The organism is Deinococcus sp. YIM 77859, from assembly GCF_000745175.1.
Taxonomy (GTDB): domain Bacteria; phylum Deinococcota; class Deinococci; order Deinococcales; family Deinococcaceae; genus Deinococcus.
The window spans coordinates 1,460,001-1,515,490 of the sequence record NZ_JQNI01000002.1 but is presented as its reverse complement, the minus strand read 5'-3'; the positions used below and the strand labels follow the sequence as shown (position 1 = coordinate 1,515,490).

General features: G+C 65.9%; 54 protein-coding genes and 2 tRNA genes (2 of these 56 cut by a window edge). 35 read left to right on the top strand and 21 right to left on the bottom strand.

Features of this window, described 5'->3' with window-relative positions:
• The 6 genes in view from EI73_RS07475 to EI73_RS07465 are tightly spaced (at most 3 nt apart) and all read left to right on the top strand, a layout consistent with a single transcriptional unit that may run on beyond the window.
• Positions 1-729, top strand: partial view of a tyrosine-protein kinase domain-containing protein gene (locus EI73_RS07475; RefSeq protein WP_034385626.1) — the final stretch only. Its footprint begins 942 nt before the window's first position; the window shows 729 of its 1,671 coding nt (coding positions 943-1,671); its start codon lies beyond the left edge, outside the window; its stop codon occupies positions 727-729.
• A 3-nt stretch (positions 730-732) separates the two neighbouring features.
• Positions 733-2,178 (top strand): undecaprenyl-phosphate galactose phosphotransferase WbaP, encoded by a 1,446-nt coding sequence (gene wbaP, locus EI73_RS07470; protein ID WP_034385624.1) that lies wholly within the window; start codon positions 733-735, stop codon positions 2,176-2,178.
• Positions 2,112-3,452 carry an oligosaccharide flippase family protein gene (locus EI73_RS15915; protein WP_255344501.1) on the top strand — a complete coding sequence of 447 codons (1,341 nt, stop codon included), beginning with the start codon at positions 2,112-2,114 and terminating at the stop codon, positions 3,450-3,452. Before wbaP ends, EI73_RS15915 begins: the two co-directional genes overlap by 67 nt.
• The gene (locus EI73_RS15910; RefSeq protein ID WP_081908981.1) at positions 3,449-4,498 is read left to right on the top strand and encodes a glycosyltransferase family 4 protein; all 1,050 of its coding nucleotides are present in this window, start codon (positions 3,449-3,451) and stop codon (positions 4,496-4,498) included. Before EI73_RS15915 ends, EI73_RS15910 begins: the two co-directional genes overlap by 4 nt.
• Positions 4,495-5,817: a hypothetical protein gene (locus EI73_RS16250; RefSeq protein ID WP_156103480.1), complete on the top strand. Its 1,323-nt coding sequence runs from the start codon at positions 4,495-4,497 to the stop codon at positions 5,815-5,817. Before EI73_RS15910 ends, EI73_RS16250 begins: the two co-directional genes overlap by 4 nt.
• Positions 5,814-6,980 (top strand): glycosyltransferase family 4 protein, encoded by a 1,167-nt coding sequence (locus tag EI73_RS07465; RefSeq protein WP_034385621.1) that lies wholly within the window; start codon positions 5,814-5,816, stop codon positions 6,978-6,980. The genes EI73_RS16250 and EI73_RS07465 overlap by 4 nt, the downstream gene beginning before the upstream one ends.
• A 29-nt stretch (positions 6,981-7,009) precedes the next feature.
• Here EI73_RS07465 and EI73_RS07460 read toward each other — a convergent pair whose 3' ends face one another.
• A complete protein-coding gene (locus EI73_RS07460) occupies positions 7,010-7,993 on the bottom strand; it encodes a hypothetical protein (RefSeq protein ID WP_034385620.1) in 984 nt (327 codons plus the stop codon).
• A complete protein-coding gene (locus EI73_RS07455; RefSeq protein WP_034385617.1) occupies positions 7,990-9,153 on the bottom strand; it encodes an O-antigen ligase in 1,164 nt (387 codons plus the stop codon). The genes EI73_RS07460 and EI73_RS07455 overlap by 4 nt, the downstream gene beginning before the upstream one ends.
• Before the next feature lie 47 nt (positions 9,154-9,200).
• Here EI73_RS07455 and rfbB point away from each other — a divergent pair, with 47 nt between their 5' ends.
• Positions 9,201-10,235 (top strand): dTDP-glucose 4,6-dehydratase, encoded by a 1,035-nt coding sequence (gene rfbB / locus EI73_RS07450; protein ID WP_034385615.1) that lies wholly within the window; start codon positions 9,201-9,203, stop codon positions 10,233-10,235.
• Positions 10,236-10,275: 40 nt separating this feature from the next.
• Here the strand turns inward: rfbB and EI73_RS07445 are convergent.
• Positions 10,276-10,350: transfer RNA gene (locus EI73_RS07445), tRNA-Glu, on the bottom strand.
• Positions 10,351-10,481: 131 nt separating this feature from the next.
• Here EI73_RS07445 and EI73_RS07440 point away from each other — a divergent pair.
• A complete protein-coding gene (locus EI73_RS07440) occupies positions 10,482-11,909 on the top strand; it encodes a phosphoglucomutase/phosphomannomutase family protein (protein WP_034385612.1) in 1,428 nt (475 codons plus the stop codon).
• A 177-nt stretch (positions 11,910-12,086) separates the two neighbouring features.
• Here the strand turns inward: EI73_RS07440 and lpdA are convergent, their stop codons facing one another.
• From lpdA to EI73_RS07425, 3 genes are all read right to left on the bottom strand, one after another.
• A complete protein-coding gene (gene lpdA, locus EI73_RS07435) occupies positions 12,087-13,493 on the bottom strand; it encodes a dihydrolipoyl dehydrogenase (RefSeq protein ID WP_034385609.1) in 1,407 nt (468 codons plus the stop codon).
• Between the two features lie 66 nt (positions 13,494-13,559).
• Positions 13,560-14,216: a response regulator gene (locus EI73_RS07430; RefSeq protein WP_034385606.1), complete on the bottom strand. Its 657-nt coding sequence runs from the start codon at positions 14,214-14,216 to the stop codon at positions 13,560-13,562.
• A complete protein-coding gene (locus EI73_RS07425; protein ID WP_231557305.1) occupies positions 14,213-15,862 on the bottom strand; it encodes a sensor histidine kinase in 1,650 nt (549 codons plus the stop codon). The genes EI73_RS07430 and EI73_RS07425 overlap by 4 nt, the downstream gene beginning before the upstream one ends.
• 275 nt (positions 15,863-16,137) lie before the next feature.
• Between EI73_RS07425 and EI73_RS07420 the strand changes: the two genes are divergently transcribed.
• On the top strand, positions 16,138-17,466 hold the full coding sequence (locus EI73_RS07420; RefSeq protein WP_034385601.1) for a dicarboxylate/amino acid:cation symporter: 1,329 nt from the start codon (positions 16,138-16,140) through the stop codon (positions 17,464-17,466).
• A 40-nt stretch (positions 17,467-17,506) separates the two neighbouring features.
• Here the strand turns inward: EI73_RS07420 and EI73_RS07415 are convergent, their stop codons facing one another.
• The 5 genes from EI73_RS07415 to EI73_RS07395 all read right to left on the bottom strand — a co-directional run bounded on the left by EI73_RS07415 (position 17,507) and on the right by EI73_RS07395 (position 21,907).
• Complete coding sequence (locus EI73_RS07415; RefSeq protein ID WP_034385599.1) at positions 17,507-18,454, bottom strand: pseudouridine-5'-phosphate glycosidase; 948 nt, start codon at positions 18,452-18,454, stop codon at positions 17,507-17,509.
• Between the two features lie 33 nt (positions 18,455-18,487).
• Positions 18,488-19,612: a PfkB family carbohydrate kinase gene (locus tag EI73_RS07410; protein WP_034385597.1), complete on the bottom strand. Its 1,125-nt coding sequence runs from the start codon at positions 19,610-19,612 to the stop codon at positions 18,488-18,490.
• A gap of 60 nt (positions 19,613-19,672) precedes the next feature.
• Positions 19,673-20,497 (bottom strand): CoA ester lyase, encoded by an 825-nt coding sequence (locus EI73_RS07405; protein WP_034385594.1) that lies wholly within the window; start codon positions 20,495-20,497, stop codon positions 19,673-19,675.
• Positions 20,498-20,578: 81 nt separating this feature from the next.
• Positions 20,579-20,971 carry a VOC family protein gene (locus EI73_RS07400; RefSeq protein WP_034385591.1) on the bottom strand — a complete coding sequence of 131 codons (393 nt, stop codon included), beginning with the start codon at positions 20,969-20,971 and terminating at the stop codon, positions 20,579-20,581.
• Positions 20,972-21,025: 54 nt separating this feature from the next.
• A complete protein-coding gene (locus EI73_RS07395; protein WP_034385589.1) occupies positions 21,026-21,907 on the bottom strand; it encodes an RIO1 family regulatory kinase/ATPase in 882 nt (293 codons plus the stop codon).
• A gap of 435 nt (positions 21,908-22,342) precedes the next feature.
• Here EI73_RS07395 and EI73_RS07390 point away from each other — a divergent pair, with 435 nt between their 5' ends.
• The 3 genes from EI73_RS07390 to EI73_RS15905 all read left to right on the top strand — a co-directional run bounded on the left by EI73_RS07390 (position 22,343) and on the right by EI73_RS15905 (position 25,624).
• Positions 22,343-23,344 carry a CorA family divalent cation transporter gene (locus tag EI73_RS07390; protein ID WP_051935443.1) on the top strand — a complete coding sequence of 334 codons (1,002 nt, stop codon included), beginning with the start codon at positions 22,343-22,345 and terminating at the stop codon, positions 23,342-23,344.
• Between the two features lie 70 nt (positions 23,345-23,414).
• Entirely contained in the window at positions 23,415-25,058 is a 1,644-nt protein-coding gene (locus tag EI73_RS07385) for an ATP-dependent DNA helicase RecQ (protein WP_034385587.1), read from the top strand.
• Between the two features lie 68 nt (positions 25,059-25,126).
• Positions 25,127-25,624 (top strand): DUF2795 domain-containing protein, encoded by a 498-nt coding sequence (locus EI73_RS15905; protein WP_231557304.1) that lies wholly within the window; start codon positions 25,127-25,129, stop codon positions 25,622-25,624.
• Positions 25,625-25,655: 31 nt separating this feature from the next.
• On the opposite strand, the gene EI73_RS07375 is transcribed toward EI73_RS15905, so the two are convergent.
• The gene (locus EI73_RS07375) at positions 25,656-26,612 is read right to left on the bottom strand and encodes an ABC transporter substrate-binding protein (protein ID WP_034385585.1); all 957 of its coding nucleotides are present in this window, start codon (positions 26,610-26,612) and stop codon (positions 25,656-25,658) included.
• Positions 26,609-26,782 carry a hypothetical protein gene (locus tag EI73_RS16245; protein WP_156103479.1) on the bottom strand — a complete coding sequence of 58 codons (174 nt, stop codon included), beginning with the start codon at positions 26,780-26,782 and terminating at the stop codon, positions 26,609-26,611. Before EI73_RS16245 ends, EI73_RS07375 begins: the two co-directional genes overlap by 4 nt.
• Here EI73_RS16245 and EI73_RS07370 point away from each other — a divergent pair.
• Positions 26,781-27,518, top strand: coding sequence for a hypothetical protein (locus EI73_RS07370; protein ID WP_034385583.1), 738 nt, complete (start codon positions 26,781-26,783; stop codon positions 27,516-27,518). The two genes, EI73_RS16245 and EI73_RS07370, sit on opposite strands and share 2 nt — an antisense overlap.
• Before the next feature lie 68 nt (positions 27,519-27,586).
• Here the strand turns inward: EI73_RS07370 and EI73_RS07365 are convergent, their stop codons facing one another.
• Complete coding sequence (locus EI73_RS07365; RefSeq protein WP_034385581.1) at positions 27,587-29,581, bottom strand: S9 family peptidase; 1,995 nt, start codon at positions 29,579-29,581, stop codon at positions 27,587-27,589.
• Positions 29,582-29,748: 167 nt separating this feature from the next.
• Here EI73_RS07365 and EI73_RS07360 point away from each other — a divergent pair, with 167 nt between their 5' ends.
• The 4 genes from EI73_RS07360 to EI73_RS07345 all read left to right on the top strand — a co-directional run bounded on the left by EI73_RS07360 (position 29,749) and on the right by EI73_RS07345 (position 32,112).
• Positions 29,749-29,940, top strand: a complete 192-nt coding sequence (locus tag EI73_RS07360) for a hypothetical protein (protein ID WP_034385579.1) — start codon at positions 29,749-29,751, stop codon at positions 29,938-29,940.
• 74 nt (positions 29,941-30,014) lie between these two features.
• Positions 30,015-31,118: a M20 family metallopeptidase gene (locus EI73_RS07355; protein ID WP_034385576.1), complete on the top strand. Its 1,104-nt coding sequence runs from the start codon at positions 30,015-30,017 to the stop codon at positions 31,116-31,118.
• A gap of 2 nt (positions 31,119-31,120) precedes the next feature.
• Positions 31,121-31,420 carry a hypothetical protein gene (locus EI73_RS07350; RefSeq protein WP_034385573.1) on the top strand — a complete coding sequence of 100 codons (300 nt, stop codon included), beginning with the start codon at positions 31,121-31,123 and terminating at the stop codon, positions 31,418-31,420.
• A 155-nt stretch (positions 31,421-31,575) separates the two neighbouring features.
• Entirely contained in the window at positions 31,576-32,112 is a 537-nt protein-coding gene (locus tag EI73_RS07345; RefSeq protein WP_051935442.1) for a DUF4142 domain-containing protein, read from the top strand.
• A 51-nt stretch (positions 32,113-32,163) separates the two neighbouring features.
• Here the strand turns inward: EI73_RS07345 and EI73_RS07340 are convergent, their stop codons facing one another.
• Positions 32,164-32,820, bottom strand: coding sequence for a PIG-L deacetylase family protein (locus tag EI73_RS07340; RefSeq protein ID WP_034385569.1), 657 nt, complete (start codon positions 32,818-32,820; stop codon positions 32,164-32,166).
• A 63-nt stretch (positions 32,821-32,883) separates the two neighbouring features.
• Between EI73_RS07340 and EI73_RS07335 the strand changes: the two genes are divergently transcribed.
• The 4 genes from EI73_RS07335 to EI73_RS16830 all read left to right on the top strand — a co-directional run bounded on the left by EI73_RS07335 (position 32,884) and on the right by EI73_RS16830 (position 35,150).
• Entirely contained in the window at positions 32,884-33,318 is a 435-nt protein-coding gene (locus EI73_RS07335; RefSeq protein WP_051935441.1) for a GNAT family N-acetyltransferase, read from the top strand.
• Positions 33,319-33,328: 10 nt separating this feature from the next.
• The gene (locus EI73_RS07330; protein ID WP_034385566.1) at positions 33,329-34,018 is read left to right on the top strand and encodes a hypothetical protein; all 690 of its coding nucleotides are present in this window, start codon (positions 33,329-33,331) and stop codon (positions 34,016-34,018) included.
• An 82-nt stretch (positions 34,019-34,100) separates the two neighbouring features.
• Positions 34,101-34,646, top strand: coding sequence for a VUT family protein (locus EI73_RS07325; RefSeq protein ID WP_034385564.1), 546 nt, complete (start codon positions 34,101-34,103; stop codon positions 34,644-34,646).
• Positions 34,647-35,021: 375 nt separating this feature from the next.
• The gene (locus EI73_RS16830; protein WP_255344500.1) at positions 35,022-35,150 is read left to right on the top strand and encodes a hypothetical protein; all 129 of its coding nucleotides are present in this window, start codon (positions 35,022-35,024) and stop codon (positions 35,148-35,150) included.
• A gap of 231 nt (positions 35,151-35,381) precedes the next feature.
• Here the strand turns inward: EI73_RS16830 and EI73_RS07315 are convergent, their stop codons facing one another.
• The gene (locus EI73_RS07315; protein ID WP_034385562.1) at positions 35,382-36,521 is read right to left on the bottom strand and encodes an A24 family peptidase; all 1,140 of its coding nucleotides are present in this window, start codon (positions 36,519-36,521) and stop codon (positions 35,382-35,384) included.
• A 152-nt stretch (positions 36,522-36,673) separates the two neighbouring features.
• Between EI73_RS07315 and EI73_RS07310 the strand changes: the two genes are divergently transcribed.
• Complete coding sequence (locus EI73_RS07310) at positions 36,674-38,137, top strand: nitronate monooxygenase (RefSeq protein WP_081908980.1); 1,464 nt, start codon at positions 36,674-36,676, stop codon at positions 38,135-38,137.
• A gap of 42 nt (positions 38,138-38,179) precedes the next feature.
• Here the strand turns inward: EI73_RS07310 and rimO are convergent, their stop codons facing one another.
• Complete coding sequence (rimO, locus tag EI73_RS07305; protein ID WP_034385560.1) at positions 38,180-39,637, bottom strand: 30S ribosomal protein S12 methylthiotransferase RimO; 1,458 nt, start codon at positions 39,635-39,637, stop codon at positions 38,180-38,182.
• A gap of 224 nt (positions 39,638-39,861) precedes the next feature.
• On the opposite strand from rimO, the gene minD reads away from it, so the two are divergent.
• The 4 genes from minD to EI73_RS07285 all read left to right on the top strand — a co-directional run bounded on the left by minD (position 39,862) and on the right by EI73_RS07285 (position 42,879).
• Positions 39,862-40,662, top strand: coding sequence for a septum site-determining protein MinD (gene minD / locus EI73_RS07300; protein ID WP_034385556.1), 801 nt, complete (start codon positions 39,862-39,864; stop codon positions 40,660-40,662).
• A 1-nt stretch (position 40,663) separates the two neighbouring features.
• Positions 40,664-40,921 carry a cell division topological specificity factor MinE gene (gene minE, locus EI73_RS07295; RefSeq protein WP_034385554.1) on the top strand — a complete coding sequence of 86 codons (258 nt, stop codon included), beginning with the start codon at positions 40,664-40,666 and terminating at the stop codon, positions 40,919-40,921.
• 76 nt (positions 40,922-40,997) lie between these two features.
• On the top strand, positions 40,998-41,873 hold the full coding sequence (locus tag EI73_RS07290; RefSeq protein ID WP_034385551.1) for an SDR family NAD(P)-dependent oxidoreductase: 876 nt from the start codon (positions 40,998-41,000) through the stop codon (positions 41,871-41,873).
• Between the two features lie 61 nt (positions 41,874-41,934).
• Positions 41,935-42,879, top strand: coding sequence for an aldo/keto reductase family protein (locus EI73_RS07285; RefSeq protein WP_034385548.1), 945 nt, complete (start codon positions 41,935-41,937; stop codon positions 42,877-42,879).
• Positions 42,880-42,948: 69 nt separating this feature from the next.
• Here the strand turns inward: EI73_RS07285 and EI73_RS07280 are convergent, their stop codons facing one another.
• Positions 42,949-44,661 carry a diguanylate cyclase gene (locus tag EI73_RS07280; RefSeq protein ID WP_034385546.1) on the bottom strand — a complete coding sequence of 571 codons (1,713 nt, stop codon included), beginning with the start codon at positions 44,659-44,661 and terminating at the stop codon, positions 42,949-42,951.
• Between the two features lie 150 nt (positions 44,662-44,811).
• Between EI73_RS07280 and EI73_RS07275 the strand changes: the two genes are divergently transcribed.
• Both EI73_RS07275 and EI73_RS07270 read left to right on the top strand, forming a co-directional pair.
• A complete protein-coding gene (locus EI73_RS07275; protein WP_034385544.1) occupies positions 44,812-45,765 on the top strand; it encodes an ABC transporter ATP-binding protein in 954 nt (317 codons plus the stop codon).
• Positions 45,758-46,630: an ABC transporter permease gene (locus EI73_RS07270; protein ID WP_034385541.1), complete on the top strand. Its 873-nt coding sequence runs from the start codon at positions 45,758-45,760 to the stop codon at positions 46,628-46,630. The genes EI73_RS07275 and EI73_RS07270 overlap by 8 nt, the downstream gene beginning before the upstream one ends.
• Positions 46,631-46,655: 25 nt before the next feature.
• Here EI73_RS07270 and EI73_RS16525 read toward each other — a convergent pair whose 3' ends face one another.
• Complete coding sequence (locus EI73_RS16525; protein ID WP_197050751.1) at positions 46,656-47,060, bottom strand: hypothetical protein; 405 nt, start codon at positions 47,058-47,060, stop codon at positions 46,656-46,658.
• Positions 47,061-47,168: 108 nt separating this feature from the next.
• Between EI73_RS16525 and EI73_RS07260 the strand changes: the two genes are divergently transcribed.
• From EI73_RS07260 to EI73_RS07230, 7 genes are all read left to right on the top strand, one after another.
• Complete coding sequence (locus tag EI73_RS07260) at positions 47,169-48,281, top strand: XdhC family protein (protein WP_051935440.1); 1,113 nt, start codon at positions 47,169-47,171, stop codon at positions 48,279-48,281.
• A 15-nt stretch (positions 48,282-48,296) separates the two neighbouring features.
• A complete protein-coding gene (locus EI73_RS07255) occupies positions 48,297-48,683 on the top strand; it encodes a YbaN family protein (RefSeq protein WP_034385539.1) in 387 nt (128 codons plus the stop codon).
• The gene (locus tag EI73_RS07250) at positions 48,680-49,663 is read left to right on the top strand and encodes an alpha/beta fold hydrolase (RefSeq protein ID WP_231557303.1); all 984 of its coding nucleotides are present in this window, start codon (positions 48,680-48,682) and stop codon (positions 49,661-49,663) included. The genes EI73_RS07255 and EI73_RS07250 overlap by 4 nt, the downstream gene beginning before the upstream one ends.
• A gap of 9 nt (positions 49,664-49,672) precedes the next feature.
• Entirely contained in the window at positions 49,673-50,677 is a 1,005-nt protein-coding gene (locus EI73_RS07245) for a 4Fe-4S dicluster domain-containing protein (RefSeq protein WP_034385537.1), read from the top strand.
• A gap of 133 nt (positions 50,678-50,810) precedes the next feature.
• Entirely contained in the window at positions 50,811-53,441 is a 2,631-nt protein-coding gene (locus tag EI73_RS07240) for a DEAD/DEAH box helicase (RefSeq protein ID WP_034387889.1), read from the top strand.
• A gap of 43 nt (positions 53,442-53,484) precedes the next feature.
• Positions 53,485-53,558: transfer RNA gene (locus tag EI73_RS07235), tRNA-Gln, on the top strand.
• Positions 53,559-53,765: 207 nt separating this feature from the next.
• Positions 53,766-54,359: a DUF4384 domain-containing protein gene (locus tag EI73_RS07230; protein WP_034385535.1), complete on the top strand. Its 594-nt coding sequence runs from the start codon at positions 53,766-53,768 to the stop codon at positions 54,357-54,359.
• Between the two features lie 82 nt (positions 54,360-54,441).
• Here EI73_RS07230 and EI73_RS07225 read toward each other — a convergent pair whose 3' ends face one another.
• Both EI73_RS07225 and menC read right to left on the bottom strand, forming a co-directional pair.
• The gene (locus tag EI73_RS07225; protein WP_051935575.1) at positions 54,442-55,176 is read right to left on the bottom strand and encodes an acyl-CoA acyltransferase; all 735 of its coding nucleotides are present in this window, start codon (positions 55,174-55,176) and stop codon (positions 54,442-54,444) included.
• 53 nt (positions 55,177-55,229) lie between these two features.
• Positions 55,230-55,490: the end of an o-succinylbenzoate synthase gene (menC, locus tag EI73_RS07220; RefSeq protein ID WP_034385531.1), read on the bottom strand. It continues 849 nt past the right edge of the window; 261 of the gene's 1,110 nt are visible here — the last part of the coding sequence; its start codon lies beyond the right edge, outside the window — the gene reads right to left on this strand; its stop codon occupies positions 55,230-55,232.

The window sequence follows — 55,490 nt, the reverse complement described above, 5'->3', positions numbered from 1 at the left end:
GACATCATCTTTAGCGGAATCGTGCGCGCTGCTCGGCAGGCTGGGTTATATGAGGCGGTGGGCTTCTTGCGAGTCAACCTGCTGACCCGGCTGGGTACGCGCTCCGGTCAGTGTGTGATGATTTCCTCCACTGTCCCGGGTGAAGGCAAAAGCAGTGTCACGGCTACCCTCGCGGACGGCTTGGCGACCAGTGGGCAGCGAGTGCTGATCGTTGACGCCGATCTACGCCGCGGCACGCAGCAGGACGTTTGGGACAAGTACGAACGCGAGCACACCTGGCACCAGCTCAGCGGCAGCGGTGGGGCGCGTACTTTCCAGGACGCGCTGCGCGACCCGGGAAATGTGCAGGTGATGGAAGCGGAGCCGAACGTGCATGTCCTTCCCGCCGGACCTGGAGTGCACGACACGCTGGGGCTTCTCAACCGCTCTGATCTGGGTGACCTGCTGCGCCGCTGGAGTCGGGGCTATGACGTGGTACTGGTCGATAGCCCGCCCCTGCTGGCCCTGCCTGACGGCCTTATCGTTGGCAAGCACATGGACGCGGTGTTGCTGGTGACGGAGCAGGGGAAAACCACCCTCCAGGCCGTGCGTCAGGCCCTACGGCGTGCGAGAAGTGCAGGGGTGCCCGTTTTGGGCTTTATCCTGAATAAGGTGAATGTGTCTGCTCAGGAGGCTCGCAGCTACGGTTACGGCTACAGCTACACCCCCCGAGTGAAGGAAGTGCGCTAGCGCATGGGCCTGCGCGTGTCAGCAGGAGGAGTATCCCCAACTCAGGCGGGAAGCCGGGCCGCTCCGGTTCGTCTTGCCGGACTGCCCCAGGCCATCTGCCTGCTGCTGGCTGACGTCCTGAGCGCGCTGCTCGCCCAGGCCCTCGCCGCCCTGATCCTGACCGCGACCGGTCGTCCCACTCTGCCCCTAGAAAGCACCCTCATCTGGGTTGGGCTCTGGGTCCTGTGGCGGGCCTATCAGGGCCTTTACCCCGGCTACGGCCGCTCGCCACAGACCGAGCTGCGGCTGCATACCACAGGTACCCTTCAAGTGGCGGTGGGACAACTGGCGGCTGCCCTTGCCATTAGCCGGTTTGCTCCCACCGTCAGTGGCGTGGTGCTCCTGTGGGCCCTCATCCTGGTCCTGTCCCTGCTGCTGCGGTACGCCGTACGTGCTCTGTTGATCCAGATGGGGCACTTTGGGCGGCCCATCAGTGTCATAGGGGCCGGGCACACCGCAGCTCTGGCGATCGCCCACCTCCGTTCCCACTGCGCCTACGGCCTCAACCCGGTGGCTGCCTACGACGACAACCCAGCCCTGCACGGCACCACGCTGCACGGCGTTCCGGTGCTCGGGCCGATCGAGTTGGCGCTCACACAGCCTCTCACGGAGCAGGCCCTGATCTCGATCCCCGGTGCCCGAGCGGAGACGCAGCGCCGTCTGGTCAACAGCGTCTATGCTGTTTTTCCCATCACCTGGGTGATCCCTGATCTCTTCGGTGTGCCCAATCAGGCCCTTGTGCCGCACAACATCGGCAGTGTGGCCAGCCTGGAGATTCGGAATAATCTCAGAAGTGTGCAGGCGCGCTTCGTGAAGCGAGTGATGGACTTTTTCCTGAGTCTACTTGGATTGCTGCTCATTGCGCCCGTTCTGCTGATCGTTGCTATTCTAGTCCGGCTTGATAGTCCTGGTCCAATTCTGTATAAGGCACCTCGACTCGGAAGAAATGGGGTGCCGTTTAGCTGTTACAAATTTCGGAGCATGTATCTGAATGCTGAAGAGCGGCTCCAGCATATGCTGTCCGAGGACCCATGCCTACGAGCAGAGTATGAAACTTATCACAAACTGAAAGATGACCCTCGCGTGACTCGAGTGGGCCGCCTTCTCAGGAAATTCAGTTTGGATGAGCTGCCACAGATTTTCAATGTCTTGAAGGGAGAGATGAGCCTAGTAGGTCCGCGCCCCTACCTCCCCCGTGAGCAGGAGAAGATAGGCACGATGCTCTATCTCATCGTTCAGGTGAGACCTGGAATGACGGGATACTGGCAGGTTTCAGGACGAAATTCTAGCACCTTCGAAGAGCGACTCGATATGGACCGCTTCTATATCACGAACTGGACACCGTGGCTGGACTTGGTAATTTTGCTGCAGACTATAAAAGTAGTCTTTGGCGGAAAGGGTGCCTATTGAGAAGCTTCCTCTCTGGGCGAATCATTCAAAACACGGGTGCGCTGTACTTGGTTCAGATTTCTGGATACATAGCACCCCTGCTGATATTGCCTTATCTCGCCAGGGTACTTGGAACCTCTTCCTATGGGCAGTTTGCTACTTTGCAGGCCATCGTTGCATATGGACTAGTGCTTACAGACTACGGCTTTTTGCTGTCGGGAACCCGAAAGATAGCATCACTGCGCGAGACCGGTGATCATATTGGTGGAGTCTACAAGAATATAACGGCAGCTCGATTGCTGCTCGCTTGTACGGCATTCGCTGCTATGATGGCGATAGCAGAATTCATGCCTCATGTAAAATTGAACCTCACATTGATATCTGCCATCTTAGTTATAGTGGTTAGTAATGCATTGACGCCTCTCTGGTTTTTTCAGGGTCTCCAAAGGATGTCTATAATAGGTATCGTTGTGCTGTTCTCGAGAATCTTCAGTGTTCTCCTAACTTACGTTCTGGTGCGCTCCTCTGCTGATATGGCTCTAGCTTTGTGGTCGCAGAGTCTTGGAACTGCGCTCGCCTGTCTGTTCTGTCTGTGGTATGCGGCGCGTCTTTTGTCGGTGTTAGATGCTCAGAACTATCGTGTGACGTGGAAAGGGATCAGGGAAGAGTTACTCGACGGCTGGCACATCTTCCAGTCGATGTTTTTCAGCGCGTTACTGACCAATACAGGTGTACTTATCTTGGGATTGTATGCAGCTCCGAGTGTGGTTGGAGGATACGCTGTGGTCGAGAGGGTAGGTAAGGGAGTTGCCAGCCTGCTGACCCCTTTCACTCAAGCAATTTATCCACGCATAAGCGCGGCATTCGCTAGATCGACTGTGGAGGGTCTCAGGATGGTTGGGACCTGGGCCAAGCGGCTCGCCTTTCCTACACTGGGTCTCGTTTTCATGCTGATTTTAATCCACTACTCTGGTACTATAGGTATAGTTTTTGGCAGCGAATATCAAGTATACTCGGATGCGCTGCTTATATTGATACCCTGGATTCTTTTGGGTGTGGTCAATAATTTTCTTGGGATACAAATTATGACCAATATCGGAGAACAGGCATGGTACTCAAAAGCCTTCACTGTAAGTGCGTTGGTATCAATTGCGATCTCATTTATGTTTTCAGGCATTTATTCTTACAGGGCCATTGCTGCTGCTCTGGTTTTAGGAGAGACATCTCTAACTTTGCTTCTTATCTATAGACTAAGAACAGTCTTTTTAGCAAAAAAGGAGGGATATAAGATATGAGGGTACTGCTCGTTGCGCGACCCGATGCGGAGACGAAGCCAGGTGGTGATGTCATTCAGGTTGTGAACACATACAAAGCACTGCTTGGCGCTGGCGTGTGTGCCCGTCTCGGTCCTGCCAATGCCGAAAACGTTCAGTGGTCGGATCTCGTTCATATCTTCGGTATCCAGGAGCCGGAGGTGGCGAATAGGGCTTTCGCGCTCGGGAAACGTTTTAACAAAAAAATAGTGGTATCGCCAATCTGGTGGGAGCTGTCACATGCACAGATGGCCGGTCAACTCGCCAGGATGAGCGTGCCTATCTCTCCTTTCTGGGCCCTGGCAAGACCTCTAGCAAAGGAGGCCGTAAAGATCCTCAAGGCTGGAGAGTTGAGTAGCCTTCGTAGAATTTTACAGGAAGCAGATTTGCTCTTGCCGAACTCTGAAGAAGAGATGTTGTACGTTCGGCGTGATTTTGGAGAGAAGCTCTCACCATACCGAGTGATTCTAAATGCCGTGGATACCAAGATTTTTAAATTTTCCGAGATCGGAGATGGAGTGGTTTGCTTCGCTAGGCTTGAACCGACGAAGAATCAGATGAATCTGATCAAGGCCGTTTCTCAGATAGATGGTCTCAAGTTGACCCTAGTCGGTAGAGATGGCCCTTTTCCTGGATACGCCGACTCCGTAAGAAAGGCGGCGGATAAATTTGGCTATACTGTCGTAAGTCATGTCAGTCAGTCGGAAATGCCCTCTATCATGAGGCGTCATTCAATTCACGCCCTACCCTCATTCCGTGAGTCACCTGGATTGAGTAGCCTGGAAGCTCTGGCATGTGGCTTAAATCTGGTTGTGGCATCTCCTCCTTTCTGTCCAGTGGAAACATACTTTGGTGAGTGGTTGGGCAAAAGGGTAGAAATATGTACTCCCTACAGAGTAGATAGCATCAAAAACGCTCTTGTGAGGAGTATCTATAACGTAAGGCGCGATCCATTCGAGTTGCCGCACCGATTTACCTGGGAAAGTGTTGGTATAGAAACGAAAAAGGCTTACGAATCCTTGTTATGAAAAAGACGTCTTCGGGAGAGATAAAATTTGGTAGGGATGTGAAATACAGTGCTGCATTGTTATTTAACCCGGCACTCATAATAGCATTACAAAGCATTCTTGCGCTTGTGCTTATATGGCATCAAGCATCATCAGACCCTGGATATATAATATTCGTGATCCTGCCGCTGATTATATACCTTCTGTATCATACTGTTATACAGAGGGTCCAACTCTCTAGAACGAGTTTTGACGCCACTCCGAATGACTATTTTTTGCCCGCATCTTATTATTTTTGCGCCCTTTTGATATGCTTTATAACGGTGTTAAATGCTTTCGCTATCCTAAATCTTGTCGTATATTACGGTGGTATCAGCCGAGCTGTTGACATGTTGGGATCTCAGTCTATCGTGACTGAATTGCAGGCGAACCTACCGAGATATATGACCTATATCATGGGAGCCAATTATGCCCTACCTGTGCTTATTGCACCTGTCCTTTTGAGGCGAGTCGGTTTCGGCTCTCTGATCCTGATCCTGGTGTCTTCTGTTTTTGCGACCATATTCGGTAGCTTGCTTGCCTCAAGAATCATATTTATAGACATCATAGTGTCAATAATCGTGATTACATCGCTCAAGTACAGACTTAGTATAAGAAGTGCTGTAATTCTTTTGTTATTCATCCTTTTATCTTTTTTGGGCTTAGTATATTTGCAGGCCTCAAGAATAGATTCTGATTGGAAAAAAGGATTGGAGACATTGACGAAGTATTATTCCGTTTCTATTTTAAATGGTTTCAATGTTATCAGCCACAATCAGCAGGGGCAGACGCTTTACTGGACGCTGAGATCAACTTTTGATATCCCGTTTGTGAGTCAAGCCCTGGGCACGGAGTCTGTATATGAAGGATTGTTTGGGCATATACCTATAAAAACTCGAAGAGATGACTTCTCCTACGCAGCAAAACTTGGAGCAGATCCTAGGTATAACACCTTTGGGATTTACGGATATTCTTTTCTGGACGCTGGTATGTGGGGGATGATGATATTATTGGCTTCCTATGTCATTGTATCTATTCTCTACAGAGATTATAGAAGACTAGGTCGAATAGGGATAATGCTGTTTCCTCCAATGTACTCACTTGTGCTAGACCAATTAAGGACAAACAGTATCTACTCGTCTCGAGCGCCATTTTTTATTATTACAGCTGTTGTTATTTATCTATTCGATAAGATAGTAAGGAGGTATCTAGAAAGAAATAGATTGACACAGAATGGCTTAGATTTGAATAGATACAGAAAACCTGTGGCAAATGGGTATTCTTGGAGAGTAGATAGATGAAACTCACAATTGTGCATGAATGGTTGGTTACTTCGGCGGGAGCCGAAACGGTGCTGGAAGGTATGTTACGCGTCTTCCCTGATGCTGACATTCATACACTCGTTTATGCCCCAGAGGTCTTCAAGGGGACGCTCATCGGTAGCAAGAGGGTCATTCCCTCACTGATCGATTCTCTACCTAGGGGGAGGACGAACTACCGCTCCTATCTCCCCATCATGCCCTATACAATCGAGCAGTTTGATCTGACAGATTACGACGTGATCCTTTCAAGTAGTTACGCGGTCTCTAAGGGTGTGTTGGTCAACGCTGAACAGTTGCACGTCAGTTATGTCCATTCCCCCATTCGGTACGCCTGGGACCTTTACCAGCAGTATTTGCGTGAGGCGAACCTGACCAAGGGTGTCAAGGCGACCCTGGCGAAGATTGTTCTGCACTACATTCGTCTCTGGGATGCGGTGGCCGCCAACCGTGTAGATGTGTTCGTAGCCAATAGCGAGTACGTGGCGCGGCGCATCTGGCGTACTTACCGGCGGCCTGCCCGTGTGCTCTATCCCCCGGTGGCGATCAACCGCTTCGACCCGACCCAGCCGCGTGAGGAGTTCTACTTCACCATGTCGCGGTTTGTGCCCTACAAGAAACTGGACCTGATCGTCAAGACCTTCCGCCGTCTAGGAAAGCCACTGGTTGTGATTGGGGACGGGCCGGACTTCGCTAAGGTCAAGGCGCTGGCAGGCCCCAGCGTGCAGTTGCTGGGGCGACAGCCCGACGAGGTGGTCGCGGAGTACATGAATCGCTGCAAGGCCTTTGTCTTTGCTGCCGATGAGGATTTCGGCATCGTGCCCGTAGAAGCCCAGGCGGCTGGAGCACCCGTCATTGCCTATGGCAAGGGGGGAAGCTTAGAAACCGTCATTCCCGGCAAGACAGGGGTGCTGTTCGGACAGCAGAATGTGGAGAGCCTGAGCCGGGCGGTGGAATTGTTCGAGTCGCAGGCGCATGCCTTCGATCCCCAGGTCATTCGGGCCAACGCAGAACGCTTCTCTCCGGAACGCTTCGAACGCGAACTCCGCGAAATTGTCCAGGTGGCCTATGCTGCCCGGCTCCAGGGTGAGGACCCTGAACAGGCCGTGATGCGCCTAGTTCCGGGAGAGTCTCTGGCAACCTAATCCCGGTGCTCGGTCCTCCCCGAACGCTGCTAGGAGTGGCCGCGCCGGTGAAGACTCCCTCCAAATAGCAGCCAGAAGAGCGACGCAAGCGACAGGAGGAGGGCAAGCGACAGCAGCAGCAGGCCCCCCCCGGATGCCCGGTTCAGCGGCAGATCAGAAAGCGGCGGAGTAGACTGGAGTCGCAGGTACTGAACGGCGAACCTGACTTCGCTGGCGGGCAGGGTGGTCTCGGCTGTGAGACCAAGCGGGAGAGGTGCCGGAACCGGTGACGCCACGGTGATGTTGAGATGGTGGAGTCCAGGGGAAAGCGAGGAGGGCAGCGGCCACGTCCCCTGCACGAGATGGCCGCGAGCAGGGCCTGGAAGAGGGACTGGGGGTCCGCCATCAAGACGCATCACGAAAGTCTGTGTGGGGGAGGCCCGCAAAAGCCCATATTTCAGGGTCTGTTGGGTACCGGGCGACTTGGAGAAGACCAGGGACGCCCCCGCCCTCCCCACTGGGAAGTAGACAGGGGAATTCAGAGAAGGGTAGATGTTATAGACAAAGTCGCGCCAATTCTCCCCCGAAGAGGTTGGAGAAAGAACCCGCGGGGCCTGAAAATTTAAAACCTCCAGACTGACCCCCAGATCACGGGTGTCCTGGGGCGCGAAGGGCGGGGTTGTGCCGCCCCTGTTGCTGGCATTCGTCCTGAACTGCAGATGATGGGGGCCAGCTGGTAGCGACAAGAGCACCTTTTGCGCGAACAGTTGAAAATCTTTACCTTCCGGTTGACGGAAAAGGCCGATGGACCGACCGTCGAGCGTGACTGTGAGGGTCTGGTCTTTTAAGGGCAGGACGCCCCGGTAGGACAGGACGAGGTTCTGCGGCTCTACCAACCTGAAGCGTACGCTGGCCTGCTTTCCCAGGGTCCAGCGGCCCCAGCTCTCCTGGACACTGAAACCCTCAAGCTGCGGTCCCTCCAGTAACTTTTGGATACTGGGGGCAACGCTGGGGATGACGTTAACGGCTGTCATGCTGGCCCCTGTGTGGCGAGGCGGGCAGAACAGAGACTGCTCCCCACACCCACCCACCACAACTCCGCGAAGTGCTGACTGGGCAGGGCAATCACGACATCCACCACATTCATGGCAGTAAAGCCGAACAGGACGCTGATCGTAAAGGGGTCACGGGTGAGGGTGGTCTGCCATAGGGCATAGCCCATTACAGTGATCAGCCCCACCAGCCCAATCACGCCGCTTTCTAGCAGCCAGTGGAGCCAGGCGTTGTGGGCGATCAGCCACACGCTGGACCAGCGGCTTAGGCTTTCCGGGCACTGAATGTCATTGCGCTGGAGGGTGGGGGTGAGCTGACAGCCATCCTTGAAGAGGTAGGTCAGATAGGGGCCCCCCTGGTAGGGACCGACACCTCCAAGGGGAGAAGTCTGCCAGCCCAGCACGGCGTCCCTCCAGACGTACTCGCGCCCAGTGGTCTGGTCATTGAGGAGCCGCTCGACCGGTTTCAGCGGCAACTTCAGCGTGCTGGCCGCCCCGGCGAGAACGAGGACCAGCACGCCCGGGAGGAGCACCCACCAGCGCCGCTGTTTCCCGGCAAAGGCGAGGGCCGCCAGGCTTCCTACCCCCAGTGCGAGCAGCGGCCCCCGGCTTCCGGCCGCCAGAAAGGTGGCGAGGGCAAGACCTCCGGCGGGCAGGCGCCACCACAGCCGTCCGCCCCGCCAGAACACGATGAGCCACAGGGCCACCACCGCCACCAGCCCCAGCGACACGATGTAGTAGTAGGGATGGCCCAGCCGCGCCTGCACGCCCGCAAAGCCTTGTGTGGTCAGCGTGTAGCCCCAGGCCGTCACAAAGATCAGCAGTTGGCCCCACAGCAGGGGCCTGAGGTTTCGGCTCTCCCGCAGGTACACTCCGGCAGCGATCATGGCGAGGATCAGCAGCGTGCGGGCCGCCGCCAGCGCGAGCGAGAGCAGGGGCCGCGGCGTGAAGAGGGCCGCGACCAGTTGGGTGCTGGCAAAGAAGAACAGAATGTAGCGGGCGGTGAGCGGCAGCGTGCGCAACTGCCCCAGACAGCCCAGGGCGGCCAGGTACAGCGGTGGAAAGATGGGAACGAACGCGATCAGCCAGGGAACCCACTTCGGTGGAGAACAAGCGGGGGCGGCAGCCGGGGGGGAACTCACGCGGGCCAGTATAGGGAGGGGGATGCACCGTTCGGGGGGAGGAACATGTGAAGAAACTTCTTGTCACTGGGGGCTGCGGCTTTATCGGGAGCAACTTTGTGCGCTACTGGCTCGCGCGACATCCGGCAAGCAAGGTTGTCGTGTACGACAAACTCACCTATGCGGGCCGCCGCGAGAATCTGCATGACCTGTGGGAAACCCCCAACCTGTCGCTGGTCGTCGGTGACGTTGCTGACCTGGAACTGGTGCGCCGGACCTGCCAGACCAACGAGATCGATCTGATCGTCAACTTTGCCGCCGAGACGCATGTGGATCAGAGCATCCTGGGGCCGCTGGTCTTTACCGAGACGAACGTGCGCGGCACCCATGTCCTGCTGGAAGTGGCCCGCGAATTGGGTCTGCGTCTGCACCACGTCAGCACCGATGAGGTGTACGGCCATATTCCTGAGGGGCACCAGAGTGTTGAGACGGACCCGCTCGCCCCGCGCAGTCCCTACGCGGCGAGCAAGGCGGCTGCCGACCAGCTCGTACAGGCATACTTCATCACCTACGGCCTCCCGGTGACGATCACGCGGGGCGCGAACAACGTGGGGCCGTACCAGCACCCGGAAAAGGCCGTGCCGCTGTTCAGCACGAACGCGATCCTGGGCGAAGTGCTGCCGGTGTACGGCGACGGCCGGCAGATGCGCGACTACGCCCATGTGGACGACCACTGTACCGGCATCGAAACCGTGCTGCTGCGGGGCGAGATGGGCGAAGTGTACAACGTGGGAACGGGCCGTGAGATGACCAACCTGGAGATGGTGGAGATCGTGCTAGAGACGCTGGGGAAGGATCGCAGCCTGATCCGGCACGTCGCCGACCGCCCGGGCCATGACCGACGCTACTCCATGAACGTGGATAAGCTAAGAGCCCTGGGCTGGGCGCCGAACCACGACCCCCGGCAGGCGGTAGCGGAAGCGGCACGCTGGTACGCAGACAACCGCTGGTGGTGGGAGCCGATCCGCTCGGGTGAGTTCCGCCAGTACTACGAGCGGCAGTACGCCGAGCGCCTGGCGGAAAGAGCGCCTCCCAAACCATGAGGAGACAACGAAAAAACCTCCGCCGAGGCGGAGGCTTTTTTGGTGACCCCAACGGGATTCGAACCCGTATCGCTACCTTGAAAGGGTAGTGTCCTAACCGTTAGACGATGGGGCCACACCACTTCAGCGGTTGCTCGCTGCCTTTCAAGGGGCACCCTTGCGGGCACGCACGGAAGAATAGCGGAGGGTCTTAGATCCGTCAACTGCCCTGCGCCGTCGGTCGCCCGCTGTTACAGTTGGGGCAGCATGCCTATCACCTTTGGAACGGACGGCTGGCGCGACATCATCGCAGAGGATTTCACCTACGAGAATGTCCGGCGCGTTGCGCGCGCGCATGCGCAGGCCCTGCGGGCGGTGGGCGGAACCTCGGTGGTGGTGGGCTTTGACACGCGCTTTCAGGGGGCCAACTTCGCGCGGGTGGCGGCCGAGGCGCTCGCGGAGGGCGGCCTAGACGTCCTGCTCGCAGACGAGTTCTTGCCCACGCCCGCCCTCTCGTTCGCGGTGGTGCACTGCGGGGCGGCGGGCGGCGTGATGATCACCGCCTCGCACAACCCGCCCCTCTACAGCGGCTACAAGATCAAGGGGGCGTACGGCGGCAGCGCAACCCCCAGCCTGGTCAAGGCGGTTGAACGGGCCCTGGCGCAGCCCGAGGCGTATCACGGCCCGCGTGGCCGAGTGCAGCCCTTTGGCATTCGGGAGGCGTACTACGCGCAGCTTGACCGCCAGCTCGATCTGAACACGTTGCGGACCTACCGGGGCCTCGTCATTCACGATCCGATGGGCGGCGCGGGCTGTGGGTGGCTGAGCGGCTACGCCCAGCACGCGGGCCTGAGGTTCGACCTGCGCGAGCTGCACGGCCAACCCGGGCCCATGTTCTACGGCGTGAACCCCGAGCCGATCCCGCAGAACCTGGGGGAACTGATCACCGTGCTGAAGGGGGAGACGGGCACGGCCCTGGGTGTCGTGACAGACGGGGACGCCGACCGAGTGGGGGCCGTCACGGCGGGGGGGCGCTTCTTTAACAGCCACCAGATTTTCGCAGTGCTGCTGCGGCACCTGCACGCGCGGGGAGGGCGGGGCCGGGTGGTGAAGACGGTCTCGGGCAGCCGCGTGATCGAGCTGCTCGCCGCACAGCTGGGCCTGGACCTGTTGGAGACGCCTGTGGGCTTCAAGTACATCACGGACGCTTTCCTGGAGGGACAGCAGGACGCGGGCCGGGCTGTTCTGATCGGGGGCGAGGAGTCGGGCGGCATCGGCCTGGGGTCGCACATCCCCGAGCGCGACGGGCTGCTGAATAGCCTGCTCCTCGTGGAGGCGGTTGCGGCGAGCGGGAAGAGCCTGGACGAGCTGTTTGCCGAGATCGAGGCGGAGGTGGGGTTCCGGCACCATTACGACCGCAATGACCTGCACCTAGGTCCCGGTTTTGACCAGCGGGTGCTGCTGCGTGAGGCACAGGCGTACACGGAGATCGCGGGTCATGCGGTGAAGAGCGTGAAGACCATAGACGGCGTGAAGCTGCTCCTTGCGGGCGGCGCGTCCGCCATGTTTCGCGCTTCCGGGACCGAGCCGCTGGTGCGCGTGTACGTAGAAGCCCAGTCACCGGAGGACGTGCGGGCGATTCTGCAGGAGGCGACGCGGCGCGTTCTGGCCCTCGACACGGACCAGCCCGCCTGACATGGATTCCGGTTGAGAGATGCCGTCCCTGTGAACCCCGACCAGCGGGGGGAGGAAAAGGGACGGCTTCCAGAACGGCTGGGGCCGGCATCCGTATAAGAACGGGAAGGGGCGGAACGCCACCGCATTCCCGCCCTCTTCTCCTGACGGCTGACTTGACGGACTGCTGACCGCTCGTTACATGTGCAGGGCCCGCTTGTCCGTCGCCAGCGCCGCCTCCTTCACGACTTCGCTGAGGGTGGGGTGAGCGTGAACGGTGCGGCCCAGGTCTTCGGCGCTGCCGCCAAACTCCATCAGGGTCACCGCCTCACCGATGAGTTCGGAGACGTTCGGGCCGACCATGTGGACGCCCAGAATCTTGTCTGTATCGGCATCTGCGACGACCTTGACAAAGCCGCGTGGGTCGCCGTGGCCCAGGGCACGGCCGTTGGCGCTGAAGGGGAACTGGCCGGTCCTCACCTTGAGGCCCTTTTCTTTCGCCTGCTTTTCGGTGAGGCCAGCCCAGGCGATTTCCGGGCTGGTGTAGATCACCCAGGGGATCACGTCGTAGTTGACATGCCCGGCCTGCCCCGCGATCAGTTCGGCCACCGCTACGCCCTCCTCCTCGGCCTTGTGGGCGAGCATCGCGCCGCCCACCACGTCCCCGATGGCATAGACGCCGGGGAGGTTGGTGCGGTAATGGTCGTCGACCCGCACAAAGCCGCGCTCGTCGAGGCTCAGCCCCACGGCCTCTGCCCCCAGGCCCTGCGTGTTGGGCACTCGGCCAATCGAGACGATCAGCTTGTCAAAGCGGGCGGTCACGGCCTCGCCCCTTTCCTCGTAGGTGACGGTCACGCCCGACTCGTCCTGCTGGACGTCCGTGATGTTCACCCCGAAGTGGAAGTCCAGGCCCTGCTTCTGGAGCTGCTTGAGGGCCTCTTTGCTCACGGCCTCGTCGGCGGCCATCAGGAAGCCGGGGAGAGCCTCCAGAATGGTCACCTGCGCGCCCAGTCGGCGCCACACGCTTCCCAGTTCCACGCCGATCACGCCCGCCCCGATCACCCCCAGCTTGCCGGGGACCTGTGCAAAGGAGAGAGCGCCCTCATTGTCCACCACGTTCCCGCCAAAGGGCGCGAGAGGAAGCTGGCGGGGCTGGCTGCCGGTCGCTACGATCACGTTCTTGGCGCGCACTTCTGTTCCAGCCGCGTCCACGATCCACGCGTCCCCATCCTGGCGAACGAGGCGGCCCAGGCCGTGGTAGCTGGTGACCTTGTTCTTCTTGAAGAGGTAGGCGATGCCGCCGGTGAGCTTGTCGACCACGCTCTCCTTGCGGCCCATCATCCGGCCCACGTTCACACTCGCGCCACTCACCTGGATGCCGTGCTCCTGCGCCTCGTGGGTGATCATCTCGAATTTCTCGCTGGAATCGAGCAGCGCCTTGCTGGGAATGCAGCCCACGTTCAGGCAGGTGCCGCCCAGCGAGGGCTTGCCGTTTCGCGTAAAGGCGTCCACGCACGCGACCCGAAAGCCGAGCTGAGCGGCGCGAATTGCGGCCACGTACCCGGCGGGACCGCCACCAATCACCAACACGTCGTAAGCGTCCATACCGTTCCCGAGCGTACCACCCCCCCGCGCCGAAGAACGCGGCGCGTTCCCCCCTCAGGAACAGGGTCACGCCCGGCGGTAGCGCTTGACCGGTCGGCCGATGCCCTGCGCGTCCGTCTCGGCGGTGGCCTCGCCCGCCTCGACGAGGTGTTCGAGGTAGCGCCAGGCGGTGACGCGGCTGAGACCGAGCAGCGCCCCGATCTCGCGGGCACTCTGGGCCCCTCCGCCCCGTAGGGCCGCCCGCACGCGGTGCAGGGTGTCGGGATCGAGGCCAGCGGGGGGCGCGGGGAGCCGGGCAAACAGCGCGTCGAGGTGGCCCTGCCGCACCGCGTCCTGTTTCCACAGGGCGGCCCGCTCGCGCACTCGGTCAAGGGCCAGGGCAAAGCGCTCGGGCGAAGACGGCTTGACCAGGTAGTCGGCAGCTCCCAGGGCGAGGGCATCTTGCACGCTGGGAATGTCGCTGGCCGCGGTGAGCAGGACCGCGTCGACCCGCTCGGAACGGGCGCGCAGCTCGCGCAGCAGGTCCAAGCCGCGCCCGTCGGGCAGGTACACGTCGAGCAGCAGCAGCTCGGGCCGCAGCGTTTCGGCCATCGCCCGCGCCACCCGCAGCGTCTCGGCGGTGCCCAGCACCTCGAAGTCCCCGGCGCCCTCCAGCAGGCCCCGGTGCAGCGCGGCGATGCGGGGGTCGTCTTCCACGATCAGGGTGCGGATGGGGGGCGTCACAGGGGGATCTCCAGGGTAAAGCGCGTCCAGGCCTGACCGTCGGGGCCGGTCACGCGGTCATGGCTGAGGGTGCCGCCCAGGTTGTGGGCGCGGGTCTGGACCAACGAGAGGCCGATGCCGCGCCCGGGCCCCTTGCTGCTGACGCCCCGCTGGGTGAGCGTGTCGGCCAGCGGGGCGGGCACGCCGGGACCGTTGTCGCGAACCTCCACCAGCAGCCCTTCCGGATCGTCGGCGATCAGCAGGCGCACCTCGCCGCCCTTTGTTTCTGCCAGCGCCTCAAAGGCGTTTTCGAGGAGGTTCCCCACCGCGAGTTCGGTGAGGTCGAGCACGCTGGTCGGGAGGCTCTCCGGGAGGGTCGTGAGGGGATCGAGGGTCAGGGTCACGCCCAATTCGGCCGCCCGCTCGTACTTACCGAGCACGAGGGCAGCCAGGCGCACGTGTCGCAGCGCCTGCACCGCGCCCAGGTGCGCCGCGTGCCGGTCTTGCTGAGCGTAGATCAGCCGCAGCGCTTCTGCCGTTTCCCCGAGGTGGAGGAGGCCCGCCAGGGTGTGCAGCCGGTTGGTGAATTCGTGCGTCTGGGCACGCAACAGGTTGGCGTAGCGCTGCGCCTGGGTGAGTTCGTTGGCCAGCGCGCGGACCTGGGCCAGGTCGCGCAGGGTCAGCACCTGGGTTCCGTCTGGAACGGGTCGTACCCCCACGAGCAGGGGCCGCTCACGCACCGTCAGGGAAAGAGGCGACTCGGGCCCAGTCGGGGCGGCTTCGCGCAGCAGACCGGGCAGCAGCCGCTCCAGCGGGACCGGGAGCGCGGCCCCGTCCTCCCCAAGACCCAGCAGAAGGCGGGCCTGGGGATTCATCACGTGCACCTGCCCGGCCCGCACGACCAGCACCCCTTCTTCCAGGGCGTTGAGCACGGTGCGGTAGTGAAGGAGGGCTCCGGCGATCTGCTCGGGTTCGAGGTCAAGCATCTCTCGGCGCACCCGCCGCGCAAGCATAGAGGCGAGCAGGAGCGCCAGCAGCAGCGCCCCCATGTACCAGGGAAGAGCGACGCGCACCACTGCCTCGAACACGTCGCCAAGGTGGGGCAGCAGGAAGCCCACGCTCGCCAGGCCCAGCACCTGCCCGTTGCTCCCCCACACCGGAACCTTCGCCCGCACCGAAGGGCCCAGCGTCCCCTGGGCAGTCTCGGTGATGCTGCGGCCCCGCAGAAAGCTGCGGAAGTCTCCGCCCACCATCGGCTCACCCAGCCGCTTGGGGTTGGGGTGCGTGAGGCGGCGGGTGGCGCGGTCGGTCACAACCACGTAATCGGCGCCGAGGAGGACCCGGTAGCGGTTGATCAGCGCATTCAGGGTGTTCCGCGCGAGCGGGTCTCCCTCCAGGGCCGCTCGCACGGGGGGCAGGGTCGCGACGAGGTGCGACTCGCGCAGCGCGCGGTCAGCGTAGGTGCGGTAGATCGCGCCGCGCAGGGTCGCGCTTGCCAGCAGGGCCAGCGGCAGCGCCAGCAGCAGAAAGGCCGCCGTGATCGTGAGAAAGAGCCGGGGCTGTACCCGCAGCAGCCGGGGCGTGTGCGGCAAGGCCACCTCGCGTGCCAGGCTCGACACATCGTCCGCACGCGGAGCAGTGGTGGACGGGGCAGGACGGAAGGGCACCGGGGTCAGTGTGGCAGACCCTGGACCTCCCCCCTGGAATTTCGTTCACGCTGTGGACAATACCCCGCTTGGAAGCCTGCGTATTTTGTGCGTCCAGCAGGACAAAAGTCTTGGGGGAAGGCCGGGTGCGGGCCGCGGGCGTACGCCAGCCGGAGACGGTGGGGCATCATGTCCAGGCACCTTCTGTTTTGCGTTGGTCTTTGTGCCCTCCCGTGTGGGGGACGGCCTAAGGCCCGTGGTGTCCTGTCTGTGTTCCCTTTCGGTGAGGTCTAGGTATGCCCAGAATCTTCCGCAGTTTGTATGTTCAGGTGCTGATCGCCATCGCGCTGGGTGTCGTGGTGGGGTTTTTGTTTCCCAGCTTCGGCGAGAGCCTCAAGCCGCTTGGTGACGGCTTTATCAAGCTGATCAAGATGATCATCGCGCCGATCATTTTCGCCACCGTCGTGAGCGGCATTGCGCATATGCGCGACACCAAAAAGGTCGGGCGCGTGGGCGGCAAGGCGCTGCTTTATTTCGAGGTCGTGACGACCTTTGCGCTGGTGATCGGGATGGTGGTCGTGAACGTGCTTGGCCCGGGCCGCGGCATGAACGTGGACCCCGCCACCCTCGATACCAGCGGCATCAGCCGGTATACCGAGGCGGCCGGGGAGCAGTCGGTTGCCGACTTCGTCCTGCATATCATCCCCGACACGCTGGTGAGCGCCTTTACCCAAGGAGACCTCCTTCAGGTGCTGCTTGTCGCGCTCCTGTTTGGCTTCGCCCTGCTGCGGCTGGGCAAGGTGGGCCAGACCATCCTGGCGGGCATCGAGGCCGTGAACAGCGCCGTCTTCGTGATGCTCGGGTTCATCATGCGGCTCGCGCCCATCGGGGCCTTTGGGGCGATGGCCTTTACCATCGGCAAGTACGGGGTGGGGACCCTCGCGCAGCTCGGCTACCTGATGGTGGCCTTTTACATCACCTGCCTGCTGTTCGTGTTCGTGGTGCTGGGCTTGATCGCCCGACTCGCCGGATTCTCCATCCTGAAGCTGATCCGCTACATCAAGGAAGAACTGCTGCTGGTGCTGGGCACCTCCTCCAGCGAGAGCGCCCTGCCGCGCCTGATCGCCAAGCTGGAACACGCCGGGGCGCAAAAGAGCGTGGTGGGCCTCGTCGTGCCCGCCGGGTACTCCTTCAACCTCGACGGCACCTCCATCTACCTGACGATGGCGGCCCTCTTCATCGCGCAGGCCACCAACACTGACCTCAGCCTAGGGCAGCAGCTTGGGCTGCTGGGCGTGCTGCTGCTGACCTCCAAGGGAGCGGCGGGCGTGACCGGCAGCGGCTTCATCACCCTGGCGGCCACCCTCAGCGCGGTGGGGCATGTGCCCGTCGCGGGTCTGGCCCTGATCCTGGGCATCGACCGTTTTATGAGCGAGGCGCGTGCGCTCACCAACTTCATCGGGAACAGCGTGGCCGCCCTGGTGATCGCCCGCAGCGAGAACGCCATCGACGAGACTCGCCTTCAGCGGGCCCTGAACGGGGAGGACCTGCCCACCCTCGTGCCCGAGGTCGCTGCCGAGGAGCAGGGCGAGGGTCGCCAGATCGACGCGCCGCTGCCCGCCTAAACCCCGCGAGGGGGCGCGTCCTGGGGTGGCCTGGCGGGGTTCAGCGCTGAAGTGCGGCGTACGCCACCGCTACTCGCGCCGCAACCGCTGCATTGTGCCGTACGAGCGCGATATTCGCCGCCAGGCTGCGCCCCCCCGTGATCTCCACGATGCGGCCCAGCAGGTAGGGCGTTGTCGCCTTGCCGGTCAGGCCCAGGGCAGCCATATCCGCGAGCGCCCGCTCGATCTGCGGGGCCATCTCTTCGGCGGGAATTTCGGCCTCCTCGGGAATCGGATTGGCGAGCAGAACGCCTCCCGTAAGGCCCAGCGTCCACTTGGCGTGCAGCACGCGGGCCGCCTCCGCCTCGCTGTGCACCGTGAGGGGCGAGGCGAAGCCGCTGCGGCGCGAGTAGAAGGCAGGGAATTCCGTCCCCCCCAGGGTGATTGCGGGCACACCCTGGGTCTCGAGCACCTCCAGGGTGAGGCCGATGTCAAGGATGCTTTTGACCCCCGCGCTCACGACGCAGACGTCGGTGCGGGCGAGTTCGGTCAGGTCGGCGCTGATGTCCATCGTCTCATGCGCGCCCCGGTGAACACCGCCCGTGCCGCCGGTGGCAAAGACGCGGATACCCGCGAGCGCGGCGATGCGCATGGTGGAGGCGACGGTGGTCGCGCCGTGGCCCCCAAGCGCGACCGTGACGGGCAGGTCACGCGTGCTGATCTTTTGCACCGTCTTATCGGTGGCGAGCAGTTCGAGTTCGTTTGGCGTGAGGCCGACCTTCAGGCGACCACCAAGCACCGCGATGGTCGCGGGCGTGGCGCCGTGTTCGCGGACCACGGCCTCCACCCCACGGGCCATCTCCACGTTCTGTGGGTACGGCATTCCGTGGCTGATGATGGTGCTTTCCAGGGCGACGACCGGCCCGCCGCTCAGGAGCGCGGCGGCGACTTCGGGATGAAGGTCCAGCAGCTGGGCGACCTGGGGACGGATGGGGGAGGGGATGGACATAAAGGCTCCTTTGTGGTGGCTTCTCTCGACCGCCTATGGCGCGGGACGTTGCAGGCGTGCCCGCACCGCTGCGGGCGTGAGGGCAGGGGAAACGGCCTGCGGGCTTTCCACGGTGAGGGCGGCGGCGGCGTGGCCGTGGCGGGCAGCTTCTGCAGGAGCGGAGCCGGCGAGAAGGGCGGCGAGGTACGCGGCGAGCATCGCGTCGCCCGCGCCGGTCACGTCCGCCACCTGGGCGGAAAGGGCAGGGCATTCGGTCAGGCTGTCCGGGGTGGAGAGGAGGCTTCCGCGTTCGCCCCGGCGGACCCAGACGGTGTGTACCCCCCGGGCGTGGAGTTCTCTGGCTGCGTCCCGCAGGGACTCTGGGGCGTCAGCCAGCTCCCGGCCCACCAGGGCGGCGAGTTCCGCGACATTCGGCGTTACGGTATGGGGGGCAAGTCCAGCGTGCAGGGCGGGGAGAAGCCGCGCAGCCTTGGGGACGCTGACCGGCTCAAAGACCACCGGCACCCCCGCCTCCGCCCCGAGGGTGAGCAGGGAGGTCAGGCTCTCGGCGCTGAGGTTGCCATCAGAGACGATCCAGGCCGCACTCCGCAGCACGCCCCGACGTTCCTGCAGGGCAGCGGGTGTGAGGGCGTCCATGCTCTGCATCGCCGCCACGGCGATCAGCAGTTCACCGCGGTCGTCCAGCACCGCCGTGTAGGTGCCGGTCGGGCCATCCACCCGCAGCACCGAACGAACGTCCACTCCGGCGGCCTCCGTCTCACGCAGCAGCAGGTCACCGGGAGGGTCACGCCCCACCACGGCGATCAGGTGCGTGTCCACCCCCAGCCGCGCGAGGTTCTCCGCGATGTTGCGGGCCACGCCGCCCGGCGCCTGGGTGCTCACTCCCGGATTGCTCGTGCCCAGCACGGCGGGGGCGAGGGTACGGACCTTGACGTCCAGATTCGCGCCGCCGACCACGACCACCCGCCGGGCCTCCTGGGGCGCGACCACGTAGCCGCGTCCCAGAAGTGCCCCCTTGCGAATCAGGTTGCTCACGTGAACATTGATGGCCGCCCGCGAGGTCCCCAAACGGCGCGCGAACTCCTCTGGAGTCCCCAGGGGCGACTCGCGGATCAGGGCGAGCAGGGCGCGTTCGCGTTCGGTGAGGGGAAGGGGCATTGCTTAATCAGAGTAAAGCGATTTGCTGTGATAAAGCAACGCCCCACCGCTGCACAGGGCTCAGGAGCGGGTGGCCTCCCAGAGCTCGAGCACCTCCTGTGCCGCGTCCACGTGCATCTGTTCGATCAGGGCGCCACGGTACGTCGCCACGCTTTTGCCCGCCGCACGGGCCTCTTGCCAGGCGGCGAGGAGGGCGCGGGCGTCCTCGGCCTCCGTCTCGCCCACACCGAAGATCGCGTTCGCTGCCGCCACCTGGTCCGGGTGAATCACTGTTTTCCCGGCAAAGCCCAGCATGCGGCCCTGTTCGCACTCGCGGGCAAACCCTTGGGCGTCGCGCACGTCATTAAAGACGGCGTCGAGCGGTACCTTGCCGTGCGCCCGCGCCGCCAGCACGACCGCCGAAAGGGCCTGCAGCAGTGGCAGTCTCTGTGGATGCGGGCGGGTTCGCAGCGCCCGCGCCAGATCGTTGGCACCCACGATCAGGCCGGCCACGCCCGGCACGGCTGCAATCTCGGGGGCGCGCAGCACGCCCAGGGGCGTCTCGATCATTGCCCAGAGGGGGACGCGCAGGTGCAGGTCACGCACGGTGCGGGCGTCCTCCACCTTGGGCAGGACCAGGCCGTCTACGCCCGCGAGCAGGGCCATCTCGCGGTCGGAATGTTCCCAGGGCGTGCCCAGGCCGTTGACCCGCACGAGGAGCGGTCCCGGCCAGCGCCACGCCAACGCCTCCTTCACGTTGCCGCGCGCCGCGTCCTTGTGCTCGGGGGCAACGGCATCCTCTAGATCGAGGATGACAGCGTCGGCGTGCAGCGTCCGGGCCTTTTCGATCGCGCGCGGCTTGTCGCCGGGAACGTACAGCACGGAGCGCCAGGGCTTAACGCTCACGCTTGGCGTCCTTTCGCCGCTGCGCTGCACTCGAGGCGAGCAGGAAGGGGAGCAGGACGAGGAGAAAGGTGAGGGGACGGCTCATTCTTTCAGCGTAAAGCCCCAGATGCTCGGAGGGGCGAGTTCCAGCACGTTCCCGGCAGGGTCCTCGAAGTACAGGCTCTCGCCGCGGTCCCCCCAGGCATAACGGGTGACCTTGAGGCCACGTTCTTCCAGCCGTGCCTGCCAGCTGTCCGTCTCCTCCCGCCGAATGGCGAGGCAAGCGTGCCCGCCCGGCTTCCCGGCGTGTGGGGGCACGTCGCCCGGCTGCGCGCTTGCCCGCGGGTCGAAGATCAGCAGCATGCTGTCCTCCAGCCGGTAAAACAGGTGCCGCCCCGCCACCTTGCCGTACAGCGGGAGGCCGAGCACCTCCGAGTAGAAGGTCTCGGCCCGGTTGAGGTCATCCACGTACAGGCAGGTTTCGAGGGTGCGCATACGGAAAAGCTTAGAACACTCGGCAAGTCGTGTTTTTGCCGCCAGCAAGCGCAGCTACGGCAGCAACACCCGCGGAGTCGGTCCGGGTCCTGCCGCCCGGCGCTGCACCTCGCGCAGGGTCTGTTCGCCCGTGGTCTCCAGGCCATGTGGGCGGAAGCTGCCCGCCAGGCTCTCGGCGTCGCGGCGCGGGAGGTCGCGGAACTTGGGGTTCGAGCGGGTCGTGAGCTGTGGAAAGTCGATGATGGTCACGCGGTTCTCCCACCACAAGAGGTTGTAGGTGCTGTAGTCGCCGTGGGCGTAGCCCAGCCGCAGCAGGTCGGCCAAGCCCTGCACCGCCTGCTCCCACGCGCTGCGGGCCTCTGCGGGTGTGAGGACGGCGTCGCTGAGGCGGGGAGCGGGCGTGTCCTCGCTCCCACAGAGGCGCATCAGGACGGCGGGAACAGTCTGTTCGTACTCGGAGGGTTCGGGGCCAACAAGCGGTTCGGGAACATTCAGGCCCGCGCGCCACAGGTGCCACAGGTGCGCGTACTCGGCACAGACCCAGCTCGCCTGAAGAAGCGCCCGCCCCTTGCGGCTGCGGCGTCTCATCGCCTTGGCGGCGCGCCTATCCAGGATCACCTGGCCCTCGCGGTACACACCGTCGCGTCGAAAGGCGCGGGTTTCGAGGTCGCGGTAGAGCTTCAAGAGGACGCTGCCGCGGGGGCCGCGGGCCACATAGGTCGTCGCCTCCTTGCCGCTCGCGAGTTCGGCCACCACCGTGGTGATGTGCCCACGCTCGATCAGAAACCGAATGAGTTGGTCCTGCGTGTCCCCGCTCTCCGGATCGGCCGTCAGGTCCGCGAGCCGGCGGCGGCCCAGGGGCTTTTGGGCCTTGCGTTTGAGGCGGCGGCTCGGCGAAGCGTCCGTGTCTTCGTCTGTGAGCCAGCGGGCACTCATGGGCGCCCCGGGGGCGCGTTACGCGTGCAGAAGCGAGGAACCGGTGGGATGGGGTGCGGCAAAGTAACTCCTGGGGGCGGCGAGAAGTTCCTGTAGGGTCGCGGTCAGGCTGCCAGTGGGGTTGTCGGTCATGCACGGCACCTCCTTCCGGTGATGCCTTACAGTAGCAGGTGAGTGAGCAGTGAGGAAGCCGCGGAACGCTGCATAGGCCACTCTGCGTATCGGGCGGACATTTGTGAGGGCTGAAGGCAGATTCAGCCCTTTCTCCTTAAAGCTTTAAAAAGAAACAAGGCCCGTTTCTGAAGGTGGTGGCTTTGCCTGAGTGCCCTTTGCTTCACTGTGGGTGGGTATGTCAGGAACTTCAAGGCCAAGGGTGCACCCAGGACACCGAAACGGGCTGCGTTCTGCCCTGCCGGTTGCCGGGGGGGAGACGCTGTGACCACCCCCCGGCGAGAGAACGAGGAGAACCGGGGCCTCCGCGTCTACCTCTTTGGCGCGGAGGGTCACGACCGGGAGGTGCAGCTCAGTGAGGAACTCGTGCAGGGGCTGTGCGCGTCGCAGCTTCTGTGGGTGGATGTGCCGGGTCGGGAGGCACGGGAGCTAGAAAGGGTCGCGGCCCTTCTCGGGCTAGACCGGCGGGCTGTGCAGAACCTGGCGGACCCTGTGCCTCAGCCCCGTGTGGAGAGCTACGGCGAGGTCTTCCGGGTGGACGTGCAGGCCGTGCGGGAACAGGACGGGCGGCTCATCGGCGACGAGCTGAATATCGTGGTTGGTCCCAACGTCCTGCTGACCGTTCACCCGGAGAACGTGGGCTTTGTGAGCGAGTTTGCCCAACAGCAGCGGGGCAACGGCAAACTCGGTCAGCTCACGTCCGAGACATTTCTGGCCGCGCTGCTCAACTGGCACCTCAACAGTTATCTGCACGAGGTCGAGGCGCTCGAAAGCCAGCTTGACCGTCTGGACGAGGACATCCTGCGGCGGTCTTCCGGTCGGGACTTCCTGAGCGAGCTTGTGCGCTGCCGCCGGCGAACCGGTGAACTGCGCCGCCTCCTCACCGCTCACCGCGACGTGTACGCCACCCTGTCCCGTCCTGATTTCAAAGCGCTGGCCGATCCCGAATCCGCCCGGAACTTCGACGCCCTAGAAGACCGCTTCGAGCGGGCGGTCACCTCGGTCGAGGGGGTACGGGAGGGCATCCTGGGCTCCTTTGACCTGTACATGAGTAGCCTTAGCCAGCGCACAAACGACACCATGCAGCTCCTGACGGTCGCCACCGTGGTGATGGGGCTGTGGGCGCTCGTCTCGGGCCTTTTTGGCATGAATTTCGACGTGCCGTGGTCCAAAACCGGCTGGGAGGGGTTCTTGGTGATCGTGGGCGTCCTGCTCCTGCTCTCGGCCTTGATCCTGGCGGGAGCCCGGCGGCGTGGCTGGTTGTAAACGCTGCTCACGGACATATTCCGGATTCCGAAAGTTCAACCGTCCACCCGAGCCCTGAAAGGAAGCATTCATGCCCCGATCCACCAAAACCATGCAACGCGCGCAGCGCATCGCCCAGGACGTTTTTGGGTACGATCACCTGCACGCCGGCCAGAAAGAAGCCATCGAGTCCGTCTTGGCGGGCCACGACACCCTCGCCATCATGCCGACCGGCAGCGGCAAGTCGGCCATCTACCAGATCGCGGCGCTCTCGCTGAGCGGGCCGACCGTCGTCGTTTCCCCCCTGATTGCGCTGCAACGGGACCAGGTGGAGGCGCTGGAGGAAAGCGCGCCCGGTCAGGCGGCCCTGATCAACTCCACCGTGAAACCCGCTGAGCGCGCGGCAACCTTTGCTGCTTTGGAGGAGGGTGACCTCGAATTTCTGTTCTTGGCCCCCGAGCAGCTCAGCAGCGAGGAGACGCTAGAACGCCTGCGGGCCGCCGAACCCTCGCTGTTCGTGGTCGACGAGGCGCACTGCGTCTCCGAATGGGGCCACGACTTCCGCCCGGAGTACCTGCGGCTTGGCGGGGTGGTGGAGGCGTTGGGGCACCCGACCGTCCTGGCCCTCACCGCGACTGCCGCGCCGCCCGTACGGGAGGAGATCGTCGCCCGGCTGGGCATGCGTCACCCCCGCGTGCTCGTACGCGGCTTCGACCGCCCCAACATCCACCTTGCGGTTCGGCCGTTCGCGGACGAGGGCACCAAACGGACGGCCCTGCTGGAGGCCGTGGTGGAGGCTCACAAACCCGGCATTGTCTACGCGGCCACCCGCAGGGGAGCAGAAGCGTTCGCACGCGATCTGGGGGAACGTGGGGTGCAGGCGGCCGCCTACCACGCTGGGATGACCGCCAGCGCGCGCGAGGCCGTGCAGACCGCGTTTATGGCGGATGAGCTGGAAGTGATTGTAGCCACCACCGCCTTTGGGATGGGCATCGACAAGCCGAACGTGCGTTTTGTGCATCACCTCGACATTTCCGGGTCCATCGACGCCTACTACCAGGAGATCGGGCGAGCAGGACGGGACGGGGAAGCGGCTTCTGCCATCCTCTTTTTCACGCCCGGCGACCTCAAGCTGCGCCGCTTCTTCGCGGGCACGGCTGTTGTGGACGCCGACCAAGTCGAACAGGTCCTGCGGGCCGCGCAGCAGCATGCCGAGCCGGTGGACCCCGCCGAGCTGCGCGAGGAAACCGGCCTCTCGCCCAGCCGCCTGCTGAGCGCCGTGAGCCGCCTGGAGGAGGTCGGGGCGCTCGAGGTACTACCCAGCGGCCAGGTGGTGGCCTTTGAGGGGCCGGAGGCTCCGGAGGTGGCGGCTGAGGCGGCGTTGGCGCAGGAACACCGCCGCATCTTCGAGTGGTCCCGACTGGAGATGATGCGCGGCTACGCCGAGATGCGGGCCTGCCGCCGCGAGTACCTGCTGAGCTACTTCGGCGAGCAGTACAGCCCGCCCTGTGGCCGCTGTGACAACTGCGACGCGGGCCACAGTCCGGGAGCGGAAGCGGGCACGAAGGTGCCCTTTGCCCTGGGCAGCCGCGTCCGGCACCCCAGCTTTGGCACGGGCCAGGTGGTGCGGTATGAGGGTGAGAAGATAACTGTGCTGTTTGACGAGCAGGGCTACCAGACGCTGGCGCTGCCCGTCGTGCTGGAAAACGAGCTGCTTCAGCCTCTCCCGGCTTAAGCGGGTGTAAAGGTCCGTGAGCCTTCGCGGTGCCTCCCGGCCCGGATAATTGGCCCCAGGAGGGCGACATGGCAAAGATCAACCCGATCCAGCTTCAAAAGCACCTCAGGGGCGTGGACTACCCGGCCAGCAAGCGGGACCTCGTGGCGGCGGCCGAACGCAACGGCGCGGATGAGGACATGCGCGCGGCCCTGAACGCGCTTCCCGACGAGGAATACCAGACCCCCGCCGACGTGAGCCGGGCCCTTGGCGACAACGGGGGAGGTGACGATGAGAGCCCGGAAGGTCGCGGGCACAGAGGCCATAAGGACCAAGACGACCGACCGGAGCGGGACGGCGACCGAGACGAGGACGCGGGAATCAATCCCATTCAGCTTCAGAAGCATCTCAGGGGCGTGGATTATCCGGCCAGCAAGCGGGCCCTGATCGAGGCCGCCGAGCACAACGGCGCGGATGAGAACGTGCGCGCAGCCCTAGGCCGCCTTTCCGACGAGGAATACCAGAAGCCCTCTGACGTCAGCCGGGCCCTGGGTGACCTCCTAGGGGGCGACAAAGACAGCAGATAACGCGGCTGGGTCCCCGCTGGTCTGCTTCGCCTCAGCGCACCGTCTTGCTGACCAGGCTGTTGGTGTAGAAGTTTTCGGCCTTTGTGCCGCCGGGCAGACTGCCCTGCCGAACCAGCGCGGCAACGGCCTTGGCCCAGGCGGCGGGGTCGCTGGCCCCCAGGCCGTTGGCTCGGGTGTAGGCGCTCTCGATCAGCGGTGTGCTGGCCCGCAGGACCTCCAGCGAACCGCCGCCCGCTCCGAAGACCGGCTGCGCGATCCTATAGGCGCGGGCGGGGTCTGCGACCGTAAACTTCAGGCCGCGCTGCGAGGCGCGTACGACCTTGCGGGCCAGGTCGCCCTTCAGGGTCTTGTCGAGGGTGATGAGACCTGCGCCAACCATCGGGTACGCGCTGCTGGGGTCAAGCGTGTACACCTTTTGCCCGGCCTGCCGGAGTTGTACGACCTCGTTATTCACGTAGCCTACAGCGGCGTCTACCCGGCCAGCCCGCACGGCCTCGAGCTGGGTAAAGCCGATGGGGGCGAGGCGCACGTCACGGCCTTCTTGCAGGCCCGCGCTCTCCAGCAGGGCGCGCGTCGCGGCGTAGCTGCTGCCAAAGGTGCCGGGAATGCCCAGCGTCTTGCCTTTGAGGTCCGCAGCCCGGTTCAGGGGCTTGAGGCTCAAGACGGTGATCGGGGCCTTTTGGTACATCGCCATGATGTACCGCACGGGCGCGCCCTGGTTCCGGGCAAAGATGGCGTCCTCGGGGTCGCCCACGATGAAGTCGAGCTTGCCCTGAAGCAGGAGCGGCATCAGCTCCGAAACGTAGCCGTGCTGGAACTTCACGTTCAGCCCCTCGGCGCGGTAGTAGCCCAGCCGGTCCGCGACATAGAAGGGCGTGAACTGCACGTTGGGGATGTACCCCAGGCCGATGGTCACGGTGCGGGGCGTGCTCTGCGCGCAGGCCGTAGCGGCTGCCAGCAGGGTCAGGAGAGAGAGGGCACGCGTCATGAGGGCGAGTATAGGGACGCGGGAGAACGGTCATGGGACTTCGCCCCGCTTTCCCGTACCTGTCCCTGAGCCCCGCCGCTGCACAGGTGGTAGACTCCGGGGTACGCCTGCGCGCCCGAGGAGGGCAGGCCGCCCGGCTCACCGGGAAGGCGCAGGGAAAGGAAGATCATGACCGACGATACCAGGCAGCACACCCCGAACGCGATGGGCGGGGGCGCGACCGAGACTCCGGAAGAACTGCGGGGCATCCTGCCCGAGCTTCAGGGCGAACCCGACGAGGACCCCGTGCTGGACGCCCAGGAGGCTGAACATGAGGGCTTGAGCGCTGCCCTAGAGGGCGGCAACGTGGCGGGGGACGAGGAGGGCGAGGACGAGTACATCGACGCTGACGACCTGCTCGCGCTGCTGGGCGAGATGAAGGAGATGCTCGAGGCCCAGAGCAAAGAAATCCGCGGCCTGCGCCGCGAGATGCGCGAACTGCGCGAGAGCCAGGGCGGGCAGGGGGGCTTCCGTCCCCGCGAAGATCGGGGGAGCTTCCGTCCGCGTGAAGATCGCGGCGGCTTCCGTGGTGACCGCGAGGGCGGTTACCAGGGCGGGCAGGGGGGCTTCCGTCCCCGCGAAGATCGGGGGGGCTTCCGCCCGCGTGAAGATCGGGGCGGCTTCCGTGGTGACCGCGAGGGCGGTTACCAGGGCGGGCAAGGGGGCTTCCGTCCCCGCGAAGATCGGGGGGGCTTCCGCCCGCGTGAAGATCGGGGCGGCTTCCGTGGTGACCGCGAGGGCGGTTACCAGGGCGGGCAGGGGGGCTTCCGTCCCCGCGAGGACCGCCAGGACTTCGGTGACCGCGAGTTTCGCCCCCGGGCCCGTGCCGACCGTGGCTGGGGCAACAAGCGCCGCGACGAGGAGTAGGGCGCGCCGCAAGAGGGTGGAAAAAGGCCGGTGACGACCGGCCTTCTTCCTTTTCGGCGAGCGTAGACCTAAGCCGTCGTCTCGGTCGCTCGCTGCTCACGGGGTTCTGTGGCCTGCAACCACGTCTCGAGCCACGCGAGGTATTCCTCGAGCCGTTTGAGGCGGCGGTCCGGGCGGCCCGAGCGTGACAGCTCGTGGTCCTCGCCGGGGAAGCGCACAAAGCGCACGGGAACGCCGTGAAGACGCAGCGCTGCGTACCACTGCTCGGCCTGCTCGATGGGGCAGCGGTGGTCGAGGACCGAGTGAACGATCAGGGTGGGCGTGCGAACCTGCTCGACGTATTTCAGTGGGCTCATGTCCCAGAGCCGTGGGGCGTCGGCGCTGCGGTGGAAGTTGAGGCCCAACTCATCGTCCCAGAAGCGCATGCCGATGTCGGAGGTGCCCCCGAACGAGAGCAGGTTGCAGATGCTGCGGTCGGTGATCGCCGCTCTAAAGCGGTCGGTGTGCCCGGTGATCCAGTTGGTCATGTAGCCGCCGTAGCTGCCGCCCATCACCGCCGTCCGCCCCGAGTCGAGGGCCGGGGAGGCTGCGAGGCAGGCATCCAAAAAAGCCAAGAGGTCTGCCATGTCCACCGTGCCCCAGCGGCCGAAGATGGCCGACGACCAGCTTTGCCCGTAGCCCGCGCTGCCCCGCGGATTGCTGTAGCACACCGCGTAGCCGTGCGCCGCAAGGAGCTGAAATTCGTGCATAAAGGCGTGCCCGTAGGCGGTGTGTGGCCCCCCGTGAATACTCAGCACGGCGGGCGCGGGAGCGTCTCCGTCCGGGAGCAGCACCCAGCCCTCGCCCTCCCCCAGCTCATTGAAAAAGGTCACGCGCTGCGGCGTGCGGGCCGGGAAGGGGAGGCAGCTTTGCAGCTCCGTCACTCGGACGCCATTGAGTTCTACCTCCGGAAAGCGGTCTGCCCGCTCGCGGATCAGGGCCACGCCGCCTCCCCGCGCAGTAAAGGCAGAAATAACGGTCTGAGGATCATGGTCCTGGGGGGTGACGGTGCCGTCCAGCCCCACTCGGAACAGGCCGCAGGAGCCGCCCACCGTGCTCAGGACCAGCAGGGTCTCGTCGTCTAGCCATACGGGCCGCTCGGGAAAGGCCCCCACATGGCAGTCACCGCCGACCAGATTGCCGATGGGGCGGTCCCAACCCGCATCCAGCCGCCGCCAGCGCCCATCTCCCTCCACCAGAAAGAGGTGCGGGTCTTCGGGGCTGCCCTTCCCCTCGGGGCGGCCGACCAGCGCAAAGCGCACGCCGTCTGGGTGGGGAAGAACCGTTCCAATGGCCGAGTTCCAGCGGGTGAGGCGAGTGCGCTTGCCGTCCAGATCCAGCGTGTCCACCTCCTGCCGCCACTGCACGGCATCCTCCTCGGTCGCGCTCGAAACGAGCAGGACGCCGCGGCTGTCGGGCCACCAGGCGTAGGTTGTGACCTCTACGGTGGGCGTCAGCCACTCGTGCAGCTCTCCTGTGGTGAGGTCATAGCGCCAGAGGCGAGCGGGCCGTTCGGGCAGCCAGTCGCGCCCATTGAAGCGGGGGCGGGGTCGGGTGATGACGCGCGCCTCACCCCGTTCGTCGCGCCGGTCCTCGTCGTCTCCCGTGCTCAGGAAACTCAGCCAGCGCCCGTCCGGGCTCCACTGTACGTCTTGCACGCCGCCCCGAAAGCGTGTCACCCGCTGCGCCTCACCTCCCGTGAGCGGCAGCAGGAACAGTTGTGCCTTTTCCCCGCCCCCCTCACGCACAAAAGCGAGGGTCATCCCGTCTGGGGACCAGCGCGGTGAGCTGTCGCGGCCCTCTCCCCGGGTCAGTTGCCGGGCCTCTCCACCCGCCGAGAGCCACAGGTGTGACCGGTACCGGGGCTTTGGGAAGTCGGGGTCAGGTTGGTGCGGGGTTTCCTCCTCCACCCGCGTCAGGACAAAGGCGACGCGGTGGCCCTCCGGGCTGAGCTGAGGATCGGAGGGGAATGAAAGGGCGAGCAGGCTCTCGGGGCCGGGAACAGCACGCTGAAATGAGGTCATACGGCAGTCAACCACAAGTTGGGCCTCATGATGTTTCGCTCAAGAGGGCAAAAGCTGGTTCTTGCCCAGCGAGCACGGTCACGGTCTAGCCTGAGCGTACTGGAGCGGTCGACCACCTGCCCCCCTGCACGTGCGGGGGCATCAACCCACTCCCACTGGAGGCGTGAATGCACGAACTTTCCTGCACCTGGGTGCCTGGAACCATCGATATCGTCCGCCTGAAAGTCTCCGGCCGAACCATCGAACTGACGAGTACCCGGCTCGCGCGGATCTTTGGGCAGCAGGCGCTCAATGACCTGTACCTCAAGGGCCGTGTCACCCTCAAAGCCGACCCGCAGCAGGTGGCCCTGCTCGCCTGAAGTTGCCCCAAGCGCCCCGCATTCCGCCTTCTGCGCGGATGGTGCGGGGCGTCTGCCGTGGGGGCGGCGGTAGCATGGAGGGCATGCAGCCTGACCTTGCGGCGATGCTCGCCGACCTGCGAACCCTGGTGGAGCTCGAATCGCCCTCGACCGACGTTGTCGCTGTGAACCGCGTGATGGATGCGGTGGAGGGCTGGGCACGTGATCTGGGGGCGGAGACCCGCGCCCTGCCCGGCGGCACCCGCCGCTTTCAGTTTGGGGTGGAGGCGGGAGCTCGGCCCCTGCTCGTGCTGATGCATGCCGATACGGTCTGGCCGCAGGGCACGCTGGCGGCCATGCCGTTTCGGGTGGAGGGGGAGCGGGCCTACGGTCCGGGCACCTACGACATGAAGGCCGGAATCGTGGGGGCCTTTCATGCTCTGCGGGCTCTGGGTGGCAGGTGGCCTGTGGGCGGCGTGCAGGTGCTGCTTACGCCTGATGAGGAAATCGGCAGCCTCAGCAGCCGCGAGCACATCGAGGCGGCGGCGCGGGGGGCGCGGGCGGTGCTTGTCGTCGAGCCGCCCGTCGCTGGCAGCCACGCGCTGAAAGTGGGGCGCAAGGGTGTGGGCGACTTCGTGCTGACCTTTCACGGCGTCGCTTCCCACGCGGGGAACAAGCCCGAAGAGGGGGCGAGCGCGATCACCGCAGCCGCCCGCGCGGTGCTGGAGGTCGAGGCCCTCGCCCGCCCGGAGGTGGGCACCACCGTCAGCGTCGGTCTGATTCGTGGGGGGACCGCCACGAATGTGATTCCCCCAGAGTGTGTTCTGGAAGTCGATGTGCGTGTTTCCACCCTGGCGGAGGGCGAGCGCATCACCAGGGCCATCCAGGCCCTACGGCCACAAGACGCGCGCGTGCGGCTTACCGTAACGGGCGGCCTGAACCGTCCTCCCTTCGAGCGGGGTCCCGGGACGGAGGGGCTTTTCGCGCGTGCGCAGGCCCTTGCCCGCGAGCTGGGCTTCGAGATCAGCGGTGAGGTGGTGGGGGGCGGCAGCGACGGCAACTTCACTGCACCCCTCACGCCCACGCTGGACGGTCTGGGAGCGCCCGGCGACGGTGCTCATGCCGCCCATGAACACGTTCGTCTCGACCGCTGGCCGGACCATGTGCGGCTGCTGACCCGGCTGATGCAGGAGCTCTAGAGATGTTTGGCCTCTTTGGCAGAAAAAAACCCAGCCATCCGTACGTGAGGCAGGAAGACGAGCAGACCTTTCGCGTTCGTGTTCGCACCCTGCGCCACGGGGACGTGGTGGAATTCCGCTTTACCAAGGCCGCCCACATCGGGGCGGACGAGGGGGGCGGCTACCTGTTTCGCAAGCCGGTGGTGAGCGCGCAGCACTTCGACCGGGGCGAGCTGGTGGTGCGCTTTGACGCCCGCTACAACGTCACCGCGACCGAGGGCGAGGGCGTGGCGTTCATCCCGGTCAGCGAGTGGGAGGATTGAGCAGCACGGTGGTGCCGGACTGTCGCCGGCATACCTTTTCGAGCAACTCTCAAAACTTCCTTGACCCGAACTTATGACCACGTGAAGGCGAGGCGCTGTTACCCGCCGGGCCAGGCTGCCAAGCTGCGGTCAACACCCTGTTTGGAGGTTGTGCCATGAAAAACCGCCGTCTTGTTTCCATGCTGGCCCTCTCCCTCGTTTTCCCGACCGCCCTCGCTGGCGGGATGGCCGGGATGCCGATGGGTCCCGTGAGCACCGCTCAGGTCTCGAACGACAGCGACGTGCTCTTTATGGAAGTTATGACCATGAGTAACCTCGCGGAGATCGAGACCTCGCGCCTTGCCCTGCAAAAGAGCAGCAATGCCCAGGTTCGCGCCTTCGCTCAGATGATGATTACCGAGCACACCCGTGCCCAGAACGAGCTGAATGCCATCGCCGCCATGAAGGGCGTGCGGCTGACCGACAAACCGGGGGCAGACCAGCGCCTCCTGTATAACCGCCTCAGCACGCTGTCGGGAGCTGCCTTTGATGCCGCCTACAAGAACGTGCAGGTCAACGGCCACGCCATGACCCTCGACCTTATCCAGACGTACCGCAGCCTGCCTGGTCGGGACGCACGGGTGCTCGCCTACGCCGCCAAGACGCAGCCGGTCGTGGCGGCGCACCTCGAGCGGGCGAAGACGCTGCCTTAGGCGCGCGGCCTGGCCGGGGAGCCTGGGCTTGGCCTCAGGCTTTTTCTGTTTCTAGGCTCGTCCGACCTCGTGGAACGTCTCCTCGGTGATGCGTTCGGGGAACTTGCGCAGGAAATCCACGGTGCTCAGGGCCTGAGAACGGTGGCAGGCGATGGCCTGGAGCTTGCGTGTGATGCGGTGCGTCACGTCACGGCGGATATTCGGGCGGAGCCAGGCGGCGCGCAGGGCCTCGTTCTCGGGGGGCGTGTCGCTGGCGTAGTACCACAGGCGAGGCCGCTCGCGCTCCGGCAGGCTCTCCCAGGCGGCCCGCACGGCGCGGTGTGTGGTCACGTGGTCGGGGTGGCCGTTGCTGCCGTTGGGGGGAAAAGTCAGCACGATCTCCGGGCGGTGGCGCGTCATGGCCTCGCGCGCGACCGCCACCAGCGGGCCGAAGGGCTGGTCTTGGAGGAACTTGTCGGGAAACTCGTGCTGTTCGTGCACCCTCAGGCCAATCACGTCCAGGCAGGCCCGCAGTTCGGCGGCGCGCATCCGCGCGAGTTCCTCCGGGCCCTCCGCTAGGCCCAGCGTGCGCCCTGCCTCGCCGCGTGTGAGGGTGACCAGGCCGCAGCGGTGCCCCTCGTCAAGCAGGTCCATCAGCGTGCCGGACGCCCCGTACACCTCGTCATCCGGATGGGGCACGATCAGGAGGAGCTTCATGGGTTCGCTCATGCGCCCCAGGATAGGCGCTGTGGTCGGTGCACTCCTGCTGCCCCCTTGCGGCAGGATAAAGCTGTGGGCACCAGCTTTGTTCTCCGTGACCTCCACCAGCCCGGCGACTTCCCGGGGGTGGCGGCGCTTCTGTCTGCTTCCGACCCTACATGGCCCGTCACACCCGAGCGGCTGCGGGCGTGGGACAAGGCCGCTGACCCCGCTCTGTTCCTGACCAAGGTCGCGGAGGTGGAAGGACGCGTCGTCGCTGTGGGCTGGGCCAGCCGTGACGAGTTCGCCTGCGAGGAGCGGAACCTCCGCGTCCGCCCCCAGTGGCGAGGGCGTGGGATCGGCAGGGCGCTGTACCGGGAACTGCCTGCGCGAGTGCGGGCACGAAGCGGCCGAGAACGGCGCACCCTGCTGCCTGGGGGGCCGCGCCACGCGCCTGAGGGACCAACTCAGCCTGGACGGTACAGCGTGACCGTGGGCGAAGAGCGCTGGAGAGAGGCCGCCCCGTAGAGGCCTGCCTATGCTGCTCAGCATCGACTGGGACGCCTTTTCCGGTACGCGCGAGCTGGTGTTTGACGCGCCCATCTGGGGCACCCGCGACCGCGAGGATGACCGCTGGGGGGCCTGGCGGGTGCGTGCCCACAAACGTGATCCGCAGGCCCCCGGCTGGACCGCCCTGGACGCGGACTTTCCCCTCTATTCCGGCTGGGAGGCGCTGGAGCGTTACGCGGGGGTGCCCGCAGCCGTCACCCTTACGCATGCCGATGCCTGGGCTTGGCTGGAAGCCTGGCCCGGGCAACCTGTACTGAATGTGGATAGCCACCACGACCTAGCGAGCCTCAGCGGGGACGGGACGCGGGTGCGGCCGGGCAACTGGGCGGGGCTGGCGTTGCAGGCCGGGCGAATGGCCCGCTACACCTGTCTCTATCCCGACTGGCACGCGGGCCTGCCGGTTGCGGAGGGATACGACCTGGACCGGACCCGCGCCGAACTCGCTTCCCTCCTGCCGCCTGACGTGCTGGAGCGCGTGACGCTGGCGCGGATGGCCCGGCCCGCGGACGGTCTGCCTGACCCCGCGCAGGTCACGGCGCTGCTGCTGGTGCAGTCGCCCGCCTGGACCAACCCGGCGCACGACGCGGCCTTTTTGCGGCTGGCGCAGCTGTTGCGGGCCGTGCCGCTGACGCCGCCCGTGGACCGTACGAAAGGCTGAGCACGCTTTTTCCCCGCCGGTACCTGCTACCCTCTGGGGCGGCCCGCGACCTGTTCTGTCGCCGCGGCTGGAGGAAGACGCCATGACCTATTTCGTTGCTGGCCGCCCAGTGGGCCTGCTGATCGCGCTGTATGCCGCGAGCATCCTGCTTGCCAACCTGACCCTCAACCAGTTCATCCCGCTTCCCGTGTTCGGGCTGCTGAGTGTGGGGACCATCTTTTTTGCCGCAGTGTTCACGCTGCGTGACCGCATTCACCGCGTGGGGGGCCTGCGGGCCGTCTACGTTGCCATCGCCCTGGCCCTGCTGGTGAACACGCTCGCCGCGCTCCTGACCGGCACACCCTGGCGCTTTATCGGCGCGTCGTTCCTGGCGATTCTGGTTGGAGAACTCAGCGATACCGCCGTGTACCAGCGCCTGCTCGAGAAAAGCTGGTGGACACGGGTGCTTGCCAGCAACGCCGTCAGCGTGCCCCTGGATTCCATCCTCTTTACGCTGCTGGCCTTTTGGGGCGAGATGAGCCCGCGCGACATCGCCCAGATCATCTTTGCGGACATCCTCGCCAAGTACGCCATCGCCGCCCTGTTCGCCCTCCGGGTACGCCGGGCTGCCCACGCCGCGACCCCATGAGACCGACTGGCTCTGATTCCAGAACATCCGGGAAAGCACCCCAGGGTCTTCCTTCAAAGCCAGTCGGTCTTCTTTGCTGCTCCCTCTGCTTCGCAGCTTTGCAAGTCTGGCCGAGTTCGTCGAGGGCTCACCGCCATTTCGTATGAGCGGGCGCTCCTCCATCAAGACCATCCCCAACGCGCGGCCCCACCTCAGCACGGTCGTCGAACACATTCTTGAGCTGCCCGAGCTGTGTCCGGTGACTCGTAACCCCGCCTCGGGCAGCACGCTCACGCTGCGCTACGTGGCGGGCGAACGGCTGCTGGAGCTCTTTAGCCTCGAGGCCTACATCGACACCTTTGTTGGGCATGCGGTTGTGCGTGACCTGGAGTTTTTGTGCAGACGGCCGCTCAGGACGCGGCGGACGCGCTGGGGACCGAGGTCACGGCGCTGGCCGAGGTGCGCCTGAACGGGCTGCGCCAGAAGCAGCGCGTCACCGTGGTGGCGGTGCCGGATACACACTGACGCCGGGCGCGGGCGAGTACGCTGGTGCATGGCCGACGCTTTTTTCAAGGGATTGGTGCGCTGGGTCGCGCGCTTTCGAGGAGTTGCCGTGTTCCCGCGTGGGGGCTCGTCTCACCGCCGAGACGACGAGGATGACGGCGCGGGAGTGCTTGTTCCCGCCGGTCCGCGGCCTCGGCGCGGCGGTGCCCATGCCCCCTTTCCCCGGACCGAGGAGGAAGACGCCGCTTCTGTCTATAGCCCCAGCAGTCCCCGGTAGGCGGCCACAAGCTCCCCACCCCACAGCAGCGCCGCTACAGCGCCAAGGGCCAGGTAGGGGCCGAACTTGACCCGGTTCTCGCGCCGCAGGGCGAGCTGCGCGAGGCCCAGCACCGCTCCCGCGAAGACGGCGACCACGACCGCGACAAGGAGCCGCTCCCACCCCAGGAAGGCGCCGATCACGGCAGCGAGCTTTACGTCCCCGAAGCCCATCGCAGAGGGGTCAAACGGTGTGTCCTCCTCCGCCTCCGGTGTGCGGCGGAGCCACCAGTACACGCCCGCGACCAGGGCTGCTGCGCCCGCTGCCGTCAGGGCCCCCTGCACCATCAGGATCAGGCCGGGACCGAAGCCCGCGCTTCCGAGCAGCAGGCTGAGCAGAAAGCCACTCAGGGTGAGGCGTTCTGGGACGCGGACCACTCGGCGTGCGGCCACGTTGCCCGCGGCGGACAGCAGCGCCGCACCCAGGCCCCACCACGGCCCCAGCCAGGCGCCCGCCAGCAGGGCAAGGCTGAGCTGCTGGTAGCCGATGGGCTGTTCGGGGTACTGCCGCTCGCGGAAGCGCCGCAACACCCAGGAACCCAGCAGGTCAATGGTGACGAGCAGGCCGGCGCCCAGCAGCGCTCCCTGCAGGGCCTGACCGAAGGTTGGTAAGCCCGTTTCCCCCACAGTGGCCGAATGGAGCCCGGCGAAGGCGAGGCCCAGCGCCACACCCGGCAGGGTCAGTTCGTCGGGGATGGTGGAGGTGTCAAGGTCGATCACGCTCGCCACCAGCAGAAGTGTGAAGAGCAGCATCAGCCCGAGTGTGCCCGCACCAAAGGCCGTGAAGGGAAAGAGGGCGGCAATCGCCGCGTAGCCCAGAGCGGTCAACAGCTCCACCAGCGGATAGCGCGAGTGGATGGGCGCGCGGCAGTAACGGCATTTCCCGCCCAGGCTGAGCCAGGAGCCCAGCGGCACCAGGTCGCGTGGGGCCAGGCGGTGCGCACAGTGGGGGCAGTGGCTGGGCGGAAAAGCGACATTCTCCCCCCGCGGCAGCCGCCAGATCAGCACGTTCGAGAACGACCCCACAAGCAGGCCCAGGACGCCCGCCAGGAGCACGAAGAGAAGGTCGGGGCTCACGGAGGAAGTGTACGCGGCCGCCTCTTACAAGGTCCTGCCCCAAGCGGTTTTTTGACCGTGTACCGACCGCAGGGCCCCAGTGTGAAAAGCGCTCAGACTGTCTGCCAACACTGGACACCTTCTGGGCTTCCTGCCCACTTCGGAGACTCACCATGACCATTCCACCCATCCCGCTGACCACCCCGCCCATTTCCCCCCAGCCGGCGCCGCTGCCGCGCATCATTCAGGGAGGGATGGGCGTGGCCATCTCCAACTGGGTGCTGGCCCAGGCCGTCTCGCGCACCGGACAGCTCGGTGTGGTGTCTGGCACCGGCATTGACAACCTGCTTGTCCGCCGCCTTCAGGACGGTGACCCCGGCGGGCACATTCGCCGCGCGCTCGCCCACTTTCCCGATCAGGAGCGGGCGCGGCGGGTGGTTGACCGCTACTTCCTGGAGGGTGGCCGACCGCCCGGGCAGCCCTACAAGCGAGTGCCGCTGCCCACCCTGACCCGGCAGCAGCCCGCCTGGGAACTCGCCATCCTGGGAAGCTTTGCAGAGGTCTTTTTGGCCCGCGAGGGCCACAGCAACCCGGTTGGCCTGAACCTCCTCACCAAGCTGCAACTGCATACCATGCCCGCCCTGTACGGCGCGATGCTGGCGGGGGTAGACACCGTGATTATGGGGGCCGGGATTCCGCGCGAGATTCCCGGAGTGCTTGACGCCTTTGCCGCGGGTGAACCCGGTACCTTCCGGCTGGACGTGAAGGGCGAGGGGCCGTCTGCCAGCGTGCCTCTGACCCTGGACCCGGCGGACTTCGGTTTCGGCGGCGTGAGCCTGCACCGCCCGAAGTTCTACCCGATCATCTCCTCGCACGTGCTGGCGGGCGTGCTCACACGCAAGGCGACAGGCAGCATTCAGGGCTTCGTGATCGAGGGCCCAACCGCCGGGGGGCATAACGCGCCGCCGCGTGGCCAGGTCACGTACGACGAGACTGGGCAGCCGATCTACACTGAGCGCGACATCGCCAACCTGGAGGAGATGCGCCGCATCGGCCTGCCCTTTTGGCTGGCGGGCGGCAGCGGCTCGCCGGAAGCGCTCCAGGCCGCGCTCGCCGAGGGAGCAGCGGGGATCCAGGTCGGCACCCTCTTTGCCTACTGTCAGGAGAGCGGCCTGCGTCCCGAAACCCGGGACTACGCGCTGGCCGCGGTTCGGGCGGGTGAGGCGAGCGTCTTTACCGACCCCCTCGCCTCGCCGACCGGGTTTCCCTTCAAGGTCGTGCAGCTCTCGGGCACCCTGTCTGAACCGGAGGTGTACGGGGCCCGCACCCGCATCTGCGACATCGGCTACCTGCGCGAGGCGTACTGGGACGGCGAAAAAACCGGCCTGCGCTGCTCGGCCGAGCCGGTCGAGACGTATGTGCAAAAGGGCGGCAAGCTGGAAGACACGGTGGGCCGCAAGTGCCTGTGTAACGCCCTGATGGCCGACGCCGGGTACGCCCAGATTCAGAAGGGCGGTGAGGTAGAGCCCCCCCTGCTGACGAGTGGGGACGACCTGGTGAAACTCGCCGCCTGGAAACCCGGCTACACCGCCGAGGACGTGATTCGTTACCTGCTGGGCGAGGGGTTGCCGAGCTGAAACCCGCTCGCCCTATGCTTCGCTCGGGGTCGGCGCCCCCGCCTAGTGCCGCCCGAAGTGCCCGAGCTGCGGCACGTTGGGCCGCCACTCCGGCCGCGCCACCACCTCACCGTAGAGGTCGTACTCGTCACTGTCCTCGATGCGGGCCTGAACGATGTCACCGGGCCTCACCTGGCCCGCGAACTCGCCCGCGTACAGGTACACCTGCCCGTCGATGCCGGGGGCGTCCCCCTTCGTCCGCCCGATCAGGCGAGTACCGGGGGCGTCTCCCTCGTCGTCATTGAACTCGTCGATGATGACGTCCATCACGCGGCCAACCTTCTCGGCGAGCTTCTCGGCGCTGATTCGCTGGGCGACCGCCATGAAGCGGCTCAAGCGCTCCTGTTTGACCTCCTCGGGCAGCGCGCCGTCAAGGGCGTTCGCGTCCGCCTCCTCCACGTCCGAGTAGGGAAAGGCGCCCACGCGGTCCAGCCGGGCCTCCTCCAGGAAGTCGAGGAGCAGCTGAAAGTCCTCTTCCGTCTCGCCGGGAAAGCCCACGATAAAGGTGGAGCGGATCACGAGGTCCGGGCAGAGTTCGCGCCAGCGCCGAATGGTCTCGAGCTGCTTGCCCGCGCCGGGTCGCCGCATCCGCCTCAGGACGGCGGGCGAGGCATGCTGGAGGGGCACGTCAAGGTAGGGCAGAATCTTGCCCTGGCCCATCAGCTCCACGATCCGCTCGACATGCGGGTAGGGATAGACGTAGTGCATTCGCACCCAGGCCCCCATCTCCCCCAGTTTCTCGGCCAGATCGGTGAGGTGAGCGCGCACCTGACCCCCCTGAAACTCAGACGGGCGGTGGCGGAGGTCTACGCCGTAGGCCGAGGTGTCCTGCGAGATGATCATGATCTCCTTGGTGCCCCCCGCGATCAGGCGATAGGCCTCGTACAGCACCGCTCCCGCGTCGCGGCTGACCTGCCGTCCGCGCAGCTTGGGGATGATGCAAAAGGAGCAGGTGTGGTTACAGCCCTCCGCGATCTTCAGGTAGGCGTAGTGCCGGGGCGTGAGCTTGACGCTCGGCGCGAGGGCGTCCCCCGGGCGCATACCGGGCGCGGCCACCGGAAGAAGCCCGGTGAAGGGATCCATCTCGATAGGCAGCAGCTCGCGCAGGTGGCTCATCACCTCGTCGACAGCTTCCGAGCCGGTGATCGCCGCGACCTTGGGGTGACGCTCCCGAATCTTTTCGGGGCGCTCGCCCAGACAGCCGGTCACAATCACCTTGCCGGTGTGATCGAGCGCCTCGCCAATCGCGCTCAGCGACTCCTCGACCGCCGGGGTGATGAAGCCGCAGGTGTTGACGATCACGGCCTGCGCGTCCTCGTAGCTGGGCGCGACCTCATAGCCCTCGGCCCGCAGCTGGGTAAGGATTCGTTCGCTGTCTACAAGCGCCTTGGGACAGCCCAGGCTGATAAACCCAACTTTGGGGACTGCCACGGTGGGCAGCGGTTCTTTGATCCTCGTCATCGGTATTCCTCCACGCGGACGCGCCGCCGCGTGGGAACACGCCGGGCGCGAGACTCGGCCCAGCAGTGTACAGGGATGGGACGGGGGGAGGATAGGGCGGGCGTCACACCTCCCCGGCTTCCTCCCAGGGGTTGAGCCCACGCCGCGTCAGCAGACCAGAGCGTGTCGCGTTGGGGCCGGGTTTCCCGCTTTGGGGAGGGCGAGTTGATACACTGCTCCCCGTCATGAATGCCAAGGTCATCGTCGTCACATCGGGCAAGGGGGGCGTGGGCAAAACCACGACCACCGCGAACATCGGCGCGGCGCTCGCCAAGCTGGGCGAGAAGGTCGCCGTCATTGACGTCGACGTGGGCCTCAGAAACCTCGACGTGGTGATGGGCCTGGAATCGCGAGTGGTGTTTGACCTGATCGACGTGCTGGAAGGCAAGTGCCGCCTGCCCCAGGCCCTGATTCGCGACAAGCGGGTCGAGAACCTCTACCTGCTTCCGGCCTCCCAGACCCGCGACAAGGAGGCGCTCGACCCCGAGGTGTTCAAGGACGTGGTGCGGCAGCTGCTGGAGGAAGAACGCTTTGACCGGGTCCTGATTGATTCGCCCGCCGGCATCGAGTCGGGCTTTAAAACCGCCGCCGCCCCCGCCCAGGGCGCCCTCGTCGTCGTGAATCCCGAAGTCTCCAGCGTGCGCGACGCCGACCGTATTATCGGGCTGCTCGAGGCGCAGCAGGTGGGCGAAATCCGCCTGATCATCAACCGCTTGCGCCCCAAGATGGTCGCCAGCGGCAACATGCTCTCCGAGGGAGACATCCTCGAGATCCTGGGCGTCAAGCCCATCGGCATCATTCCGGAGGATGACGGCATTCTGGTGAGCACCAATGTGGGTGAGCCCGCCGTGCTGGGCAAGACCAAGGCCGGACAGGCGTTCCTCGACACCGCCCGGCGCCTGCGAGGGGAAGACGTGCCGTATCCCAAGCTCGAAGAAGACCGCGGCTTCTGGGCCATCTGGCGCCGTCTGTTCGGGGGGGCCTGACATGTTTTCGTGGCTGAACAAGCGCCGCAGCAAGGACACCCTCAAAGACCGACTCGAACTGGTGCTGGCCTATGACCGCGCGCAGATTCCGCCCGGCAAAGTGGACGCCCTGCGCAACGACCTGCTGGAGGTTGTCAAGCGCTACTTCCCGGCGGGCAGCAGCAACGTGGAGGTTGAGCAGCGCGGTGATCAGGTGGTCCTGATGGCGAGCATTGCGCTCGACGAGCCGCCGGGAGACGCCCCCCGCCGCGAGCGGTGACGTGCGGTTTGCCGGGGGCTGGGAGAGGGTCCCCGGTCACTGGTTGTGCATCGGGCGGCAGAGCAGGAGGGGCAGCATGAACGAGGGGAAGATGAGCCAGCAGCCACCTCTGGCCGGGAAGGTTGCCCTCGTGACGGGCGCCTCGCGTGGGTTGGGCCGCGCCGCCGCGCTAGAGCTCGCAGCGGCGGGTGCCCACGTGATCGCCACGGCACGCAGCACGCGCGGGCACAGCACGGTCCCGGCGTTGCCCCAGACGACGGTGGATGACACCGCCGACGCTGTCCGCGCCGCGGGTGGTCAGGCCACGCCCCTGAAGTGCGACCACACCGACCCCGCACAGGTCGAGGCCGTCATCCGGCACATCGCGGACACGTATGGGCGACTGGACGTGCTGGTGAACAACGCCTGGGGGGCGCACGAGGGGGGAGCCGGGGCGGGCGGCGGGGTAGAAGTCTGGGACGAACCCCTAGAGCAGTTGCGGAACATGCTGCTTGTCGGGGCCTACAGCGATTACGTCACCAGCCTGCTGGCGCTGAAATACCTGATGGGGAAGCGGGGGCGCGGCCTGATCGTCTCCACCACTTGGCACACCGACGAGCCGCCGGGCTGGCTGCTCTACGAGGTGAGCAAGGCGGCCAAGAACCGCCTGGTCTACGCGTTGGGCCACAAGCTGCGGGACACCGGGATCAGCGTGGTGGGCGTTGCGCCCGGCTGGATGCGGACGGAACTGATGCTCCAGCACCACACCCCGGAGGAACTGGCCGGGCAGACCGAGACCCCCCACTACGCCGCGCGGGGCATCGTGGCCCTGGCCGCTGACCCGGACGTTTCCCGGCATACCGGACGCATCCTAGACGTGGGCGAGCTGGCCGACCTGTACAGCGTGACTGACCTGGACGGCACGCAGCCACACTGGTACGCGGAGCAGCGGCGGAAAAGGTTGGTGGAATGACCCCCCTTAACTCCGCCTCAATCTGCCCGCCTTCCCTGCTTTGAGAGTTAAAGTACTGGGCATGGAATACCGCAATCTCGGCAGAAGCGGCCTCAAGGTCTCGGAAGTGGCGCTGGGGGGCTGGGTGACTTTTGGGCACTCGGTGAACGACCAGCAGATGGTGCGGGATATCGTCCTCAAGGCCTACGAGGAAGGCGTGAACTTCTTCGACCAGGCGGATGTGTACGCGCGGGGCCGCAGCGAGGAGATGATGGGGGCGGTGCTGCGTGAGCTTCCCCGGCACACGCTCGTGATCTCCTCCAAGGTCTACTGGCCGATGAGTGACGACGTGAACGACCGCGGCCTCTCGCGCAAGCACGTGCTCGAGAGCATCAACGGGAGCCTTAGGCGCCTGGGTACCGACTACGTCGACATCTACTTTGCCCACCGCTACGACGAGAACGTGCCCATGGATGAGATCGTGCTGGCCTTTGACCAGGTGATTCGTGACGGCAAGGCCCTGTACTGGGGGACCTCGATGTGGCCGGCGGCACGCATCGCCCAGGCGGTGGAGTTTGCCCGGGCGCACGGTCTGCACGCGCCCGTTACCGAGCAGCCCGAGTACTCCATGCTGCGCCGGGACCGGGTGGAACAGGAGATCTTGCCCTACACCGAGCGCGCTGGCGTCGGCCTGGTGGTGTGGAGCCCTCTGGCGATGGGCCTGCTGACCGGCAAGTACGACGAGGGCCGCCCCGAAGGCGCGCGCCTCACCGAGAACGAGAACTGGGGCCAGAACTTCCTCACCGAGGCGAACATCCAAAAGGTCCGCGACCTGAAACCCATCGCGGACGAGCTGGGCCTCACCCGTGCGCAGCTCGCCGTAGCCTGGATTCTGCGGCAAAAGGGCGTCAGCTCCGTGATTACCGGCGCGACGAAGGTGGGGCAGATCGAGGACACCGTGAAGGCGGCGGGCGTGAAGCTGTCCGAGGACGTGTTGCACCGGATTGACGAGATCCTGACGCGTTAAGCCGCAGCAGAATGCCGAGAGCCGGAGCCGCCGCTTCGGCTCTGTTGGTAGGGGTCGCCGGGTTCCGCTTTACGGGGCTGTGCAGCCCGGTCCCGGAACGCGAACCGGTGGAGACACCCGGTTGCGCCCAGCCTGCTTGGCCTGGTAGAGCTGTTCGTCGGCCTGTTCCAAGGCCGCGCGGAAGGCCGCCTCTTCTGCTTCTGCGGCAAGGGCGTAGCCGGCGCTGACCGTGAGCCGCAGGCCGCAGGGCAGGTCAGGCCAGGTGTGGCTGGCCACGGCTTTGCGCAGGCGCTCGACCAGCGCGGGGGCCTGGGCGGGATCTACCCCGGGCAGCACCAGCAGGAATTCCTCGCCGCCGTGGCGGGAAAGCAGGCTGCCAGCGGGCAGGTGGGCGCTGAGGCGCGCCGCCACCGCCTGGAGGGCCACGTCGCCCACCATGTGGGAGTGCTGATCGTTGACGGCCTTGAAGTGGTCGATATCGAACAGGGCCACCAGCAGCGGTCCCGATTGGCCCTCCAGCTGCGCTACGGCGTCTCGCAAGCCCCGGCGGTTCAGCAGGCCGGTGAGGGGGTCCTGGCGCGCCTGGGCTTCGGCGCGGCGCACGCTCTCCTGCCAGGTATTCGCCTCGGCGCGGGCCAGACGCAGTTCGCGGCTCAGGTCGTCGTTGCGCTGCTCGATGTGCGCGAGTTGGGCCAGGGCCTGCTGCGCGCTCGCGAGGGCCTCACGGCAGGTGGCCAGTGCAGCGGCCAGATCGCCTTCCTGCTCGTAGAGACGGGTCAAGGCTTCCAAGACCGCCTGGCTCTCGCGGTGGCGGCCCTGTTGGCGGGCGAGGTCCAGCGCGACGCGGTACTGCTGGTGGGCCTGCAGAAGCTGCCCGGTCGCCTCGCTGACTTCCGCCAGGGTTAGGTGAGCGTCCAGATACACCCGCTGTCCCACCTCGTGGTGGTGGTCGAGGGAGGCCTGCGCGTGCCGCTGCGCCCGCTCCAAATCGCCCTCCAGCAGCGCGAGCCGAGCAGCGTGCGCCTCGGTGGTGAGGGCGAGCAGGCGGTCAGGAAAGCGTGCGAGCGCCGCGCGGGTTGCCTCGATGGCCGCTGCGGTACGAGCACGGGCCTCGGCTTCTGCGTCCGGGCGTCCGCGTTCACGGGCCCGCCGCGCGAGATTGAGGTAGATGTGGGCGCGGTTCTCGTGGAGGTAGGGCCGGACGGCCAGCTGCTCCTCTTCGGGCAGCGAGAAAAGCAGCTCTTCGAGCAGATTGAGCTGGTGTAGAGCATCGGCGTGGTGGCCCGAGAGGTTGGCCAGGTACGCGAGGTTGATGTGGGCATTGACCTGGTCCATCACGTCACCGCTCGCCTGGCCGAGGGCTTGGGCGTCCAGCAGGTCTCGCCGCGCCCCCGTGACGTCTCCGGCGGTGAGCCGGGCGACGGCCCGCGTGTTTCTCACCTGTGCCTCCAGGTGGTGCAGGGCGTGCTCTTGCGCGAGGTCCAGCGCGAGTGCGAGGTGCTCAAACGCCTGCTCCTGCTTTCCCTGGGTGACCTCAATGGAGGCCAGCCCCGCCAGGGCCACGACCGTCGCGTCGGGGGTACCCGCGCTCAGCGCCCAGTCCAGGGCCGCCTGCGCCAGGGGCAGCGCCGTCCTGAGCGAATGGTTGCGGTAGTGCCGAGCCAGCGCGAGGTAGGCCGCCGAGCGCGGCGCTCCCGGTGCCGCATGGGCCAGGGCGTCACGCAGATGGGGTGGAGCGTCGGGCGGCAAGGGCACCGGCTCCACAGGCCGATTCACTTTCATGTAGAGTATTTTGTTCAACGGACCCTTGCCGAACTATCACCCCGCCTTGACGTTTCGGGGGGAGTTGCGCTGGTCTCTTCGGCCCGGGTGCACGAGAGGCTCCATCTTTAGAAGCATGTCCGCCGCGACCGGGCCCTCTATGCTGACCGGGTGGCAGCCATCGAGACGCAGGACGTACGCAAGGTCTACCGGGGACGAGCGGTCGTTGATGGCCTCACCCTCCGGGTCGAGGAGGGAGAGGTGTTCGGGTTTCTGGGGCCAAACGGAGCAGGCAAGAGTACCACCGTCAAGATGCTGCTGGGCCTGGTGCATCCCAGCAGCGGCGCGCTGCGGGTGCTCGGCGGCTCACCGCAGGATCCCGCCGTGCGCGCTCGCCTGGGCTTTTTGCCCGAGCAGTTCCGCTTCCAGACCTGGATGACGGGCGAAGAGTTCCTGCGGTTTCACGGGCGCCTGGCAGGCCTTGCGGCGCAGGAGCTGCGAACGCGAGTTCCCGAGGTGCTGGACCTGGTGGGTCTCGGCGGGCGGGGGGGGGAGACGCTGGGCGGCTACTCGAAGGGGATGCTGCAGCGCATCGGGCTGGCCGGAGCTCTGCTGGCGCGTCCCCGCCTGGTGTTTCTGGATGAGCCGACCAGTGCGCTCGACCCCATCGGGCGCGTGGAGGTGCGGGGAATCATCGAGCGGCTGCGCGGGGAGGGCGTGGCCGTCTTTCTCAATTCCCACCTGCTCTCGGAGGTGGAACAGGTCTGTGACCGGGTGGCTTTCGTGAAGGCAGGACGGGTGCTCACGCAGGGGAGCCTCCGGGACCTGATGGGCGGCGCGCTGCCGGTGGAGCTGCGGGTAGACCGGCTGCCTCCCGACCTCCTCGCCACCCTGGCCCGCCTCGGAGAGCTGCGCCACACCGAAACGAACCGCCCCGGACGCGCTGAGGCGACCCTATGGCTGGCCAACGAGGACGACCTTCCTGCCCTGGCCGCCGCTGTGCACGCGCACGGGGTTCGGCTCTATGCCCTCATCCCGCGCCGCCCGGACCTCGAAACGCTGTTTCTGGAGCTGATCGAGGAGACGCCCGAAGCCCCACGGCCCCAGGAGGCCGCTCGTGCGTAACGTCCTGTTGCTGGCGGAACTCTCCCTGCGTGAGGCGGTGCGCAAGCGGCTGGTGCTCGTGCTGCTGCTGCTGACCGCGGCGTTTTTGGGGTTTTACCTGTACGGCGTGTATCGCCTGGAACTCAGCCTCGACCAGCGGGCACTGGACGCCGGTCTGGACGAGCGCAGCCGAACGGGCGTGGCCAACCTCCCTGTGATGTACGCGGCGATGTTCGGCATGTACCTGGTCTATTTCCTGGGCGTGCTGATGGCGGTGCTGTCCAGCGTGGGGGCGATCAGCGGTGACGTCGAGAGCGGTGTGATGCAGTCTGTGGTGGCCCGCCCCATCAGCCGCGCGCAGCTCGTGCTGGGGCGCTGGTTGGGGTTCACGGCTGTGAACGTCTGCTACGTGGCGCTGGTGGGTGCGGCGCTGCTCGCAGGCGTCTGGGCGATCACGGGCTTTCTACCCCCTGCGCCCGTACCCGCCCTGGCCCTGATTCTGCTGGCGATCACGCTGGTCACGGCCCTCACCGTGCTGGGCAGCACCCTCCTCACCACGCTGGCCAACGGCATTGGCGTGTTCGTGCTGTACAGCGTGGGATTTGCAGGCGGCATCCTAGGGGCTTTGGGCAGCATCGCCGCTACGCCCACCCTGAGCACCCTGGCCAAGGTCGCCAACACACTGATGCCCACCAACGCCCTATGGTTGGGCGCGAGTTATTACCTGCAACCGGAGATCGTGCGGCAGTTCGGTGAGATGACGCGCGAGGCGAACCCCTTTTGGGGCAGCGGGCCCGTAGCGCCGGGGCTGGTCCTCTGGGCCGCTGCCTATGCGCTGCTGGCGGTGCTGGTGGCGATGTGGCAATTCAGCCGCCGCGACCTATAAGGTCGGGGAAAGGCGGCGCGGGCCTCTACAGCTCGCGGGAGTCTTCGTGTGGCGGGGGAACAGCCGCAGGCGTGTTCGGTTCAGAAGTGGGGGAGAGGGGAACCGTTCGGGGCGGATCCGCCGCAGGGAGGGCGGCGCTGTCCCGAGCCCGTTCGGTTTCCTCTGTCCGGGCGGAGGAGAGCTCCTCTATCAGGCGCTCACGAGCCTGGATTTCCTCGTCGACCCGGCGGATCTCTTCGCGGAGGCCGCCCAGCACCTCGGGATCAGCGCCCGCGTGGTAGGAGCGGCCCAGCCGGGCATAGAGGGTGTCGAGTTCCCGGGTGAGCTGAAACACCTCCACGCGCAGCCGTGCGGTCTGCGCCACCTCCTCGCCCCGGCGCTGAACCCGCTCGGCCCCGCGCCGCACGCGGTTCAGGATGTCATCCAGCATGAAGTGATTCTCGCGCCGGGGTGCGTGGGGCGGGTGAGGGGGGCTTTAAGGGAGACGGAGGGCACAAGGCTTGCCCCCCATGCTTGGGCGCGGCAGACTAAAAGCAACGTGAACGCCGCCGAGACTCGCGCCCTGTTGGGGGCGCTCAACGCCGCCCTGGCCCGCGGACAGCGTGCGGCCGTCGCCAGCGTGGTCGGCGTGCGGGGCAGCGCCTATCGCCGCGAGGGCACCCGAATGCTGGTGCTGGAGGACGGGGCGCAGGTGTGCATGCTGTCGGGGGGCTGTCTGGAAGCTGAGGTGGTGGAGGTCGCCCTGGAGGTGATTCGCACGGGTCGCCCGGTGTTGACCCACTACGACCTTTCCGAGGACGCGACCTGGGGTCTGGGGATCGGGTGTGGGGGCAGCGTGGACGTGTGGGTAGAGCGGGTGGACGCGACCGATCCGGTCACTGCGGCGTGGCTCGCTGCACTGGACAGGGAGCAGGCCGCCGCGCTGGCTGTCCCGCTGGATGGCGGAGGGCGCCTGTTCGTCACGCCCGCCGGTGGGGTGACGGGGCAGCTACCGGACCCGGCGCTCCACGCCTTTGCCGTGGAGGCGGCTCGGTCCCGGCTGGGGCTGCGCGAGCCGCGCGCGGCCACCCTCGCCGCGCCGGACGGCACGCCGGTCTTTGTCGATGTCAATGTCCCCCCGCCGCAGCTCGTGCTGTATGGCGCGGGGCACGACGCGGTCCCTCTTGCGGCGCAGGCGTACGCCCTGGGGTACAACGTGCACGTGATTGACCCCCGGCCCGCCTACCTCACGTCCGCTCGTTTCCCCGGCGCGACGCTGCATAACCTCGCCCCCGAGGACCTGCACCGCTTCACGCCGGGAGAGCGGGCCCACCTGATCGTGATGAACCACCACCTCGACCGCGACCGCGTCTGCCTCGCGCATGCCCTGCGGTCGGGGGCGGATTACGTGGGTGTGCTTGGTCCCCGTTCCCGCGCCGAGGACCTGCTGCGTGCCCTGGCGGAGGAGGGCGTCACCTTGACGCCGGAGCAGCTTGCGCGCCTGCGCTCGCCGATCGGCCTGCGCCTGGGTGCAGAGGCCCCCGAGGAGGTGGCCTTGAGCATCCTCGCGGAACTGATGGCCTGGCGGCGCGGGTACGACGGCGGTTTTCTGAGCGGGCACACCGGCCGTATCCACGACGCGGTGACGCATGCTCCTTTTTCGCTGTCCTGAGGCTACCCTGGGCAGATGCAAGAGTCGTCTCCTCCCGTTGTCCGGCCCCTGTGGGTGGCGTTGGGGTTTGTGCTGACCGGCCTGGGCGTTCTGGGGCTGATCCTGCCTGGTCTGCCCGGTACCGTCTGGTTCGTGTTGGCCGCCGGTGCTTTTGCGCGGGGGAACCCGAAGTGGGAAGCGTGGCTGCTGTCGCGCCCGGTGGTGGGCCAGCTCGTGCGCGACTACCGTGAGGGGCGCGGCATGCCGCTGCGGGCCAAGTGGATCGCCTGCACCTGCATCGCGCTGGCGGTTGCCGTGAGCCTGCCGCGCATTCCCGTCCTGTTTGGCCAGCTTGCCTGGAGCCTGGTGGGCCTCGCGGGCATCCTCTTCATCACCCTGCGGGTCCCCACCCGCCGCCCGTGATCCTGACGATGCGCCAGCGGCTGCTGCTGGCCGCCGCGGTTGGCCTGGGAGCGCTGCTCACCCACGTGCGTACTCGGCAGAACGAGGGCCGCTACCCGCCGCACGGACGAATCCTGCGCCTCCCGGATGGCCCCACGCACGTGATCGAGGGGGGCTCCCCCGGTGGGCCTCCCCTGGTGCTGATCCACGGCAGCGACGGGGTAGCTCTGGACTGGCCCATCTCGCCCCTGTGGGCTCACCTCAGCGGGCACACACGCCTGATCGCGCCCGACCGGCCCGGCCACGGCCACACCCCCGCTCCCGCTGGTTCGCCCGTGACCGTGGAGGTGAATGTGCGGCGGCTACGGCAGGTCTTGGACGCGCTGGCCAGTGGGGAACCCGTCACACTGCTGGGCCATTCCTACGGGGCGGCGGTCGCGCTCGCCTTTGCGGCCGCGCATCCGGAGCGCGTGCGGGCGCTGGTCCTGATTGCACCCACCGCGTTTCCTGCTCCGGGCCTGACCCGGCCACTCGCCTACGTGCCGCTGGTGCCGGTGCTGGAAACGCTGCTCACGCGGGTGCTGCTGCTGCCGCTGGGCCGCCTGGTCGCACGGATCGAAGGTGCCCGCGCCTTCTATCCCCAGCCCGTTCCCCCCGCCTGGCACGCGATGATGCTGGCCTTTTCGCGCCGCCGTGCGCAGGTGCACGCCCTGGCCTGGGAGAACCGTACGCTTCCCCGGGAACTCGCTCGGCTGGTGCCCGCCTACTCCGGGCTCAGGGTGCCCGCCGTCATCCTGGCAGGTGTGCATGACCGCCTGGCCCCGGTCCAGGTCCATGCCGTTCCCCTGGCGGCGGCCCTTCCGCAGGCCGAGCTGCGTCTTTTGCCGGACGGCGGTCATCAGCTGCACTGGACGCATCCGAAAGAGGTGGTGCGGGGAGTAGATGCCCTGCTGGACGAGAGCCTGTTCGAGCTTCCACTTGTCTCCCCGCCCGCCCGCTAGACTCCGCCCATGCTGAGAGGGGTGCTGGAGCGGCTGGGCGAGTACGGGAATCCTGTGCCGCGCTACACGGCGCCGCGTTGCCTGCTTGAACGGCAGGCGGTGGGGGGCTGTGACGCCTGCCACGCCACCTGTCCGCATCAGGCGATCACCCTCGGTCCCCTGGGACAGAGCGTCGAGATCGATCCCCAGGCCTGCACGGGCTGCGGTCTGTGTGTGCAGGTCTGCCCCTCCGGCGCGCTGGAGTACGACCTCACCGCCTCCCTGCAGAGCGTGCGCGACGCGGGGCAGAGCGGGGAAGGCGCGGCCAGCCTCGCCTGCTCGCAAAGCGGCGCGGGGGGTCCAACCCTTCCCTGTCTGGGCCGGGTCACACCTGCCCTGGTGTCCGCAGCGGGGGCATGGGGCATCCCCCTTACCCTGCTGCACGGGGAGTGTGCGGGGTGTTCGGTGGGGGCGCCCGATGTGCCCGAGCGGGTGCGGCGCGTGGTGGAGGAGGCGCAGGAGCTTCGGGCCGCCACGGGGCAGCCCGCCCAGGTCAACGTGCGTCCTGCCACGCCGGAAGACCGCCAGCAAGCAGGGCGCGTCTCGCGCCGCGGGGCCTTCGCCCAGCTTCTGCGGGCAGGGCGGCAGCAGGTCGCCCAAGCCCTGCCCGAGCGGCCCCTGCCCTTTGTGGACTGGAGTGATCCCGAGAAGCGCGTGCCCGAGGAATGGCGCTGGCGGGTCCGCACCCTCACGCCCGCGCCGCCCCCGGAGGCGGGGGTTCACTGGCCTGCCCCTCTGGTGGACGACAGCTGCATCGACTGTCCCGTCTGCTCGAACGTGTGCCCCACCGAAGCGATCACCCGTGAACGCAAGCCGGAAGGCGGCGTGAGGCTCCTCCTGAACCTCTCGGCCTGCACGAGTTGCCTGGCCTGCGTCCGCTCCTGTCCGCCCCAGGCGATGCACCCGCAGGAAGAATGGTTGCCCGCCGCTTTTCAGGCGCTCGTCCTGCTGCGGGACAGTGACAGCGTGATGTAGGCAGGAAGAAGGCCAACTCCAGCGTGCGAGGCGCTCGAAACGCCCCAGGTTCAGCCCGCCTGATCTCCGGTCCCTGCTCCCAATGTAGAGCGTGCTGCCCCTTCCCCGCCCGCACCGCTCTACACTGGGGGGCGTGTTTTCCCCCCGCTCCCCCTACGCCCGTCTGGAGGGATTCCTGCGCGATATCCTGGGGGGTGGCGCGGTCCTGCTGCACGAGGAGGCAGCGGCTGCGGCCCGTACGCTGAAGGTGGAAGAACTGGGCTGGTCCCCGGCGGTGGCCCGCGGCTTCGGGTTCCCAGAAGTCTTTAGCCACCAGGCGGAGACGTACCGGCTGATGCGTGACGGTCAGCACGTTATCCTGACCACCCCGACCGCCAGCGGCAAGACGGGGGCCTTTTTTCCGGCGGTCTTCGAGCGGCTGGAACGTGATCCGGGGGCGACGGCCCTCTTCATCTATCCCCTGGTAGCGCTGGGGCAGGACCAGCGCGACAAGTTGAGTGCCTTTTGCGGGCGCGGCGGCTTCGCCTGGGAGATCGGAGCCTTTCAGGGAGGAGCGCAGCCGAACGAGGTGTTTCGCGAGAACGTGCGGATGGTGACGGCCACGCCCGACAAGCTGCACTGGGCCCTCACCCAGCCTCGCGTACGGGACTTTCTGCGGCGGCTCGCCTTTGTCGTGCTCGACGAGGCGCACACCTACCGGGGCGGGTTTGGCTCCGAGGTCGCGGGGATGCTGCGGCGGTTGCTGGGGCTCTCCCGGGCGCTGGGGGCAAACCCTCAGGTGGTGCTCTCCACCGCCACCATCGGCAACCCGGCCGAATTCGCGCGGGAACTGGTGGGCGTAGAGGCCGCGCAGGTCAGCGAGTCGGGCGCCGCCCGGCACGGCAAACGCTACTACCTCGCGGATCACCGCGGGCAGCCGCGCCGCTTCTGGGACGCGGTGGTGAGTGCCAGCGTTGAGCGTGGCCTCAAGGTGCTGGCTTTTTTCCGTGGCCGTTCGCGGGCCGCGCGGCTGTACTCCACCTACCGGGCGCAGGCCCCGTTTCGCAACCACGTTCACCTCTACATGGCGGGAACCTCCGACCGCGAGGGCCGCCTCACCGAGTTCCGCCGGGCGAAAAGCGGGGTGATGTTCGCCACGAACGCGCTCGAAGCCGGGGTGGATATCGGTGACCTGGAAGTGGTGATCATTGACGGCTATCCCGGGTCGCGGATGGCCTTTCGGCAGATGGCGGGCCGTGCGGGGCGAGTGGCGCCGGGATTGGTGCTCTACCTCCCCGCCCTCAACGAGCAGGGGGTCCCGCAGCCTGTAGACGCCTTTTACTCCAACGCCGAGAACTTTCGCGAGCTTGTCACCGGCCCTATCGAAAAGGCCGTGGTGGAGGCTGAAAACCCCTACCTTGCGCCCCGTCACCGCGCTCGGGCGAACGAGGAGTTTCGGGCCGCGGGGCTTCCTGCCGAGCTGACCCCTGGCCCGAGCTACTGGAATCTGCGCGGCGAGGGGAGTGCCAAGTTCGCGGTGGTGGAGGAGGCCGAGTGGGTACAGAAAGGCATCCGCGCCTGCGACGCGCCCCTTGAGTCTCCCAGCCAGCACTACGCCCTGACCGAGAAGCATGAGGGGGCAATCTTTACGCTGGACGGGCAGGGCTACAAGGTGACGCGCTGGGAGGAACACCCTGCCGGAACGGCGATTCTGGTGCAGAGGTTCGATGCGGCCAACCTCTTTACGCGCGGCCTGTACAGCATCGAGGTCAACCCGGTGAAGATGGGCGAGTGGGTGCGGCGCGGACCCCTGGCCTACCGCCATGGTGAGGTTGTCATTCGCCGCCGTTACACCGGCTACATGATGATGCGCCAGGTCTTCGAACGCGTCTGCACCGGCTGTGACCGTGAGCCTGACCCGACCGAGCGCGTCTGCCGGGCCTGCGGGGGCCGAATCCAGGACCGCATGCAGGACCACAAGCTCTCTGAGCACCTCTACGAGGAACCGCTCGAGCTCCCGCCCTTTCGCACCTCTGCGCTGGAGATCGGTGTAGACGCCCGCGCCACCGAACAGCCCACAGCCGTCGCCCATACCCTCAAGCACCTGCTGCAAAAGCTCACGCCCGAGCGGGTGGCCTGCGATGAGAACGACCTGGCCGGGGCCTTTCGGGCAGACCGCGACAACTACTTCTTTCTGTATGACGACTGGCTGGGCGGCCTGGGCGTTTCCCGGCGCGCCTTTGAGAATATGAACGACCTGTTGCGCCGGGCGCTGGACCTGACGGCCAAGACGTGCTGCAAGGAGGCGCACGGCTGCTACGAGTGCATCGCCGTCAGCCGCTGCTACGCCCCCTTTTTGAGCAGTGGCGAGCGGCGGCCGACCGACAAGCACGCCACCCGCGCCTTTCTGGAAGCCCTGCTGGGTGTGGAGAGCGCGTCCCCGCCCGAACCCGAAGCCCCCCTGCCCGAGCGTCCCGCTCTGCCCCCCTCCTGGCCGCTACAAGCCCGCGAACTGCTCGACCTGTACGGCCTCAGCCTGCCCGAGGTCAGCGCCCGCTTGGGCATCCCCAGCCGTGAGCTGCAGCGCGCGGTCAGCACCACCGGTCCCCTGCGGCTCCGCCACGCCAAGTTCGGTGAAGGCGTCTTTCTCCAGGGGTTCTATCAGGGTGAGCGGCGCGAGGTGCTGGTGTACTTTCCCGGCGTAGGCCAGAAGCGGTTGCTGCTGAAGTACGCGGGCCTGACCGTGCTTGAGCCAGAAAGCCGCGCTGCCGTGCCGGGCAGTTGACCCTTCCTGCGGCACGCGGCTATACTTCGCAGGCCTGCGCCATTGGGGCATGGTGTAATGGCAGCACAGCAGTCTTTGGAACTGTTAGTCAAGGTTCGAGTCCTTGTGCCCCAGCCATACAGCGTCAGCGGAGGCGGAACGGGAAAGGTTCCGCCTCCGCTTGTTGCTGCCCGTATGAGGGTTCATCCTGCTCCCGCTCACGTTCCGTCAGCTGCGCTTCACCCGGCGTCAGACGGGCGGGCCTAGGCTGAAGCCAGCAGTGACGCCGGTTTGTCCGTGCCTAGACGCTTCTGGCTTGCCGGTGCTTCCGCTGAAGGAGACGCCATGAAGAAGCCCGCCATCCTGCTCGCCCTGACCGCTTCCCTGATTGCTCCCCTGGCGACGCCTGCCCTGGCTGCCCCCAAGCTCAGCGCCCAAAGCATCATCGTGAACCCTGTGCCCACCGCCTTGTCCGCACGGGTGTGGGTCGACCGCGACCCCAGCGGCACGCGCACGCCGAACTACCGCATCGGCGACCGCATTCGCGTGTCGGTCTCTGTCAACGAGGATGCCTACGTGTACCTCTTCAGCGTGAGCCCGGACGGTACGGTGGATCAGATTCTTCCCAACTCCCTCAGCAGCGGCGGCAATTTCCTGCGTAAGGGTGAGGTGCGGATCTTCCCCTCTGCCCGTGACAACTTCGTCTTTCATGTGGGCGGTCCCGCCGGGCTGAACAAGGTGCTTGTCGTTGCCAGCCGCCGCCCGCTTGACCTTTCCGAGCTCAGCTCCTTCAAGGCGGGTGAGCCCTTCGCGCAGGTGAACGTCAAGGGCAGTCAGCAGCTCGCCCAGGCGCTTAGCATCGTCGTGAACCCGGTTGATCAACCCATTCCTCAGCAGGACTGGGTGAGTGACACCGCGTTCTTCAACGCCACCTACTGAGCCTTCGTGGTCTACCAAGCGGGCATCCCCACTGGGATGCTCGTTTTGGGCAGGTGCCGTCCAGCGAGGATGCAAGACCCCCTCATGGGGACCGGGTCAGCACGTAAAAGGCCCGGTCGCCCTCCCGTGCGAAGTCGGTGACGGCGTAGCCGCGGCCCAGGTACGTGCCCAGCGCCTCTCGCAGGGCATAGCGCCACTTCAGCCGGTCCTCCTCTGAGAGCTGCTCGGCCTGGGTGGGTACCTCCGCCAGCAGCTTGGGGGCTTCCTGGGCGAGGGTGACCGGGCCGGGCGCGGTGCCCGCCGCTTCCAGCACCCGCTCCCCCTGTGGCGGCGGGGCGGGGCGCTCGGCGTGGGGCCGCGTCAAGTCCCACTCGATCATCAGGCGGTCAGCAGGAAAGGCCCTCTCGCGCGACGGGCCCAGGGCATACCACTCGGGGTGGTAACTCACCGCCCGCGCTCCCAGCTTGCCCAGGTTGAGTCGGGCATTGCGCGCGACGAGGGGGTCAAAGGTCCAGGTCATGCGCGTCAGGCCCTGCGCGAGGGCCCGCGCCCGCTGCGCGAGCTTGAGCGCCACCGCCGCTCCACACCCGCGCCAGTCGGGATGCACCGCCAGCAGGTGCGAGTGATGCCAGAGCTGTCCTCCCCGCAGGGCCGGGAAGCCGTAGGCCAGACCAAAGGGACGTTGCGGGTCGTCCAGGGGATAGGCCGCCAACACCACCGCGCCGGTATGGGCCCCGATGCGGAACATGGTGGCCGGCAGGACTTCCCGGTCACTGTAGCCCCAGGCCTGCACCTGTACGTCCTCCAGCGCGCGCATCGCCCAGGGGTCCGTGACGTCCCGGATCACAAAGGACCGGCGGTCTTGCTCGTTCAAGCCCGGTACTCCTCTTGCAACTCTGCTCTCCGCCCCACAAAGTCCCGGTTGAGCGTGACCCCAATGCCCGGCCCTGGGGGCACCGGCATGACGCCGTCCGTCGCCTCCAGCGGCTCGTTGACCACGTCCGTCTCCCAGTAGCGGCTGGCACTGCTGGTATCGCCGGGTAGGGTAAACCCCGGCAGTGTCGAGAGATGGATGTTGTGGGCGCGGCCCACGCCGCTTTCCAGCATGCCGCCGCACCACACCGGGGCGCC

What these genes read in the sequence shown, in the direction of transcription:
- EI73_RS07310 (WP_081908980.1), top strand. Translation starts at nt 36,674, where the DNA reads ATGACCATTCCACCCATCCCGCTGACCACCCCGCCCATTTCCCCCCAG.
- EI73_RS07285 (WP_034385548.1), top strand. Translation starts at nt 41,935, where the DNA reads ATGGAATACCGCAATCTCGGCAGAAGCGGCCTCAAGGTCTCGGAAGTG.
- EI73_RS07420 (WP_034385601.1), top strand. Translation starts at nt 16,138, where the DNA reads ATGCCCAGAATCTTCCGCAGTTTGTATGTTCAGGTGCTGATCGCCATC.
- EI73_RS07440 (WP_034385612.1), top strand. Translation starts at nt 10,482, where the DNA reads ATGCCTATCACCTTTGGAACGGACGGCTGGCGCGACATCATCGCAGAG.
- EI73_RS07330 (WP_034385566.1), top strand. Translation starts at nt 33,329, where the DNA reads ATGCTGCTCAGCATCGACTGGGACGCCTTTTCCGGTACGCGCGAGCTG.
- EI73_RS07370 (WP_034385583.1), top strand. Translation starts at nt 26,781, where the DNA reads ATGACCGACGATACCAGGCAGCACACCCCGAACGCGATGGGCGGGGGC.
- lpdA (WP_034385609.1), bottom strand. Translation starts at nt 13,493, where the DNA reads ATGGACGCTTACGACGTGTTGGTGATTGGTGGCGGTCCCGCCGGGTAC.
- EI73_RS07280 (WP_034385546.1), bottom strand. Translation starts at nt 44,661, where the DNA reads ATGAAAGTGAATCGGCCTGTGGAGCCGGTGCCCTTGCCGCCCGACGCT.
- EI73_RS07410 (WP_034385597.1), bottom strand. Translation starts at nt 19,612, where the DNA reads ATGCCCCTTCCCCTCACCGAACGCGAACGCGCCCTGCTCGCCCTGATC.
- EI73_RS07325 (WP_034385564.1), top strand. Translation starts at nt 34,101, where the DNA reads ATGACCTATTTCGTTGCTGGCCGCCCAGTGGGCCTGCTGATCGCGCTG.
- wbaP (WP_034385624.1), top strand. Translation starts at nt 733, where the DNA reads ATGGGCCTGCGCGTGTCAGCAGGAGGAGTATCCCCAACTCAGGCGGGA.
- EI73_RS07290 (WP_034385551.1), top strand. Translation starts at nt 40,998, where the DNA reads ATGAACGAGGGGAAGATGAGCCAGCAGCCACCTCTGGCCGGGAAGGTT.
- EI73_RS07225 (WP_051935575.1), bottom strand. Translation starts at nt 55,176, where the DNA reads ATGCGCGCGCTGGAGGACGTACAGGTGCAGGCCTGGGGCTACAGTGAC.
- EI73_RS07415 (WP_034385599.1), bottom strand. Translation starts at nt 18,454, where the DNA reads ATGTCCATCCCCTCCCCCATCCGTCCCCAGGTCGCCCAGCTGCTGGAC.
- EI73_RS07355 (WP_034385576.1), top strand. Translation starts at nt 30,015, where the DNA reads ATGGAGGGCATGCAGCCTGACCTTGCGGCGATGCTCGCCGACCTGCGA.
- rimO (WP_034385560.1), bottom strand. Translation starts at nt 39,637, where the DNA reads ATGACGAGGATCAAAGAACCGCTGCCCACCGTGGCAGTCCCCAAAGTT.
- minE (WP_034385554.1), top strand. Translation starts at nt 40,664, where the DNA reads ATGTTTTCGTGGCTGAACAAGCGCCGCAGCAAGGACACCCTCAAAGAC.
- EI73_RS07385 (WP_034385587.1), top strand. Translation starts at nt 23,415, where the DNA reads ATGCCCCGATCCACCAAAACCATGCAACGCGCGCAGCGCATCGCCCAG.
- EI73_RS07360 (WP_034385579.1), top strand. Translation starts at nt 29,749, where the DNA reads ATGCACGAACTTTCCTGCACCTGGGTGCCTGGAACCATCGATATCGTC.
- EI73_RS16245 (WP_156103479.1), bottom strand. Translation starts at nt 26,782, where the DNA reads ATGATCTTCCTTTCCCTGCGCCTTCCCGGTGAGCCGGGCGGCCTGCCC.
- EI73_RS07340 (WP_034385569.1), bottom strand. Translation starts at nt 32,820, where the DNA reads ATGAGCGAACCCATGAAGCTCCTCCTGATCGTGCCCCATCCGGATGAC.
- minD (WP_034385556.1), top strand. Translation starts at nt 39,862, where the DNA reads ATGAATGCCAAGGTCATCGTCGTCACATCGGGCAAGGGGGGCGTGGGC.
- EI73_RS07230 (WP_034385535.1), top strand. Translation starts at nt 53,766, where the DNA reads ATGAAGAAGCCCGCCATCCTGCTCGCCCTGACCGCTTCCCTGATTGCT.
- EI73_RS07245 (WP_034385537.1), top strand. Translation starts at nt 49,673, where the DNA reads ATGCTGAGAGGGGTGCTGGAGCGGCTGGGCGAGTACGGGAATCCTGTG.
- EI73_RS15910 (WP_081908981.1), top strand. Translation starts at nt 3,449, where the DNA reads ATGAGGGTACTGCTCGTTGCGCGACCCGATGCGGAGACGAAGCCAGGT.
- EI73_RS07365 (WP_034385581.1), bottom strand. Translation starts at nt 29,581, where the DNA reads ATGACCTCATTTCAGCGTGCTGTTCCCGGCCCCGAGAGCCTGCTCGCC.
- EI73_RS07395 (WP_034385589.1), bottom strand. Translation starts at nt 21,907, where the DNA reads ATGAGTGCCCGCTGGCTCACAGACGAAGACACGGACGCTTCGCCGAGC.
- EI73_RS07400 (WP_034385591.1), bottom strand. Translation starts at nt 20,971, where the DNA reads ATGCGCACCCTCGAAACCTGCCTGTACGTGGATGACCTCAACCGGGCC.
- EI73_RS07460 (WP_034385620.1), bottom strand. Translation starts at nt 7,993, where the DNA reads ATGACAGCCGTTAACGTCATCCCCAGCGTTGCCCCCAGTATCCAAAAG.
- EI73_RS07345 (WP_051935442.1), top strand. Translation starts at nt 31,576, where the DNA reads ATGAAAAACCGCCGTCTTGTTTCCATGCTGGCCCTCTCCCTCGTTTTC.
- EI73_RS15905 (WP_231557304.1), top strand. Translation starts at nt 25,127, where the DNA reads ATGGCAAAGATCAACCCGATCCAGCTTCAAAAGCACCTCAGGGGCGTG.
- EI73_RS16250 (WP_156103480.1), top strand. Translation starts at nt 4,495, where the DNA reads ATGAAAAAGACGTCTTCGGGAGAGATAAAATTTGGTAGGGATGTGAAA.
- EI73_RS07350 (WP_034385573.1), top strand. Translation starts at nt 31,121, where the DNA reads ATGTTTGGCCTCTTTGGCAGAAAAAAACCCAGCCATCCGTACGTGAGG.
- EI73_RS07465 (WP_034385621.1), top strand. Translation starts at nt 5,814, where the DNA reads ATGAAACTCACAATTGTGCATGAATGGTTGGTTACTTCGGCGGGAGCC.
- EI73_RS07255 (WP_034385539.1), top strand. Translation starts at nt 48,297, where the DNA reads ATGCAAGAGTCGTCTCCTCCCGTTGTCCGGCCCCTGTGGGTGGCGTTG.
- EI73_RS16525 (WP_197050751.1), bottom strand. Translation starts at nt 47,060, where the DNA reads ATGCTGGATGACATCCTGAACCGCGTGCGGCGCGGGGCCGAGCGGGTT.
- EI73_RS07375 (WP_034385585.1), bottom strand. Translation starts at nt 26,612, where the DNA reads ATGACGCGTGCCCTCTCTCTCCTGACCCTGCTGGCAGCCGCTACGGCC.